The organism is Micrococcoides hystricis (genome assembly GCF_042434215.1).
GTDB lineage: Bacteria > Actinomycetota > Actinomycetes > Actinomycetales > Micrococcaceae > Micrococcoides > Micrococcoides hystricis.
On record NZ_JBHLUB010000032.1, the window covers coordinates 170982 to 226850 of the forward strand.

At 60.7% G+C, this 55869-nt stretch carries 58 protein-coding genes, 1 tRNA gene, 1 pseudogene and 1 riboswitch (1 of these 61 cut by a window edge); of the genes and pseudogenes, 41 read left to right on the forward strand and 19 right to left on the reverse strand.

The genetic code is table 11. The features are described from left to right. Positions 1-74: 74 nt before the first annotated feature. From ACFFFR_RS11090 to ACFFFR_RS11105, 4 genes are read left to right on the forward strand one after another with little or no spacing between them, the layout of a single operon-like run. Positions 75-1535 (forward strand): purine-cytosine permease family protein, encoded by a 1461-nt coding sequence (locus tag ACFFFR_RS11090; protein ID WP_377460454.1) that lies wholly within the window; start codon positions 75-77, stop codon positions 1533-1535. A gap of 9 nt (positions 1536-1544) precedes the next feature. Next, on the forward strand, positions 1545-2102 hold the full coding sequence (locus ACFFFR_RS11095; protein WP_377460456.1) for a flavin reductase family protein: 558 nt from the start codon (positions 1545-1547) through the stop codon (positions 2100-2102). After that, positions 2102-3334 (forward strand): acyl-CoA dehydrogenase family protein, encoded by a 1233-nt coding sequence (locus tag ACFFFR_RS11100; protein WP_377460458.1) that lies wholly within the window; start codon positions 2102-2104, stop codon positions 3332-3334. The genes ACFFFR_RS11095 and ACFFFR_RS11100 overlap by 1 nt, the downstream gene beginning before the upstream one ends. A gap of 27 nt (positions 3335-3361) precedes the next feature. Continuing rightward, on the forward strand, positions 3362-4207 hold the full coding sequence (locus ACFFFR_RS11105) for a fumarylacetoacetate hydrolase family protein (RefSeq protein ID WP_377460460.1): 846 nt from the start codon (positions 3362-3364) through the stop codon (positions 4205-4207). Between the two features lie 120 nt (positions 4208-4327). Here ACFFFR_RS11105 and ACFFFR_RS11110 read toward each other — a convergent pair whose 3' ends face one another. Together ACFFFR_RS11110 and hisD are read right to left on the reverse strand one after the other, a co-directional pair. Beyond that, complete coding sequence (locus tag ACFFFR_RS11110; protein WP_377460462.1) at positions 4328-4867, reverse strand: flavin reductase family protein; 540 nt, start codon at positions 4865-4867, stop codon at positions 4328-4330. Between the two features lie 13 nt (positions 4868-4880). Then, a riboswitch (SAM riboswitch) is annotated at positions 4881-5013 on the reverse strand. An 86-nt stretch (positions 5014-5099) separates the two neighbouring features. After that, the gene (gene hisD / locus ACFFFR_RS11115; protein ID WP_377460463.1) at positions 5100-6410 is read right to left on the reverse strand and encodes a histidinol dehydrogenase; all 1311 of its coding nucleotides are present in this window, start codon (positions 6408-6410) and stop codon (positions 5100-5102) included. Between the two features lie 68 nt (positions 6411-6478). On the opposite strand from hisD, the gene ACFFFR_RS11120 reads away from it, so the two are divergent. Further along, a complete protein-coding gene (locus ACFFFR_RS11120) occupies positions 6479-8203 on the forward strand; it encodes a mechanosensitive ion channel family protein (RefSeq protein WP_377460465.1) in 1725 nt (574 codons plus the stop codon). After that, a complete protein-coding gene (locus ACFFFR_RS11125; RefSeq protein WP_377460467.1) occupies positions 8193-8576 on the forward strand; it encodes a hypothetical protein in 384 nt (127 codons plus the stop codon). The genes ACFFFR_RS11120 and ACFFFR_RS11125 overlap by 11 nt, the downstream gene beginning before the upstream one ends. A 6-nt stretch (positions 8577-8582) precedes the next feature. On the opposite strand, the gene ACFFFR_RS11130 is transcribed toward ACFFFR_RS11125, so the two are convergent. Continuing rightward, on the reverse strand, positions 8583-9398 hold the full coding sequence (locus ACFFFR_RS11130) for an MBL fold metallo-hydrolase (RefSeq protein ID WP_377460469.1): 816 nt from the start codon (positions 9396-9398) through the stop codon (positions 8583-8585). A 32-nt stretch (positions 9399-9430) separates the two neighbouring features. Here ACFFFR_RS11130 and ACFFFR_RS11135 point away from each other — a divergent pair, with 32 nt between their 5' ends. From ACFFFR_RS11135 to ACFFFR_RS11160, 6 genes are all read left to right on the forward strand, one after another. After that, the gene (locus ACFFFR_RS11135; protein ID WP_377460471.1) at positions 9431-10315 is read left to right on the forward strand and encodes a gamma-glutamyl-gamma-aminobutyrate hydrolase family protein; all 885 of its coding nucleotides are present in this window, start codon (positions 9431-9433) and stop codon (positions 10313-10315) included. Continuing rightward, positions 10312-11052, forward strand: coding sequence for a VIT1/CCC1 transporter family protein (locus ACFFFR_RS11140; RefSeq protein ID WP_377460473.1), 741 nt, complete (start codon positions 10312-10314; stop codon positions 11050-11052). The genes ACFFFR_RS11135 and ACFFFR_RS11140 overlap by 4 nt, the downstream gene beginning before the upstream one ends. A 74-nt stretch (positions 11053-11126) precedes the next feature. Next, positions 11127-11924 carry an SGNH/GDSL hydrolase family protein gene (locus tag ACFFFR_RS11145; RefSeq protein WP_377460475.1) on the forward strand — a complete coding sequence of 266 codons (798 nt, stop codon included), beginning with the start codon at positions 11127-11129 and terminating at the stop codon, positions 11922-11924. Between the two features lie 351 nt (positions 11925-12275). Beyond that, a complete protein-coding gene (locus ACFFFR_RS11150; RefSeq protein WP_377460476.1) occupies positions 12276-13133 on the forward strand; it encodes a hypothetical protein in 858 nt (285 codons plus the stop codon). A 225-nt stretch (positions 13134-13358) separates the two neighbouring features. Next, on the forward strand, positions 13359-14702 hold the full coding sequence (locus ACFFFR_RS11155) for a prolipoprotein diacylglyceryl transferase (protein WP_377460478.1): 1344 nt from the start codon (positions 13359-13361) through the stop codon (positions 14700-14702). Positions 14703-14921: 219 nt separating this feature from the next. Further along, positions 14922-15845: an Abi family protein gene (locus tag ACFFFR_RS11160; RefSeq protein ID WP_377460479.1), complete on the forward strand. Its 924-nt coding sequence runs from the start codon at positions 14922-14924 to the stop codon at positions 15843-15845. A gap of 25 nt (positions 15846-15870) precedes the next feature. Here the strand turns inward: ACFFFR_RS11160 and ACFFFR_RS11165 are convergent, their stop codons facing one another. After that, positions 15871-16296 carry a DUF1801 domain-containing protein gene (locus ACFFFR_RS11165; protein ID WP_377460480.1) on the reverse strand — a complete coding sequence of 142 codons (426 nt, stop codon included), beginning with the start codon at positions 16294-16296 and terminating at the stop codon, positions 15871-15873. A 326-nt stretch (positions 16297-16622) separates the two neighbouring features. Here ACFFFR_RS11165 and rpmB point away from each other — a divergent pair, with 326 nt between their 5' ends. From rpmB to ACFFFR_RS11225, 12 genes are all read left to right on the forward strand, one after another. Beyond that, positions 16623-16859 carry a 50S ribosomal protein L28 gene (rpmB, locus tag ACFFFR_RS11170; RefSeq protein ID WP_377460482.1) on the forward strand — a complete coding sequence of 79 codons (237 nt, stop codon included), beginning with the start codon at positions 16623-16625 and terminating at the stop codon, positions 16857-16859. Continuing rightward, positions 16859-17026: a 50S ribosomal protein L33 gene (gene rpmG / locus ACFFFR_RS11175; RefSeq protein WP_377460483.1), complete on the forward strand. Its 168-nt coding sequence runs from the start codon at positions 16859-16861 to the stop codon at positions 17024-17026. Before rpmB ends, rpmG begins: the two co-directional genes overlap by 1 nt. Before the next feature lie 6 nt (positions 17027-17032). Continuing rightward, positions 17033-17338, forward strand: coding sequence for a 30S ribosomal protein S14 (gene rpsN, locus ACFFFR_RS11180; protein ID WP_377460485.1), 306 nt, complete (start codon positions 17033-17035; stop codon positions 17336-17338). Between the two features lie 291 nt (positions 17339-17629). After that, positions 17630-17911 carry an HU family DNA-binding protein gene (locus ACFFFR_RS11185; protein ID WP_377460487.1) on the forward strand — a complete coding sequence of 94 codons (282 nt, stop codon included), beginning with the start codon at positions 17630-17632 and terminating at the stop codon, positions 17909-17911. A gap of 171 nt (positions 17912-18082) precedes the next feature. Continuing rightward, positions 18083-18793 carry a hypothetical protein gene (locus ACFFFR_RS11190; protein ID WP_377460488.1) on the forward strand — a complete coding sequence of 237 codons (711 nt, stop codon included), beginning with the start codon at positions 18083-18085 and terminating at the stop codon, positions 18791-18793. Then, complete coding sequence (locus tag ACFFFR_RS11195) at positions 18760-19371, forward strand: copper resistance CopC family protein (RefSeq protein ID WP_377460490.1); 612 nt, start codon at positions 18760-18762, stop codon at positions 19369-19371. Before ACFFFR_RS11190 ends, ACFFFR_RS11195 begins: the two co-directional genes overlap by 34 nt. Positions 19372-19407: 36 nt before the next feature. After that, the gene (locus tag ACFFFR_RS11200; protein ID WP_377460492.1) at positions 19408-19989 is read left to right on the forward strand and encodes a copper chaperone PCu(A)C; all 582 of its coding nucleotides are present in this window, start codon (positions 19408-19410) and stop codon (positions 19987-19989) included. Positions 19990-20020: 31 nt separating this feature from the next. Then, positions 20021-21358: a Dyp-type peroxidase gene (locus ACFFFR_RS11205; protein ID WP_377460494.1), complete on the forward strand. Its 1338-nt coding sequence runs from the start codon at positions 20021-20023 to the stop codon at positions 21356-21358. Positions 21359-21391: 33 nt separating this feature from the next. Next, the gene (locus ACFFFR_RS11210) at positions 21392-23542 is read left to right on the forward strand and encodes a bifunctional copper resistance protein CopD/cytochrome c oxidase assembly protein (protein ID WP_377460496.1); all 2151 of its coding nucleotides are present in this window, start codon (positions 21392-21394) and stop codon (positions 23540-23542) included. Continuing rightward, positions 23539-24345, forward strand: coding sequence for a hypothetical protein (locus tag ACFFFR_RS11215; protein ID WP_377460498.1), 807 nt, complete (start codon positions 23539-23541; stop codon positions 24343-24345). Before ACFFFR_RS11210 ends, ACFFFR_RS11215 begins: the two co-directional genes overlap by 4 nt. 7 nt (positions 24346-24352) lie before the next feature. Next, positions 24353-26260, forward strand: coding sequence for an NHL domain-containing thioredoxin family protein (locus ACFFFR_RS11220; protein ID WP_377460499.1), 1908 nt, complete (start codon positions 24353-24355; stop codon positions 26258-26260). Positions 26261-26290: 30 nt separating this feature from the next. Next, the gene (locus ACFFFR_RS11225; protein WP_377460501.1) at positions 26291-26764 is read left to right on the forward strand and encodes a flavodoxin domain-containing protein; all 474 of its coding nucleotides are present in this window, start codon (positions 26291-26293) and stop codon (positions 26762-26764) included. Between the two features lie 69 nt (positions 26765-26833). Here the strand turns inward: ACFFFR_RS11225 and ACFFFR_RS11230 are convergent, their stop codons facing one another. Further along, the gene (locus ACFFFR_RS11230; RefSeq protein WP_377460503.1) at positions 26834-27583 is read right to left on the reverse strand and encodes an efflux permease Rv1217c-related protein; all 750 of its coding nucleotides are present in this window, start codon (positions 27581-27583) and stop codon (positions 26834-26836) included. Between ACFFFR_RS11230 and ACFFFR_RS11235 the strand changes: the two genes are divergently transcribed. Continuing rightward, positions 27573-27854 (forward strand): hypothetical protein, encoded by a 282-nt coding sequence (locus ACFFFR_RS11235; RefSeq protein ID WP_377460505.1) that lies wholly within the window; start codon positions 27573-27575, stop codon positions 27852-27854. The two genes, ACFFFR_RS11230 and ACFFFR_RS11235, sit on opposite strands and share 11 nt — an antisense overlap. Here the strand turns inward: ACFFFR_RS11235 and ACFFFR_RS11240 are convergent. The 6 genes and pseudogenes from ACFFFR_RS11240 to ACFFFR_RS11265 all read right to left on the reverse strand — a co-directional run bounded on the left by ACFFFR_RS11240 (position 27809) and on the right by ACFFFR_RS11265 (position 30748). After that, positions 27809-28072: a hypothetical protein gene (locus ACFFFR_RS11240; protein WP_377460507.1), complete on the reverse strand. Its 264-nt coding sequence runs from the start codon at positions 28070-28072 to the stop codon at positions 27809-27811. The two genes, ACFFFR_RS11235 and ACFFFR_RS11240, sit on opposite strands and share 46 nt — an antisense overlap. After that, entirely contained in the window at positions 28069-28218 is a 150-nt protein-coding gene (locus ACFFFR_RS11245) for a hypothetical protein (protein WP_377460509.1), read from the reverse strand. The genes ACFFFR_RS11240 and ACFFFR_RS11245 overlap by 4 nt, the downstream gene beginning before the upstream one ends. Then, entirely contained in the window at positions 28215-28442 is a 228-nt protein-coding gene (locus ACFFFR_RS11250) for a hypothetical protein (RefSeq protein ID WP_377460511.1), read from the reverse strand. Before ACFFFR_RS11250 ends, ACFFFR_RS11245 begins: the two co-directional genes overlap by 4 nt. Positions 28443-28544: 102 nt before the next feature. After that, positions 28545-28619, reverse strand: a pseudogene (locus ACFFFR_RS11255) (hypothetical protein); the annotation flags it as partial. A 93-nt stretch (positions 28620-28712) separates the two neighbouring features. Then, complete coding sequence (locus ACFFFR_RS11260; RefSeq protein ID WP_377460512.1) at positions 28713-29750, reverse strand: hypothetical protein; 1038 nt, start codon at positions 29748-29750, stop codon at positions 28713-28715. 5 nt (positions 29751-29755) lie between these two features. Beyond that, the gene (locus tag ACFFFR_RS11265) at positions 29756-30748 is read right to left on the reverse strand and encodes an AEC family transporter (RefSeq protein WP_377460514.1); all 993 of its coding nucleotides are present in this window, start codon (positions 30746-30748) and stop codon (positions 29756-29758) included. Between the two features lie 303 nt (positions 30749-31051). Here ACFFFR_RS11265 and ACFFFR_RS11270 point away from each other — a divergent pair, with 303 nt between their 5' ends. Further along, a complete protein-coding gene (locus ACFFFR_RS11270) occupies positions 31052-31813 on the forward strand; it encodes a DUF429 domain-containing protein (protein WP_377460516.1) in 762 nt (253 codons plus the stop codon). Position 31814: 1 nt separating this feature from the next. Here ACFFFR_RS11270 and ACFFFR_RS11275 read toward each other — a convergent pair. Both ACFFFR_RS11275 and ACFFFR_RS11280 read right to left on the reverse strand, forming a co-directional pair. Beyond that, positions 31815-31888: transfer RNA gene (locus ACFFFR_RS11275), tRNA-Gly, on the reverse strand. A 33-nt stretch (positions 31889-31921) separates the two neighbouring features. After that, complete coding sequence (locus ACFFFR_RS11280) at positions 31922-32374, reverse strand: SseB family protein (protein ID WP_377460518.1); 453 nt, start codon at positions 32372-32374, stop codon at positions 31922-31924. A 51-nt stretch (positions 32375-32425) separates the two neighbouring features. Here ACFFFR_RS11280 and dcd point away from each other — a divergent pair, with 51 nt between their 5' ends. Next, entirely contained in the window at positions 32426-33007 is a 582-nt protein-coding gene (gene dcd / locus ACFFFR_RS11285; protein ID WP_377460520.1) for a dCTP deaminase, read from the forward strand. A 28-nt stretch (positions 33008-33035) separates the two neighbouring features. Here dcd and ACFFFR_RS11290 read toward each other — a convergent pair whose 3' ends face one another. After that, positions 33036-34325, reverse strand: a complete 1290-nt coding sequence (locus ACFFFR_RS11290) for an MFS transporter (RefSeq protein WP_377460522.1) — start codon at positions 34323-34325, stop codon at positions 33036-33038. A gap of 146 nt (positions 34326-34471) precedes the next feature. Between ACFFFR_RS11290 and ACFFFR_RS11295 the strand changes: the two genes are divergently transcribed. From ACFFFR_RS11295 to ACFFFR_RS11325, 7 genes are read left to right on the forward strand one after another with little or no spacing between them, the layout of a single operon-like run. Then, a complete protein-coding gene (locus ACFFFR_RS11295; protein WP_377460524.1) occupies positions 34472-37492 on the forward strand; it encodes a Na+/H+ antiporter subunit A in 3021 nt (1006 codons plus the stop codon). After that, complete coding sequence (locus ACFFFR_RS11300; protein ID WP_377460526.1) at positions 37489-38097, forward strand: Na(+)/H(+) antiporter subunit C; 609 nt, start codon at positions 37489-37491, stop codon at positions 38095-38097. Before ACFFFR_RS11295 ends, ACFFFR_RS11300 begins: the two co-directional genes overlap by 4 nt. Continuing rightward, a complete protein-coding gene (locus tag ACFFFR_RS11305; protein ID WP_377460527.1) occupies positions 38097-39704 on the forward strand; it encodes a Na+/H+ antiporter subunit D in 1608 nt (535 codons plus the stop codon). Before ACFFFR_RS11300 ends, ACFFFR_RS11305 begins: the two co-directional genes overlap by 1 nt. Further along, positions 39701-40324 (forward strand): Na+/H+ antiporter subunit E, encoded by a 624-nt coding sequence (locus tag ACFFFR_RS11310; protein ID WP_377460529.1) that lies wholly within the window; start codon positions 39701-39703, stop codon positions 40322-40324. The genes ACFFFR_RS11305 and ACFFFR_RS11310 overlap by 4 nt, the downstream gene beginning before the upstream one ends. Continuing rightward, the gene (locus ACFFFR_RS11315) at positions 40321-40620 is read left to right on the forward strand and encodes an MrpF/PhaF family protein (protein ID WP_377460531.1); all 300 of its coding nucleotides are present in this window, start codon (positions 40321-40323) and stop codon (positions 40618-40620) included. The genes ACFFFR_RS11310 and ACFFFR_RS11315 overlap by 4 nt, the downstream gene beginning before the upstream one ends. Beyond that, positions 40617-41033: a monovalent cation/H(+) antiporter subunit G gene (gene mnhG, locus ACFFFR_RS11320; protein WP_377460533.1), complete on the forward strand. Its 417-nt coding sequence runs from the start codon at positions 40617-40619 to the stop codon at positions 41031-41033. The genes ACFFFR_RS11315 and mnhG overlap by 4 nt, the downstream gene beginning before the upstream one ends. A 9-nt stretch (positions 41034-41042) precedes the next feature. Next, entirely contained in the window at positions 41043-42140 is a 1098-nt protein-coding gene (locus ACFFFR_RS11325; protein WP_377460535.1) for a baeRF3 domain-containing protein, read from the forward strand. A gap of 122 nt (positions 42141-42262) precedes the next feature. On the opposite strand, the gene ACFFFR_RS11330 is transcribed toward ACFFFR_RS11325, so the two are convergent. Beyond that, positions 42263-42532, reverse strand: a complete 270-nt coding sequence (locus ACFFFR_RS11330) for a DUF4235 domain-containing protein (protein WP_377460537.1) — start codon at positions 42530-42532, stop codon at positions 42263-42265. Between the two features lie 163 nt (positions 42533-42695). On the opposite strand from ACFFFR_RS11330, the gene ACFFFR_RS11335 reads away from it, so the two are divergent. Genes ACFFFR_RS11335 through ACFFFR_RS11360 form a run of 6 tightly spaced genes read left to right on the forward strand, consistent with a single transcriptional unit; the run spans position 42696 to position 48548 of the window. Next, positions 42696-45728, forward strand: a complete 3033-nt coding sequence (locus tag ACFFFR_RS11335; protein WP_377460539.1) for a DUF4040 family protein — start codon at positions 42696-42698, stop codon at positions 45726-45728. Continuing rightward, positions 45725-46057: a sodium:proton antiporter gene (locus ACFFFR_RS11340; protein ID WP_377460541.1), complete on the forward strand. Its 333-nt coding sequence runs from the start codon at positions 45725-45727 to the stop codon at positions 46055-46057. The genes ACFFFR_RS11335 and ACFFFR_RS11340 overlap by 4 nt, the downstream gene beginning before the upstream one ends. Next, a complete protein-coding gene (locus ACFFFR_RS11345) occupies positions 46054-47541 on the forward strand; it encodes a monovalent cation/H+ antiporter subunit D family protein (RefSeq protein ID WP_377460543.1) in 1488 nt (495 codons plus the stop codon). Before ACFFFR_RS11340 ends, ACFFFR_RS11345 begins: the two co-directional genes overlap by 4 nt. After that, on the forward strand, positions 47538-47897 hold the full coding sequence (locus ACFFFR_RS11350; protein WP_377460545.1) for a Na+/H+ antiporter subunit E: 360 nt from the start codon (positions 47538-47540) through the stop codon (positions 47895-47897). Before ACFFFR_RS11345 ends, ACFFFR_RS11350 begins: the two co-directional genes overlap by 4 nt. Beyond that, positions 47887-48180 (forward strand): monovalent cation/H+ antiporter complex subunit F, encoded by a 294-nt coding sequence (locus ACFFFR_RS11355; protein WP_377460547.1) that lies wholly within the window; start codon positions 47887-47889, stop codon positions 48178-48180. The genes ACFFFR_RS11350 and ACFFFR_RS11355 overlap by 11 nt, the downstream gene beginning before the upstream one ends. A gap of 2 nt (positions 48181-48182) precedes the next feature. Beyond that, positions 48183-48548, forward strand: a complete 366-nt coding sequence (locus tag ACFFFR_RS11360) for a cation:proton antiporter (protein ID WP_377460549.1) — start codon at positions 48183-48185, stop codon at positions 48546-48548. 97 nt (positions 48549-48645) lie between these two features. On the opposite strand, the gene ACFFFR_RS11365 is transcribed toward ACFFFR_RS11360, so the two are convergent. From ACFFFR_RS11365 to ACFFFR_RS11375, 3 genes are read right to left on the reverse strand one after another with little or no spacing between them, the layout of a single operon-like run. Further along, positions 48646-49140 (reverse strand): type IIL restriction-modification enzyme MmeI, encoded by a 495-nt coding sequence (locus ACFFFR_RS11365; protein WP_377460551.1) that lies wholly within the window; start codon positions 49138-49140, stop codon positions 48646-48648. Continuing rightward, positions 49112-49303, reverse strand: a complete 192-nt coding sequence (locus tag ACFFFR_RS11370) for a type IIL restriction-modification enzyme MmeI (RefSeq protein ID WP_377460553.1) — start codon at positions 49301-49303, stop codon at positions 49112-49114. Before ACFFFR_RS11370 ends, ACFFFR_RS11365 begins: the two co-directional genes overlap by 29 nt. Next, the gene (locus ACFFFR_RS11375) at positions 49225-50775 is read right to left on the reverse strand and encodes a DNA methyltransferase (protein ID WP_446686105.1); all 1551 of its coding nucleotides are present in this window, start codon (positions 50773-50775) and stop codon (positions 49225-49227) included. The genes ACFFFR_RS11370 and ACFFFR_RS11375 overlap by 79 nt, the downstream gene beginning before the upstream one ends. Before the next feature lie 173 nt (positions 50776-50948). Between ACFFFR_RS11375 and ACFFFR_RS11380 the strand changes: the two genes are divergently transcribed. After that, a complete protein-coding gene (locus ACFFFR_RS11380) occupies positions 50949-53540 on the forward strand; it encodes an excinuclease ABC subunit UvrA (RefSeq protein ID WP_377460557.1) in 2592 nt (863 codons plus the stop codon). Positions 53541-53625: 85 nt separating this feature from the next. Here the strand turns inward: ACFFFR_RS11380 and ACFFFR_RS11385 are convergent, their stop codons facing one another. Next, positions 53626-55869, reverse strand: the 3' portion of a protein-coding gene (locus ACFFFR_RS11385) for a type I restriction endonuclease subunit R (protein ID WP_377460558.1). Its footprint extends 909 nt past the window's final position; 2244 of the gene's 3153 nt are visible here — the last part of the coding sequence; its start codon lies off the right edge, out of view — the gene reads right to left on this strand; its stop codon occupies positions 53626-53628.

The following is a 55869-nucleotide window of genomic DNA, read 5'->3' on the forward strand; positions in this document are numbered from 1 at the left end:
GCAAAAGTGGGGCGCGGTGTTCATCGTCGCGCCCCACTTTTCTTAATCCCGCAAGTTTTTAGATAGGACTTATCATGTCTACGGAAAAGGCGAGCTCCTCGCAGTCCATTGATTCTTCCCTCGCTGCGGCAGCCGAGGATCACGCCCTAGAAAGTGTTCCCGAACATGACCGCCGCAGCGGCTTCCAACTATCCCTGAGCCCGGTCAGCGTGGCTACCGCGCTGGTCATCTTCGCGATCTCCGGCTTCGCCGTGGTGCTGGCTGGGTTCAAGATGGGCATGATCGCTGCTGTGATCGTGACCATCATCGGTGTGCTGTTCGGTAAGTACTTGGGCACCATCACCTACGAAACCGGCCTGTCCAGCACCCTGACCTCCCGCTACTTCGGATTCGGGTTTAAGGGCTCGGCCGTCGGGTCGGCGATCTTTGCGTTCATGATCTTGGGCTTCTTGGCCATGGAATCGGCGCTGCTGTACGAAGGCACGCTGCTGATGTTTGATCTGGAAGACAACTGGACCACCCGGATCCTGCTCTACGGCGCTCTGACCATCGCCTGGATCGCGCTGGCCATCTTCGGCCTGAAGCTGGCACTGCGTTCCTCCGCGGTCATGATCATCATCACCATCGCGGTGGCGCTCTACCTGGTGTACGAAATCTACTTTGTTCAGGGCGTCGACCCGATGAATGTCTTCGGCTTCCCGGGTGTTGTTGAAGGCGGCAACTGGGAGAAGATCCAGGCCGCACTGGGTGTCTCCGGTGCTACCGCCGGTACCATCGCGCTGGTCACCACCGACTTCGCCCGCTACGCACGCTCCGATCGCGACGTCACCATTCTGGCGCTGTCCGGCCCGGTTACCCAGAACATTATCATGACCGTGCTGGGGTCCCTGATCGTCATCGGCGGTATGCCGACCGTGGCCGACTACCTGATGGCCCGCAACGCTGGGATGTCCCCACAAGAGGCCTCGGAAATGGCCAGCATCTTCGTTATGGAAAACACCGGTGCGTTCTTCGTGATCTTCGCCGGCTGGTTGGGCTTCATCACCATTTACGCCTCGCAGGCTAAGGCACAGGCCATCAACGCCTACTCCGGCTCCCTCTCGCTGGTGAACCTCGTCGATGCGCTGACCGGTTGGAAGCCAGGCCGTGCCTGGATGGTTGTGGTTGGCAACATCATTGCTCTGGTGATGATCGCCGCAGGTATCCTCGGTGCATTCGCTCAGTACTTGGCCTACCTCGGTACCCTGACGCTGTCCATGGTGGCGATCATGATGGCCGACTACTACTTCGTGCGCAAGCGCCAGGTGGATCTAGCCAGCCAGCGCGTGGAAGTCTGGAACTGGGCCGGCTTGCTGACCCTGCTAATTTCCGCGGCGATCGGGTTCGTGCTCATGGGCACCGGCATCATGCCGCTCGGGTTCTTCCTGTCCTTCGTCATCGCAATCATCCTGTACCCAATCCTTCGCAAGGCCATGCCAGAAGGCGCCGGCACCAAGTTTGCCTCAGATAAAGATGTGTTGGAGGAAGCTGTCTAAGCGAAAACCATGCTATGGAATGCTGAAATCTACGAAAATGTAGCTGACGCGGCCACCGCGAAAGCAACTGAAGTCACTCCGGCGCCGTTCGCCGATCCGCGGCAGCTGCGCAACACCCTCGGCAACTTCGCCACCGGTGTGACCGTGTTGACCTACCAGTCCGGGGATACTTTCCACGGCGTCACGGTCAACTCCTTCACCTCCGTCTCCATGGACCCGCCGCTGGTGCTCATCTCCCTGATGCGGACCTCCCGGGCCCTGACCTACCTGCTCGAGCGTCCCTTCGCCATCAACATTCTTGGTGAGGACCAGCTGAGCACAGCTCTGCAGTTTGCGGGCAAGCCACAGGAAGAGCCGATCGAATGGGTCACCGACGAGGAGGCCCCGCGCATTAACGGCGCGCTGGCCTACTTCCAGTGCACCCCGTGGGCCAGCTACGACGGTGGCGACCACGTGCTGGTACTGGGTCAGGTCAGCTCCTTCGGCCAAAAGGACGAAACCAAACCGCTGCTGTTCTACCGTGGCCAATGGGGAGAACTTGCGACTGCTGAGGAGAACGAGAAGTAATGATGGTAGACATTGATTTGGCGCCAGAGCTGCCAGAGTTGCGCCCCGAAATCCAACAGATCTTAGACGCCATTGACGAGGCCTTCCCGTTGTTGCAGTCGGAAGCCGAGGCAGGCGAGCGTCTGCGCCGGCCGACCCCTGCAGTGCAGAACGCGCTGAAGGAGACGGGGATCTTCAAGCTCTCGGTGCCGACCTCCTTGGGCGGCTTCGAAGCCACCCCGCTGGAACTGCTGCGCGTGATTGAGAAGATTTCCCACGCCGACGCCTCGCTGGGTTGGTTGGCTCGTGTCCTCACCGGGGAAACCGGGGTCGCAGCGACCTTCCTGAGCCGGGAAAACGCCGAAAAGCTCTTCAACGGCGCGGATTGGCCACGCGTGGCCGGCCAATCCACCAGCTTCCACGGCACCGCCGTGAAGGTGGACGGTGGCTACCAGGTCACCGGGTCCTGGCCGTTCATGGCTGGTACCTCCATGGCCACCCACGTCAACATGGGTGTCACCGTCGAGGGGACCGGGGAGAAGATCGTCTGCTTGGTGCCTCGCTCGGAATTGTTCATGAGCGACAACTGGGACATGCTGGGGCTGCTCGCGACCTCCAGCTTGGACTACGAGGCCAAGGACCTGTTCGTTCCAGAGAAGTTTGCCTACACAGTGGAAGGCAGTGATGGCGGTCGTCGCGGGATGACCGGCAAGCTGTCCCCGACCCTCGTCGACAGCCTGAAGCAGGCTGCTTGGTCGCAGGGCGTGGGCCGTCGCATGCTGGATGAGCTCAAGCAGCTCGCCAGCGCGGCAGCTAACCGGGAGCACTACAGCCGTGGCGATAGTGCGGTCTCCAGCGACGAGTTCTTCTACGAGTTCGCCCGTCATTATTCGCACGTGCGTGGCACGCTGGCGCTGCTGACTGAAACTTGGAGCGGCTATGAGCAGACCCTGAAGGCTGACGAAGAACCGACCCAGCAGCAGGAAACCATGGCACGGTTGGCGACCAACCTCGCCACCCGCACGGCGTTGGAGATCAGCCAGATTGCTCACCGCTTTGCTGGTTTCCAGGTTATGCGTCATTCCGCGCTGCAGCGTTTCTTCCGCGACAGCCACGCTGGTACCCAGCATCGCGGTAGCCGTCTCGCCGTGACGGCAGAATGCGGCCGCATGCTTGCCGGGGTTGTCCCGGAGGGCAGCACGTGGGGCTTCTACGAGCTAGAGATCCCAGGCCGTACGTCAACCAACCACTAGATTTCGACTCAGAAATGGAGTGCCTCCATGAAATTGGCGACACTACGTGTAGATAACAGTACCGTTGCAGCTCGCAAAGACGGTGACACCTACACCGTCATCGAGGGCTACGACAACCTGAACCAGTTGCTGGCAAACGCTGACTGGAAGACCATCGCCCAGCAGGCAGCCGACGCACAGATTGCCGAAGACGCAGCCGACCTAGCGCCAGTTGTACCGAGCCCGTCCAAGGTGCTGTGCGTAGGCCTGAACTATGCCGGCCACATCTTGGAGATGGGCCGCGAACTGCCGGAATACCCAACCGTGTTTCCGAAGTTCGCCGACACCCTCACCGGGCCGAAAGACCCGGTGGGTGCTGTCGAGGAAGATCCGGATCTGGACTGGGAAGCAGAGCTGGCAATCGTGATTGGCAAGACCGCTTACAAGGTCGCCGAAGAGGATGCCGAAGAGTACATCGCCGGCTACACCCTCGCCAATGACATCTCGATGCGCGGCTGGCAGGCTCGGACCATCGAATGGACCCAAGGCAAGATCTGGGCCAAGTCGACCCCGGTCGGCCCGTACATGGTGACCCCTGACGAGCTCGACTTCGACACCGCAATCCTGCGCACCACACTCAACGGCAACGTCATGCAGGAACACCAGATCAACGACCTGGTCTTCAAACCAGCCAAGTTGATCGAATACCTGTCCACCATGCTCCCGCTGCGCCCAGGTGACCTGATCCTGACCGGTACCCCCGGCGGTGTGGGCAAGGGACGCACCCCGGCCCTCTACATGAAGGCTGGGGACCACGTGGAAGTGTCACTGGACGGTCTGGGCAAGATCTCCACGGACATCGTCACCCCGGCGGAAGCCCCAGCGGTTCTCTAATCTTGGGCCGCGGCAGGCACCTGCCGACCACATAAACCAATAACACACAGCGCCAGCTACATCAGGTTATGCCTGAGGAAAGCTGGCGCTGTGCGGTTAAGAGATCAGCAGCTGCGTGCGCTAGCGGGCGAGGTTCTTGAACTGGGAGTTGTGGAACACGACCGGGGCGGTGCCCTCCTGCACCTCGAGGCTGTGGACTTCCAGGAGCACCACGGTGTGATCGCCCGCCGGGAACTGGCCGTAGACGGAGGTTTCAAACCACAGTGACGAATCGGCCAAGAAGAGCGGGCCGGACTGGCCCGGTACGCCCCCGTGGACGATGTCGATACCGGCGAAACGGTCGCCTTCCTTGGCTGCGAGTTGACGGCAGATATTGTGCTGACCGTCGGCGAGCACGGAGATGCCGATGCGTTCGGCCTCGCGCAACCGCGGCCAGGTGCGGGAGGTGTTTTGGACCGCAAGCGAGACTAGCACCGGTTCGAGGGAGACCCCCACCGTGAAGCTCGATGCGACCAAGGCTTCTTTGACACCGTTGATTTCCGCCGTGAGGGCCACAATCCCGGAGGGGTATTGGCCGAAGGCTTGGCGCACACTTGCCGGGTCCAGTTGGGTGTTGAGACGGGCGTTGGCGTTCGCGTTCTGGGTAAGGGCGGTGGTCATAGCAGACTCCTTGATGCAGTACTTGCCGTTCCCGATCCGTTACATGCCAAGGAACGACCGAATCCTCACCTGGGGCACCCCACTCGCTGCGGAGGGTTGCCGGTCACTCAGCCAGGGCTGCTGTTGTGTGTGTGACACTCATGATTCTGGTTTCCAGCTTAGGGGCACGGGGCCCGCAGCTGCAAAAGGTCCGTAACGGCCACGTAACTTAGCGCCACGGAGTTGAAACTTACTAGTTTTCGAAGCGCAGTTTGATGGCCTCGCCGTGGGCCGGGAGGCCTTCGTTGACGGCGAGGGCTTCGATGTTGTGCGCGATGGAGCCCAGCGCGGACTCGGAGTAGTGGATCAGCTGCTGGGAGCGCAAGAAGCTGGTTACGTTGAGCCCGGAGGAGAACTTCGCGGTCCCGGAGGTGGGCAGCACGTGGTTGGAGCCGGAGGAGTAGTCACCCAGTGGGACGGGGGAGTAGTCCCCGACGAAGATGGCCCCGGCGTTGCGGATGCGTTCGGCGACGGTGCGGGCATCGGCCGTCATGATCTGCAGGTGTTCGGCGGCGTACTCATCGACCAGTTCGATGGCGGTGTCGAGGTCCTCGACGACGAGGATGCCGGATTGTTCGCCGGTGAGCGCCTCGTTGATGCGTTTGCGGTGTTCTGCGTTACCGGCCTGGGCGGTGATGGCGGTGTTGACGGCCTCGGCGAACTCCATGGAGGTGGTCACGAGGACGGAGGCGGCCATGGGGTCATGTTCGGCTTGGGAGATCATGTCTGCGGCGACGAACTCCGGGTTGGCACTCGCGTCGGCCAGTACGGCGATCTCGGTGGGGCCGGCCTCGGCGTCGATGCCGATGACCCCGCGCAGGGCGCGCTTGGCTGCGGCGACGTAAATGTTGCCCGGCCCGGTCACCAGGTCTGCCTTGGCGCAGACAGTTTCTCCCTCGGCGTTCTTGGCGCCGTAGGCGAACATGGCGATGGCTTGGGCGCCGCCTGCCGCGTAGACCTCATCAACCCCGAGGAGGGCGGCAGCGGCCAGAATGGTGGGGTGCGGCCAGCCGTCATTGTCGGCCTGGGGCGGGGAGGCGATCGCCAAGGAGGGCACGCCTGCCGCTTGGGCGGGCACCACGTTCATCACCACCGAGGACGGGTAGACGGCCTTGCCGCCGGGGACGTACAGCCCGACGCGGTCGACGGGCACCCAGCGGTTCACGACTTCAGCGCCGACGGCCAGTTCCACGGTGGAATCGGCGGGCAGTTGGGCCGCGTGGACGATGCGGGCCCGGCGGATCGCCTCGGTCAGGGCCGAACGGATGGCCGGGTCAAGGTTTTTCAGGGCCGACGCGATGACTTCGGCGGGCACCCGCAGGGAGGCGGGCCGGACGCCGTCGAACTTCTCAGCAAGGTCAAGTAGTGCTGCTTCACCGTTGTCTTTGACCTGGTTCAAGATCGGTTGGACGATGTCGAGGGCCTCGGAGACGTCCATCAGGGCGCGGGGCACGACGGCTGCCGGGTCAAAATCTTGGGCACGCAGATCGGTGATTTTCAGCATGATTTCAGTTTAGCGAAGGTTATTCACAGCAAACGCCACTAGGCTGGAACGCGATGATGTTTCACCGCATGTTTGACACGTTCCTGTCTGTTCAACCGGAACCGACGCCCTCGGATCTGGGGGAGGTCACGGAGAAGGTGACCGAGGAGGTCGGACGCACCGTTTATACGGCCGGCCCGCTGTTTGGCACCCTGTTATCCGTGGGGATCTCCATCCTGGTGGCGATCGTGGTGACGGTGCTGTTGGCGCTGATCCTGCGGCAGGTGTTCCGGCGTTCACCGAAGACCCTGGCCGCCGCCAAGAAGATGCGCACCCCGCTGTTCTTGGCGGTGCTGTTCATGACCGGGAAAATCACCCTGAACCAGATCCCCATCGAGGGCTTCACCCTGATGTCACTGGTGCAGTGGATCCTGCTGTTTGCCGGGTTGGGCTGCATCGCGTGGCTGCTCATCAACGCGGTCAAGACCGCAGAGACGGCCATGTTGACCAAGTACGAGGGCGCCTCCGTCACGGACCGGCGCGCCCGTAAGATCCAGACCCAGACGGTCTTGATCCGGCGCATCCTGATCGTCGCGATTGTGGTGATCGTGCTCTCCATCGGGCTGCTGACCATCCCTGCGGTCCGCGCGGTGGGTGCCGGTCTGATCGCTTCGGCCGGTATCCTCTCGGTCATCGCCGGTCTGGCCGTGCAATCCTCCTTGGCCAACATCTTTGCCGGACTACAGATCGTGTTCACGGACGCCATCCGGGTGGGCGATGTGGTGCAGGTGGAAGAGTACTTCGGCACGGTGGAAGACATCACCTTGACCTACGTTGTGGTCAAGATCTGGGACGAGCGCCGCGTCATTTACCCCTCGACGTTCTTCACCACCAATCCGTTCGAGAACTTCACGCGTACCGGCTCCTCCGCCTCGGGCACGGTCGAGTTCGAGGTTGACTGGTCCGTGCCGGTGGACGCCATGCGGGCGCGGTTGAGCCAGCTGGTGGAATCCACCGACCTGTGGGACGGCCGGGACCGCTCCATCCAGGTGACCGAAGCCTTGGGCGGGATGATCAAGGTCCGCATCGTGGTCTCCGCAGCGAACACCGGTAATCTGTGGGACCTGCGGGCACTGGTGCGCGAGGACATGATCAACTTCCTGCGGGCCGAACACCCAGAGTCCATCTACCGGCAACGTTTCACCGCCGAGGAACTCCCGATGGCCTCCGGCACCGAAGCCGATGAAGACTCCGAGACGGACAGCGCTAAGGCAGGTAGCGCAAAGGCGAACAACGCTGAACAGCCGAAAGACCGTGAAGAACCGGCAGCCCGGCCGGTGGATCAGAGTTCCAGCCGGGTTGAACCGCTGGAACCTGCGCCCCGGCTGCAGACACTGGATGACATCTTCGCCGAAGGCAGCGTGGCCCGCGGGTCGCTGCCGAAGATCCAACCGCAAACCGGTGGGGCAGTCCCGCTGCAAGAAGCGGAGAGCGACGAAGAAGAAGAGACCAGCACCTCGACAACCCCGCTGACGGTACAGTCGGCGGACTCGGCCATGTTCACCGGCTCCATCACCGCGTTGGAGCGCGGTCTGGACTACATGGGCCCTGGCGACGACGTGTACAAGGAACGCCAGGAGCGTCAGGAGCGCAGCTATGATGATCAGGACGAGCCTGATGAGGATGCGCCCGAGGATGCTGTGCCAGATCAGGACGAGCCGATGCAGGCTGATACTGCCGGCGCCTTCGCCGGCGAAATGACCGACGCGCAAGCCGATGAGATCGAAAAGCAGGAACAACGCCGTGTTGAATAAGTGGAATCGTGAGCACGCTCCCGCCGCCGCTGCCCGCCCGGACCTGTGGACCTGCCTTGAAGCCAACATTTACGGGGCAGAGTTAGACCAGATCGCGCTCGCGGCCGATGAGTGGACCGGGTTCATGCAGCCGTTGCGTGAGGATCTGGCGGATTACCCGTTCAACGGTTACCTCAGCAATGACATCTACATCGAGATGGGACACAACACCGACCTGTCTGGAACCAAGATGTTCACCGTGCTGTTCTTCGCCACCGGCCAAGACCCGGTCAAGAAGCTAGCCATGGGCGCCGACGCGCTGACCGATCACCTGCAACTTGCCGGTGTCCCGGTTGAGAAGATCCGCTGGGAAACCCCGGAACTGCGCGGCTAAAAGCGGCTAAGAACGCTGCAGAATGTAATCGGCCATGGCGCTGACCATCTGGCCGGTGATCTTCAAGCCCATCTCCGACTGGGCGTCCACCCCGTAGAGCCCGATCGCCACCGAATCAGCCGTGGCAGAATTCTGCACCGCGGTATCGGCCAGATCGATGTTGTTCTGCTCCAGGTACACCTTGAACTGATCGAGCCGCTCGTGGCGGTGATCCATGTAGGCTTCGGCGGCCGCCGTCAGATCCGGCAGCGGCTCACCGTGCGCGGGCAGAACCAGCATCGGCTCGTGCGGGCTGAGCGATTTCAGCTGATCCAGGGTGGCGAAGTAGTCCAGTAAGGACCCGTCCGGGTAGTCGAGCATGGTGGTGCCCCGACCCAGAATCGTGTCCCCGGTCAAGATGGAACCGTTTTCGGCATCGCCGGCTAAGAGGAAACAGACCGAGTCGGAGGTGTGCCCCGGTGTGTGCAACACGTTGACCACCGCGTCGGAGATCAGCAGACGCTCTTCATCCTCCAGCGGGCCCGCGCCAATGCAGAAGTCTTCGCGGAAGGCCCGCACCGGCGCCCCGGTGGCTTGGGCTAGGGCCGGTGCCGCCTCGGAGTGGTCGGCGTGGTGGTGGGTGAGCAGGATGACTTCAATCTTGCGGCCATTGGCGGCCTTCAGCAGCGCATCGATATGTTCGGGATGCCCGGCAGGACCCGGGTCGACGATGGCGACGGTGTCTGAGCTCGGTGCCGCAATCAGGTAGGAGTTAGTGCCTTCCAACGTCATCATCGACGGGTTCTGGCAACGAATAATCTCGGTCATCAGTGTTCGCGGCATAGATTGCATCCTACTCCTATAGCATGGGAGTCATGGAACCCCTGACCCCTCGCGTCTTGCTCTCATCCACGCATCGCAGTGCCGCCAGCTCACCGGAGTATGAGCACACCATCCGCGAGCTCACGGGCAATGTGGCCAAAGCTTTGAACCGTGCCGGTGCCGCGGTTGAGGAGCTGGATTCGGGGTTGTCCTATGTTCCGAAACTCACCGACATTGACGGGGTCATTATCTGCGGCGACGCCGATGTCGACCCTGCCAACTATGCCGATGACTGGTCCGAGGAACAGAACCGGCGCCGTCGGCGGGACTTGCGGCACCTGAATACGGATGCGGACGCGGTGGAGATCGCCATCATCAAGGAGGCCCTCGGCGCGCAGATCCCGGTGCTCGGCTTGGGCCGCGGCATGCAGATTTTGAACGTGGCGCTGGAGGGAACCCTCCTGCCACCGGAGGAAGTGCCCTATAGCGGATCCGTGTCCGCCGCGGGGATGCGCCCACATCACTTTCCTGAACGCGTATGCCGTCCGTTGACGGACGAGGACGGCAACAGCGTGTACGAGCACGCCCACCCGGTGCTGGGTGAGGCGGATCAGGTCCGGGTCTTGGGTGGGACCACGCTGTCGGCCGCACTGGATAATTCCGGTTCCGCCATCGGGATCATCACCAACTCGCGGATGGCCGTGAAGAACATCGGGCCGGGGCTGCGTGTCTCCGCCACCACCACGGATGGGCATATTGAGGCGCTGGAGCGAGACCGGACCGCCTTCGACGTGCCGCTGGTGGCCAAGGCCGGGTGGATCCTGGCCGTGAACTGGCACCCGGAAGAGCCGCGCACGCCGATGGGGCAGCTGAACAGCCTGATTGAGTCATTTATGGCGCCGGCACGGATGAAAGCCAAACGCAGAAAGTCATCATGACTGCTGAGAACGCCGCAAACCGGCACGATGCCCACCCGGACGAACCACACGGGGAAGCCGAATATGCTGCGAAGCTAAACAAGCTCCGCGCCGGCGTACTGGGTGCTAATGACGGCATCGTCTCCGTGGCGGCCACCCTCGTCGGTGTCGCCGGTGCAACCTCGGATAGTGGCGCGATCTTTATCGCCGGCACGGCTGCGATCGTCGGTGGTGCCGTGTCCATGGCCATGGGCGAATACGTCTCTGTATCCAGCTCCTCGGACTCGCAGAAGGCCCTGATTGCCAAAGAAAAGCATGAACTGGCGACGATGCCGGACGAAGAGCTGGAAGAGTTGACCCAGCTTTACCAAGCGGAAGGTCTCAGCCGTGAAACGGCGCAGCTGGTGGCCGAAGAACTGACGGCCAAGGACCCGCTGCGGGCGCACCTGCGGATGGAACTGGACATCACCGAAGACGATGTGGCTTCCCCGTGGGCTGCCGCGTGGGCATCGGCAGGTGCGTTTCTCATCGGCGCCCTGATCCCGATGCTGGCCATCATGCTGTTACGGGATTCGGTGCGGATCCCCGGCACCTTCGTAGCCACCTTGGTCGCGTTGGCCTTGACCGGTTGGTCCGGCGCCAAACTGGGTCAGGCCCCGCCGCTGCGACCAACGTTGCGCACCGTCATCGGTGGCGCCCTAGCCCTGTTGGTCACCTACCTGGTCGGTACCTTGATCGGTGGGACAGGGATCGTTTAGGACGATATCCTCGAGAGCAACGCGCAGCGAGTACACCACGACAAAACCGACTACGACTTAAGGACCGCGCACCCGTGAGCACACCGATTCGATTCCTAGCTTTGGGCGACTCTTTCTCCGAAGGGGTGGGAGACCCGGACTCCGACCGCCCTAACGGGGTGCGTGGCTGGGCGGATCGGACCGCGGAGGTGCTCTGTCACCATGACCCGCAGGCCCGCTACGCGAACCTAGCGATCCGTGGTCGTATGATCAACCGGGTCATGGCCGAGCAGATTCCGGCAGCCTTGGAGCTGAAACCGACCGTGGTCAGCCTGTACGCCGGGGCCAATGACATCTTGCGCCCGAAGGTCAACCTCGAACTGATCTTGGGTAACTACCGGGACCATGTTCAATCCCTGCGTCGGGCCGGCATCCAAGTGTACCTGTTTACCGGTTTCGATCCGGCGACCACGGCCACCTACGCTTGGATGCGTCCGCGGGTGGCTCTGTACAACGAGATCGTGCGGGACATCGCGGCGGACTTGGACTGCCACATTATTGATTACTGGCGTCGCAAGGAGCTGCAGGATTGGCGCTACTGGGACATTGACCGGATGCACATGAACGCCAATGGGCACTCCGTCATCGCGCGTGAAGCGTTGCGCGTCATGTTCGGTGGGATTGTCACCGAGGAGGAGATCAGTGCGCATATCCCGGTGCCGGAACCCGAGCCCATGCCGGAGGCGGACCGACGCGCGCAGATTATTGCGAACCTGCAGTGGACCCGCGAGCATGCCCTGCCATGGATTAAACGGCGACTGACCCGGACCAGTTCCGGGGACGGCATCTCCCCGAAATACCCAGACCGGGACGCCTTCCAAAGCTACTTGTAGGTAAGGTTCTAAATATTTCAATAACTCAGTGTGTTTGACCTCACGGCTGGGTATGCTGAGCGTGGATCGGGCCATCTGGTGGCGATCTTCGGCGCTGGTTTGGCTAGTGTGCTGGTTGCGGTTTCCGCAGCCGGTGCCCTCGCGGATGAAACTTCGGATTTTACTGACTCACCAGCAGGGCCAAACCAATCTGTATCGGCAACTCCGGGAACCACAGAAAGCTCAGATGACAAGATAACTGAGGAACAGACTCCTGCAGAGTCGCCTACTGGATCTGTTCAGGAAACGACCGGTACTGACGAAAACACCGGCTCGGAGTCTCCTTCCGGATCCGCCTCCGCTTCAGCTGACATGAAAGTCAACGCCGAGTGGAAGGTGACCAAGAAGGTCACCAGCAAGGTCAAGAAAGTCACCGGTAAGCCCGGCAGCACCGTCAAAGTCCCGTACCGGGTGGAAGCCTCCGCCAAGGGTGTCATTCGTGATCTCAAGGTCACCGGACAGATGAGCGTCACCAACAAGGACGCGCGGGATCTGACCTACACGCTCGAAGCTATCCTGCTGAACGGCCCACACGATGCTGATGGCATGCCGATCGAAGAAGCGATGCGCTCCGTCAACGGCTCGAAGTGCACCTTCAACGCCAAAGACGCCGATCCGAACAAGCCTGGCCACCAAGTCGTCGTGGCTTCCGGCCAGTCCCTGAACGTGAAATACAACTGCACCTCGGATGATGGCTGGTTCGACGCGGCGGAAATCAACACTGCTCCCTACAGCTTCTGGACCTACCTGAAGGCCATGACCGCCATGGGCTTTGAAAAGGAAGCTGCTTCCTCGATCTACGCTCCTGTTGATGCCTCCGGTGTGAAGGTTCAGGATGCTGTCGTCAATGTGTGGGACTTCAACTCAGACGCTGACGGTGGGGACGCCTTCGAACTCGGCAAGGCAGATGCCTCCAAGGGCAAGACCGTCTTTGACTACACCATGAATGTCACTATCCCGACCGTTAAGTGCTACGACTACGTCAACAACGCCATCGTCAGCGGTGCTGACGGTGACGCACTCGCCCTCGATTCGGCCGTCGTCGAGGCCTGCCCTGAAGCTCCGAAGGCTGCGGTCAAGCCAGCTGGTGCCCTCAAGGATGGTGTCAACGCTGGTGCAGCGGCAGCCACGACCGGCAACGGTGAGTCCGGGCGCGCAAGGCCTAACTAAAACTACCCCTCGTCGCGAGTTGGCTTAGGGGTGTAAGCGATAAGAACCCGGTCTGGTTCCTGAAATGGAATCGGGCCGGGTTCTTGCCTGTTAAGGCAGCAAAATTCTCGGATGCCTGATATTGGGGTGGGCCGGTATAAGGTAAGAGCAGTTCACGACGGCCGACCTTACGGCGGGTGAACCACTTTCTATCTCGCATTTCTTGTACCGCCTATGGGGTGAACCATGTCTCAGAAGACAACGCTGCGTGCACTGCTCGCAGCAGGTGTGGCCAGCGCTCTCGTCGCAGCCTCCGCAACCGGCGCATTCGCCGAACCAACCGATCCTGCCGCGCCAGCATCAGATGTTGATGCGTCTGTCGGCCTTCAGGATGGGGAGGGTGACAACGCTGCCGCAGCTGACGTAGACAACGATGCTGATACTGTAGATGCTCCGGAAATTGACGAAGAAGCAGCCGACAACTCCGACGCTGCCGATGAAGGTCCAGCCGATGAAGAGTCAGAAGTCGTCAGTGGAGACGATCAGGTTGAAGATGATTCCTCCGAACCAGAAGGCGATGTAGCGTCCGTTGAGGGCGGCGAAGAGAAAATTGTTGACGAAGTCGTCAAGCCTGTTCTCGAGAACAGCGTTGAAGGCGATCTGCACGCCGAAGCTGAATGGACCGTCACAAAGAAGACCGTCAAAGACGTTTCCAAGGTGTCCGGACCAGCTGGCAGCAAGGTGCAAGTTGCCTACCAAGTCGATCTGTCTGCTTGGGGCATCGTCACCGACGTCCTGATTGAAGGCACCCTTTCGGTCAAGAACCCGAACAAGGCCGCCCAGACCTACACCTTGGAGGCGTTCCTAAAGAATGGCTCCACCAAGGAAACCGCCAAAGAGATTTCCAACTCCGTCTGTGCTTTCACCGGCAAGGATGCTGATCCAAACACCCCGGGCCACCAAGTCAAGATTGACGCTGGCCAAGAGTTGGACTTCACCTACGAATGCACCTCCGAAGGCGGCTGGTTCGAGGCTGCGGCCCTTGATTCTGTCCCGTACAACTTCTGGACCTTCCTGCGTGCGATCACCTTGGGCCTGAACGAGGAAGGCATCGCTGAAATTGCTACCAAAGTCGACACCTCCCACGTCAACGTGCACAACGCTGAACTAGACGTATACGACGTCAACCTCAGCGACGTGGAAGGCGATGCAGTCCACCTCGGCACCGTTGCCGCCACAGATGGTTCCGGCCAATTCAAATACGTCATGAACCTGACCGTCCCGGCAGATAAGTGCTTGGACTACGTCAACGCCGTTTACGCGGTAGGTGACTTCGTGTGGGTCGAAGAACTTGAAGGCGAACTGGACATTCTGACTGACCAGGCAACCGTCACGGCGTGCCCGGAAGCCCCTGCCACGACCAAGCCAACCGTCAAGACCGCTGCTGCAGTCACCGCTGCCACGACCACCGGTGAAGGCGAGCTAGCCAAGACAGGTGCCGAATCCCCAATGCTGGGTGGTATCGGTGTAGGTCTGATCGGCCTCGGTGCATTGGCTTTCGGTCTGTCCCGTCGCGCACGTAAAGCGTAACCGCAAGCAGCCCGCTGGTTCGAAGGTTACGGTGTAACACTTCAGCAAGACCAGCGTTCTGTCGGATTGGAACTGCTAGAATATTCCTAATCGTTCAGCCCGCCCCAGCCGTCAAGGCTTGGGAGCGGGCTGGATCTTTTTATGGGAACTTTTCACCGAGGTTTACATGGACAGCCCTAACTCTCTGAAAACGGGACCAGCATCGAAACGCAGATTCAGTTGCTCCGAGACCGAGGTATGGAGGTTTCTGACGACGTTGCTAGACAGTGGTTATCTGTCGTGTCGTACTACCGCCTCTCTGGCTATTGGTATTTGACGCGTGTGGCAGACCCCACGAACCCAGATAAACGTTTGGATTCGTTCTCGCCGGGGACAACATTCTCGGATGTGGTTCAGCTTTACGAGGCGGATCTGAAGTTGCGAACGCTTATTCACGATGGAATCGAACGTATCGAAATTGCTTGTCGTACCCAGCTGATTGGGGTATTGCGTGGAAATGAGGCACTAGCCTACCTGAAACCTAGCTCGATGTACCGCGACAACTTTGACTTAGAAAGTTGGTGGAAGACCGCGTCCAAGCGAGTCTCACGAGCGCGCAAGCACCATAAAGCAGTCGAGCATTATTCCAAGAACTACAAAGAACAATTCCCCTTGTGGGTCTTGGCTGAAGTTTTGGATTTTTCAGACACTTCTAAGCTGTTTCAGGGCTTGTCGTTTCAAAAACAAAGGCGAATTGCCGAGAACTTGGGTCTGAGGATTGACATGAATAGGTTGAGCAAGACGCAACGTAAAAAGCTTCACAAGAAACACCCACTAGCAAACTGGTTGGAACAGCTGAGTGTTCTTCGAAACTACTGCGCACATCACTCGCGTGTATGGAATAGCAGTTATGTTCCTGTACCAACCAATGCGCTGAAGACAATTCCTGGTCTTGAAAGCTTACCGACCGGCCAGAGTGAGAAAATATATGGTGCGCTCGTGATCATGACTAAGCTGCTAGAGACCATATCGCCTCGAAGTTCGTGGAAGCGCGGAGTTCGCGCTCTCTTGGAAGAGAATTTTCTTACAAACAAACTCGTAGACAGTGAGGACCTAGGAATCCCCGAGAGATGGGCTGATGAGCCCATCTGGCAAACGGGATGACGGCACCGCCCCCTTCATGGGCTCACTATGTTTGATCTAGCTCAGCCAAGGTGTAGTTGTAGCAGCGTTTAGTCATCTCGGTCAGCACGTCTAAGTCGATGTCGGCCAGTTTGTTGACATAGAGGCAAGCCACCGAACGCTTATGTTTACCCAGTTGGCTTAGCAGCTCATCAATGCCGGGGTAGTCGGCCAGGACGTAGAGGGATTGGGAGGCCTTGCGGGGAGAAAACCCGACCGCGGGCGCATCCCCTTCACGTCCAGAGGCATACTTATAGTGGTAGCTGCCAAAACCAATGATGCTCGGACCCCACATAACTGGCTCTTCTCCGGTGACCTTGTGCATGAGCTCCAACAGAACTTCGGCGTCGGCTCGACGAACCGGATGTTCCACAGCGGCAATGAACTCGCGAGGGTCCACGTCGGTAGGCTGAGTCTTGTTCGCGGTGGCCATGAGATGGCCGCCTCATCAAAAGTGTCGGAACGGATTTGGTTATTCTTCTACCACACTCGTAAGATGTTAAGGCGTTAACTCGTCACGGGTGTGCCTAAAAAGCTCACATGGAAACCGCGATGAGTCCCGTGCAACCGGTTCAGACTCAAGTTTGAGTTTGGGCCCACCGTCTTCTTTGAGCGATAGAGGCACTTCGGTTGGCTCTCACCCAGCCTGGTTCACCTTTCGGAAAGTCGCAGTAATCAACGGTGTGACAACTGGTGGCGGGAACTCAAGAACGCATTTGGGTAACCGCCAAGAATTTACTACAACTTTGGAGGAGTGACATGGCAGGAGTTTGCCAGGTAACCGGGGCTGGGCCAGGTTTTGGCCACAGCATCTCCCACTCGCACCGCCGCACCAAGCGTCGGTTCAACCTAAACGTCCAGAAGAAGCGCTACTACGTGCCATCGCTGAAGCGGAACGTCACCTTGAACGTGTCCGCACGTGGCATGAAAGTCATCGATGTCCGCGGCATTGACGCAGTCGTAGCTGAACTACAGGCGAAAGGCGTGAAGCTCTAATGGCAAAAGATAAAGGTCTTCGCCCGATCATCAAGCTGAAATCGACTGCCGGCACCGGGTACACCTACGTAACCCGTAAGAACCGCCGCAACAACCCAGATCGTCTTGTCATGAAGAAGTACGATCCTGTCGTTCGCCAACACGTTGACTTCCGAGAGGAGCGCTAATAATTCATGGCAAAGAAATCTAAGATTGCTAAAAACGAACAGCGCAAGGAAATCGTCGCCCGCTACGCCGAGCGTCGCCTTGAACTGAAGAAAACCCTCGTCGATCCAAACGCATCCGACGAAGCCCGCGAAGCCGCACGCGTTGGCCTGCAGAAGCTGCCACGCGACGCCTCCCCAGTGCGCGTCCGCAACCGCGACGCCATTGACGGCCGCCCACGCGGTACCCTCCAGAAGTTTGGCATCTCCCGTGTTCGCTTCCGCGACATGGCTCACCGTGGTGAGCTGCCGGGTGTGACCAAGTCTTCCTGGTAAGCGTCAAAACTTGCCTTTCCGCCCTGTAGGTTTTTACACCTGCAGGGCCGATTGCTTTAACCTCCTGCAGAACCCCACTACATCCCTTATGGCTACTAGCATGCAGGCCGATTGGAGGGGCTAATGTGGCCAATGTGCACGCTGAGAGCTAAACAGGGCTACTTTTTCTGAAAAAACCCCGGAAATTCCGCGATTTTTGCACATTCAGCCGCAACTTAGTGGTAGTTTCACATCAGAAGGCCACACAACCGTGCTGGCCGAGCGAAAACCCAAGAGTCCAGGAGGACACTTATGGCTATGAACCGCAAAGAACTTGTCGCAGCTGTGGCAGAGAAGTCCGGCAACTCCCAGGCAGCCGTTAACGGTGTCTTGGACGCTGTGTTCGAAGTCTTCACCGAGCAGATCTCCCAAGGTGAAAAGGTCACCATCCCAGGCTGGATGGCCGTCGAGCGCACCGACCGCAAGGCTCGCCAGGGTCGTAACCCACAGACCGGCGAAACCATCCAGATCCCAGCTGGCCACTCCGTCAAGCTGACTGCCGGTTCCAAGCTGAAGGCTGCTGTCTCCAAGTAAGCACGCCAACTTTAGGCTTTAGTTCACCCCATACCCGCGGCACCGGATGCCGCCGGTATGGGGTGAATTCCGTTAACGTGATCCGGTTAACACGAAAAGCTTCTGAAGGTGGCCATGGGCTAAACTGGTACAGGCCCATCATGGTGATTCAAGGAAGAAGGAGGGTGTGGCGTGCAACAAAACGCGAGCACCACTCCGATCACCGGCGCCAAACGACTGCTGCGCGGTTGGATCGCGGCCTTTGCCGCCACCACGTTCGCGGCAATCTCCCACACCTGGGCCGCGCCGGTCACCATCGAACCGGCACTACTGATGCTCTCGGTGGCCTTCGCAGCCCCGATCACGGTCTTTTTCGCTAAGTACCGGTTCACCCCGAAAATCACCGCAGTCTCCGTCTTAGCGGCCCAAGCGGTCTTCCACACCATCTTCATGGCAGCCCCGCACGGCTCACACTCCGTGCTGGCCCAAAGCCATCACTGCGGTCCGATCACCGCCACCGGGACCGGGCACTCCGGTAACGGAAACATCTTCGAGATGGTCGCCGCCCACATGAGCCCGGCCATGCTCACCGCGCACATTCTGGCCGCCGTCGTGACAGCCGGCCTGCTCTGCTACGGCGAAGAAGCCCTAGCGGCGCTTCGCGCACTTCTGGGGTGCCTGCGCCCCTACTCCGTCTTGGTCTGGGACAACTCCGCAGTCGTCACAACTGCGGCACCGGTAGCCACCGGTCACAGTGCACCACTGTCCCCAGTCCTCACCTTGCTCCGCAACGTCCGATCTCACCGCGGTCCACCTGCCATGCTGTACCGCTTCCACACCACACTGAATCCAGTAAAAGGACGTATTGCATGGCAACCGCTTTCCATTTCACTCGCCGGCTGATCTTGGCCGGACTGGCTGCCCTCGCCCTGAGCGTGGCCGCCATCATCCCGGCTACCGCCCACGATGAGTTGATCAAGGCAGTCCCGGCCGAAAACGCCGAACTGGCCACCGCGCCAGATCAGGTCGAACTGACCTTTTCCGGCAACCTCACCACCGGACAGGGGATCCCCAACGTGATCCTAGTCCGCGGTGAGGACGACACTAACTGGGCTGAGGGTGAAGCCGAAGTGGATGGTCGCACCATCTCCGTCGGGGTGAAAGAGAACCTGCCTGCCGGGGAATACCGTGTCTCCTACCGCGTGGTCTACTCTGATGGGCACCCGGAAGAGAAGATGTACCGCTTCACCGTGGCCGGTGAACAGACCGGCGCGGCTGAACAGGACACTGCGACAGCACAGCCACAGACCGGTCAGGACACTGCCGAAGAGGCGACACCGGAAGTCGACACCGAAGCTACCGCAGCTAACGATGTCGGCGCCGGACCCGGTTTTGGCCAGTGGATCGCCATCGGTATCGGCCTTGCACTCATCCTTGGATTCTTTGGTTGGAAGCGCACCCAAAAGCGCCCTTCCGCATAAAACCATCAAGAATCTTTCAAAGGAACATACTCACAAATGAAGAACATCCAGAAGTTTGGCCTCAAGTCCGTCGCGCTCACCGCAGCAGCCCTGTTGGCACTGACCGGTTGCGCCGCAGGCAACAATGACAACGAGACGCCAAACACGGACACCACTCAGAGCGCGCCAGCCGAGGCCGGCGCCCTCGAATTCACCGAGTCCTGGGCCAAGGCCACCGATGGCAGCATGACCGGGGTCTTCGGCGACCTGAAGAACGTCTCCGACGCCGATGTCACCATCACCGGTGGCAAGGCCGACTTCGCAGACCTGATCGAGGTTCACGAGACCGTCGAGGACGGCACCGGTTCCACCAAGATGCAGGAAAAGGAGGGCGGTTTCACCATCAAACCAGGTGACACCCTCGAGCTGCGCCCGGGTGGGGACCACATCATGGTCATGAAGCTGAACAAGGAATTGGTCCCCGGTGAGGAAGTCACCTACTCCGTGACCTTCGCTGACGGTGGCGAACAAGAGTTCACCTCCATCATCAAGGAATTCGCCGGCGCCAACGAAGAATACGTGGGCGACGATCACGACGAGCACGGCGGTCACGGTGACGACGAACACGGTGACCACTAAAAACGAGTAACAAGGATTCTTAGGAATTATTATGACTGCTGATCATCAGCAAGCCGATGCCGCCGCGGGCACCAACCAGGCTGCCCGCGGCGTGCGCCGGCGCACGCTTTTCAAAACCGCTGGTGCTGCCGGTGTCACCGCCGCCCTGACGGCTGGCGGATTCGGGGCCGGACGGCTCAGCGCCGCACAAGACATTGACGAAAAACTCAGCCTCATCGGCTCGGACATCGTGGACTTCTACGGTGCCCGCCAAGCCGGTGTGGGCACCAGCCCGCAGGCACACGCCTGCTTCATCGGGCTGAACCTGAAACCGGACACGGACGCTAAAGGTCTGACCCGGATGCTGCAACTGCTCACCGATGACGCCGCCCGGCTCTCCACCGGGACCCCGCCGCTGGCGGACCCGGAACCGGAGTTGGCGCTGCGGCCGGCCCGACTGACCGTGACGTTCGGCTTCGGGCGCAAGGTCATGGACCTGCTGAACCCGCAGCTAACCCCGGAGTGGCTGAAACCGTTGCCCAAGTACGGCATCGACAAACTGCAAAAACGCTACACCGGCGGGGACCTGCTCCTGCAGATCTGCGCCGATGACCCGCTTACGGTGGCGCACGCCCGGCGGATGCTGCTGAAGGATTCGCGCTACTACACCACCATGGCGTGGATTCAGCACGGCTTCCGAAACGCGCGCGGCTCCTACCCGGAGAAGACCACCATGCGGAACCTGTTCGGCCAAGTGGACGGCTCGGCCAACCCGGACCGGGGTTCGGAGAACTTTGACTATCTGGTCTACGGGGAAGGCGAGTTGGGGCACATCCCAGCCGGCATGGACGCGGAGAAGGGCGGGCACCTGAAACCGTGGTTCCCGAACGCCACCTCCTTGGTGCTGCGCCGGATTGAGATGAACCTAGATACCTGGGACGAGTTGGACCGGCCGGCCCGGGAGATGTCCGTGGGCCGGACTCTGGATACGGGTGCACCGATCACCGGCGGCGGGGAGTTCGACGAACCAGACTTTGAGAAGATCAACCCGCACGGGTTCCCGGCTATCCCGGATATCTCCCACATGCGACGTTCCCGCAGTGACAACCCGGATGAGCAGATCTTCCGCCGGGCGTACAATTACGAGGACGTGCCCGATGCGGTCTGGGAAGGCGAAGCCGACGAAGACACCGCGGTGTCCAATGCCGGACTGCTGTTCGCCTCCTACCAAGCCGACGTGGAGAAGCAGTACATGCCGATCCAGCAGCGCTTGGCGGACCTGGACCACTTGAACATCTGGACCACACCGATCGGCTCGGCCGTGTTCGTCATCCCGCCCGGGGCTGACGAGGGCGAGTACGTGGGCCAAAAGCTCGTCGAGCACACCTAAATCCGTTTATCGACCCTAAGAGATACGCTGCACATGGCCTCCACGCCCCTGATCCGTCAACTGAACCGCATCACGTACTGGGTGCTGCCCGCCGGCATCGCGCTCACCCTTGCGGTGCTGGTGGGAACCATGGCGGCCACCGGCCTGAACCAGGCCGGATCCATTGTGGATGCCGGGGCGCTCACCCGGTGGGCGTTGCCGGTGTTCACCACCACCTCGCACACGGCCATGACGATCACGCTGGGCGCGTTGATCGTGGCGACCACCCTGTTGCCGCATTACACCCGGATCATCCCGCGCGCCGATGAGGCGGACAAACCCGGTCGGGTGCCGGAGGGGGAGCGTTTCCACCCGGTCTTTGCCAGCACGTTGAAGATCGCGGCGGTGGCCTCCATGGTGTGGACGATCGCCGCGTTGGGCACCCTCGTGTTCTCCTTCTCCGATCTGTCCGGCATGCCGGTCTCGGCCAGCGAAGGGTTCTCCGGCGGGTTCATCGCGTTTGCGCAGCAGATCTCCGTCGGCCAAGCCTGGTTGGCCGTGACACTGATCGCGGCGGTGACCTCCACCCTAGTGATGGCGCTGCGCTCCTACCCCGGGCTGTTCCTCACCGCGCTGCTCGGCTTCACCGCGATCATCCCGTTGGCGCTGATCGGGCACTCGGCCGGTGGTGACGACCACTACGCGGCCGTGAACTCGATCCTGCTGCACCTGATCGGTGTCATCGCGTGGGCCGGCGGGCTCATCGTGCTGGCGATCCTGGGGCCAAAACTGTTGGCCGAAGACAAGGTGTTGCCCCGCAGCAAGCGAGCCGGTGCCCGGCAGGGCAGTGGGGAGCGCTCGCTGATGGCGACCGTGGTGGCACGCTACTCGGTGCTGGCCATGCTGGGCATCATCACGGTGGCGATCTCCGGTATTGTCAACGCGCAGATCCGGATGGAGCACTGGCACCAGATCGCCTCCCCGTGGGGCATGATGGTGCTCACCAAACTGGTCCTGACCATGGTGTTGGGCGTCATCGGTTTCATTCACCGGCAGTGGCTCATCCCCAAGCTTGGCGGTAACGACGGCAAAGCGCGCGGTCTTTTCTGGTGGTTGGTTGCCGCCGAAGTGCTCATCATGGGCGCCGTCATGGCGGTGGCGGTCGTGTTGGGCTCAACCGCGCCACCGAAGCCGGAAGAGATCTCCCCCAACGCCTCCCCGGCCCGCATCCTGACCGGTTACGAGCTGCCACCGGAGTTCACCCTCGAGCAGTGGTGGCTGCAGTGGCGCTGGGACTGGCTGTGGATCGCGATCACCATCTTCTTGGCGGTCTGGTACGTGCGAGCAATGCTGCGGCTGCGCGCACGCGGGGACAATTGGTCCCTGTTACGCACCGTTTCCTTTTTGCTGGGCCTGCTGCTGCTGTTCTACACCACCTCCGGGGCGCTGACGGTGTACGGCATGGTGCTGTTCTCCGCGCACATGATCGAGCACATGACGCTGACCATGATCATCCCGATCTTCTTGGTGCTGGGCATGCCGATCACGCTGGCACTGAAGTCGCTACCGGTCCGCACCGACGGGTCTTGGGGGCCGCGGGAATGGATCCTGTGGCTGATTCAGTCCCCGTGGGCCAAGTTCTTCACCAACCCGGTGGTGGCCTCGGCCAACGTCGCCGGGTCCATCGTGGCGTTCTACTTCACCCCGTTCTTCAACTGGGCGGTCTCCGAACACCCGGGCCACGAGTTCATGATCTTCCACTTCCTGTTCGCCGGCTACATTTTCACCGCCGTGATGATCGGGGAAGACCCGTTGCCGACGCAGCCGCCGTACCCGCTACGGCTGGTATTACTCTTTGTGACGATGGCGATGCACGCCTTCATCTCCTTGGCCATCACCACCGGGGACAACCTGTTGGCTGCCGACTGGTACGGCAACATGGGCCGGCCGTGGGGCCCTGATGCCATCACCGACCAACACCTAGGCGGCTCGGTCATGTGGGGCATCGGTGAGCTGCCAACACTGGCCATGGCGGTGATTGTGGCCGTCATCTGGGCCCGCCAAGACAAGAAGGAAGCCGTCCGGCAGGACCGGCAGGCCGACCGCGACCACGACGCGGAGCTGGCCGCTTACAACGAGATGTTCGCAGTGATGGCGGAGCAGGACGAGTCCGCCGACCGCAAACCCGGCAAGGACAGGGCATGAACCGCACTAAGATTGAGCGTATGCGTACCTCTTCTGCCCGTTCCTGGTCGGCCATCTCGGCGCTAGCCTTGCTCGCGTTGACCGGTTGCGGCGCCGAGTCCGAGCCGGTCGAGAACCCGCACACCGGACAGAGCGCTCCCGCCGGAGCGAACGAAACGGCTGAAGACGAGGCCTCGGTGGCGCCCGAGCTGAGCCGGCAAGAGGCCGCAGTGCAGCGCGGCAGCCAGCGTGCCGGGTCCTTCGGTTTCGACAAAGCCCAAGCCGCCACGGCCGAAGAACTCAAACAGCTCCGTGACTCTGAAGCCCCGCAAGCCTCAGGGGTGCACCCGGCCCAGTGCGCAGACGCGCTGGCCACCATCGATTCGTCCCCCGCACAGCTGAGCGAACAGTCCGCCCGGATTGACTTCGGCTCAGACACCTTCACCGGCACCGGGACCGTGGAAGCCGCCGTGCTGGAAGGCGCAGAAGCCACTGACTGGCTGGCCGAATTCCGCCAGAATGTGCAGACCCTGACCTCGGACTGTGAAGAACTCGAGTTCGTCGTTGACGGCCAGAAATTTGCTTTCACCACCAACTCCCTTGACACCGAAGCGGATACGGTCGGGCTGAGTTGGCAGCGCAAACCGCTGCTGGCCGGATCCCAGTCTGCCGCCCAAGAAGGCACCGTGAACTCTCAGGTGATGGTTGCGGAACAGGACGGCGCCCTGTTCTTGGTGTCATTCATCGGGGACGAACCCGCCACCAGTGGCGAGTTCACCCAAATCGGACAGAAAATCCTTGCCGCCATGAAGGAAGAGAAGTAGAGAAGAAATGCCATCGTCTGTTGACAACCTGCGCACCGACTACCGGGTGCGTGCTTCTGAGCTGACCGGTCGCGGTTGGCTCAACACCGGTGGAAAAGACCTCGACCTAGCAGCCCTGAAGGGCAAGATCGTGGTCCTAGATTTCTGGACGTTCTGCTGCATCAACTGCCTGCACGTACTGGATGAGCTGCGCCCGCTGGAAGAAAAATACGCTGACGTGCTGGTCACCATCGGCGTGCACTCACCAAAGTTCGAGCACGAGGCCAAAGAAGAGGCACTCGTCGCGGCGGTGGAGCGCTACGAGATCAACCACCCGGTCCTCGATGACCCGAATCTGGAGACCTGGCAGGCCTACACCGCACGTGCTTGGCCAACACTGATTGTGATCGACCCGGAAGGGTACATCGTCGCCCACCTGGCCGGCGAAGGCCACGCGAATGGACTGGGCGTGCTGATCGAGGAACTGATCGCCGAACACGAGGCGAAAGGCACCCTGCACCGCGGTCAGGGCCCGTTCGTGCCACCGGAACCGGTCTCCCGGACCCTGCGTTTCCCCGGCAAGGCCAATGAGCTTACCGACGGCACCTTCCTGGTGGTTGACTCCGGCCACCACCGTTTGGTGCGGCTGGCCAACGACTTGGAAACCGTGCTGGCCACCTACGGTTCCGGGGTGAAGGGCTACGCCGACGGCCCGGCAACCTCGGCACAGTTCAACGAACCGCAGGGCGTGACGCAACTGCCGGAGCAGTTGGCTGGACAGCTCGGCTACCACGCCGTGGTGGCGGACACCGTGAATCACCGGCTGCGTTCGCTGAACTTGGACACCGGAGAGGTCGGCACCTTGGCCGGCAACGGTGTACAACGGCTGCTGGATTCGGACTTTGCCAAAGTCGATGATGGGGACCCGCTCAACGAAGCCCTCTCCTCGCCATGGGATGTGCACTTCCACGCCGCCTCCGGCATCGTGGTCATCGCCATGGCCGGTACCCACCAGATCTTCCACTTTGACCCGGTCGCCAACAAAATCGAGGTCCTGGCGGGAAACGGGCTGGAAGGCCTGCAAGACGGGCCTGCTGAGGAAGCCTGGTTCGCCCAGCCATCCGGTCTGGCCGAGGACAAGGACGGCGCCGTGTGGGTGGCCGACTCCGAGACCTCCGCGCTGCGTAAGCTCACCATCGAAGGCACCGGCATTGATGCCCGCGCTACCACTGAGACCGCCATCGGCACCGGCCTGTTCGACTTCGGTTTCCGGGACGGTGCCGCCGAGGACGCCCGGCTGCAGCACCCACTGGGTGTGGAAGTGTTACCGGACGGCTCCATCGCCATCGCGGACACCTACAACGGAGCGATCCGCCGCTACAACCCGGCCACCAAGGAAGTCTCTACCCTGACCCGCGGGCTGAACGAGCCAGCCGACATCCTGATCACCGCCGGTGCCGACGGCACCCCGATGCTGCTGGTCTCCGAGACCAACGCGCATCAGCTGATCCGGATGCCGATCCCGGCCGATGCCCAACAGGTTGACGAGGGTGCCCATCAGACCCAGCGTCCACCCACGAAGGTCTCCTCAGGGGCGTTCGAGCTGGATATCCGCTTCGCGGCCCCGGCAGGGCAGAAGCTGGATGACCGCTGGGGCGATCCCACCCAGCTGCAGGTGTCCTCCTCGCCGGAAAACCTGATCCTCTCCGGTGATGGAACCTCGGTCGGGCTGCATCGGACACTGGAAATCAACCCTGACGTTACCGAAGGCGTGCTTCACATTACGGCCCGCGCCGCAGCCTGCGACGGGGAAGAAGGCGGGGAGATCCCGGACCATGCGGCCTGCCACCTGTACCAGCAAGACTGGGGCATCCCACTGGTCATCGATTCTAGCGGTGCAACAGAATTGGTTCTGGATCTACGCGGGGTAAACTAGCCCACAACACACGAAAAGAGGTGTCGAAAGATGTCCACACTCGTCGTCTACGCCAGCAGACACGGATCGACCAAGCAGATCGCCGAACAGATTGCCCGGCAGCTGCGGCTCGCCGGTGTCAAAGAAGTCAAATGCCTGCCCACCGATGAGGCTGAAGCTCAGCTACCAGAAGCCAAATCCGTGATCGTGGGCTCACCAGTGTACGCGAACCGGTGGCACCCAGACGGTGCCGTCTTCGTCGAAGCCAACCGGCAGGAGCTCGAAGACAAGAAATTGTTCCTCTTCAGTTCCGGCGGTTCCCCCGACCTTGAACCGACCATCGAAGCGGGTCTGGCCGACTACGCGCCGGAAGAGCAAGTCTACTTTCAGGGCAAACTGTCCAAGGCCTCACTGAACCCGATCGAAAAGGCGATGATTTATTTCGCAAAGGGCCAGTACGGTGACTACCGGGACTGGACCAAGATCAACACGTGGGCCGACCAGCTGGCCCGTAAAGTGGTCTAAACCCACCAGCATTCCTAAAAGCAGCGACCCCGCCACAGTTCTTATTCTGTGGCGGGGTCGCTGTCTCTTCTAGGCAGCTCGCAAGATTACGTGGAGTGCAGGTCTCGGCGCCGGAACCCGAAGAGACCGACCACGCTGAGGACAACGGCGGAGCTTTGCTGTGTGACCGAAGGGCGAGAACCAAGAGGTCCACTCATCCAGTTGCTGGATCTCACCGAAGGAGCCGAGGAAACCGCCGTAGGCGACCAACAACCACACTGCCTTGGACAGACTCGGCAGCCAACCGATCAAGAGCGCGGTCACCCCGGCAAACAACCAGAGCGCCGGAATGTAGGCGGCGGCCGCACCCATGACCTTGCCGAAAAGATCGGGATCATCGATGGTGGCCGCCCCGGTGGCACCCAGTACGGCGACGGTCAGGTGGCTACCCAACCAGCTGCTCCGGGTCTGCCAGCTGGCCCGCGCGACTTCCGCACGGCCGGCGTTCTCCTCGGAGCGTGAGCGCAGCATCGTCGCAACCGTGAACACTGCTGCCACCGTGGCGATCACGGTCATGATCATGGCGATGAAACCGTCAATGAGGGAATCTCCGCCGAGTTCGGCCATCGCGTCGTGCAGGATCTCAATGTCTTGCAGCATTTGTTCCACATCACCGACAAACGGTCCATGCATGGCCCCCACGGCAGCCAAGGCAATTGCATGGGCGATGACGCTGCCCCGGTGCAGCCGCAGCGCAAAACCCAGCGGGGAATGCAACGCCGCAGTGGCGGTGGGCCGACCCCCGCGAAGACCAGGCCCATCCCCGCGCGTGGGCGGCACCGTAGACGGCCGCGCCCTCCCAGAAGAAGGATTCGATGCTAAGCCCTCCCAGGTTCAAGGTCAGCCCGAGGGGCAAGGCCACGTTGATCAGAACGGTTTCGATGAGCGCGGCGCTCAGGGAGGCATCTCTACCGACAACTCCGGCCCGGACAAGCTCTGCTCGATCGGTTTCTTCTTCGGTCCGGGTGTGGCGCACCACAATGTGGGTGCTCATCAAGCCCACGATCACGCCATGAAGCCGACCATCTCGTGCGCCAGCATTGAACCGTAAGAATAATTGGTGAGGTATTCGGCCGGACCGGTCAAGGCCAAACTGGCGGGCGTATCCATGCTCTGGGCGACGACTTCGCGGTCCTCAGCGTTCGGGTAGAGGCCCGGGAAGGCGGTTGCTACAACTAGCGTGGCGCCGACAAGGGCGACTAACCAGACTACAATCCGAAACCGGTCCCGGCGTAGGGCAAAGTGCAGGAGAGTCAGTGTGCCGCTCATGATGAGACCTGCTCAGCGTGTGCGTTGGTGTAGCGAACGTGATGGGCTTTCAGCTCGTCGCCGTAGTGGCTGAGCATGAGCTCTTCCAAGGTGGGTGGTTGGCAGGTGAGGGCTTCGAACCCGAACTTGGCCAGGTGCGCCATCACCGGGAGCCAAGCTGCCAGATGGTGAGCACTTTGATGAAGTCGTCGAGGCGGGGATGATCAAGGATCACCTCCGCTTCCACGCCTTCTCTGGTGTAGACCAAGGCAGCCTCGATCAGGGCATCAACCAAGGCATCCGCGTGTTCGGAACCTTCCGCGAGGGTACGTGCGGTGTAAGCCATCAGCGGGGGTGCCAACGAAGGCTGCGTGGAACTGCTCGAAGACATCGCGCGGGCTACTTCGCATGCCCTTGGTTTTTTGTTCGCTGATCTGCTGAGCCAAGTATTCATCGCAGGCCAGACGTAGCCCATTCTTGGTCTAAAGTGGTGGGTGATCAGCGGAACCGAGACACCCGCGTCCGCCGCGATGTCTTTCAATTTGGCCTTATCGATGCCCTCGGCCGCGAGGGCTCGCTTGGTTCAGGGCAAAGCAAAGCCCGCTGGTTCTGCTGGTGCAGTTATGCCGACGGGCTGCAGTGAGGTTTTGTGGACTCCGGACTAGTAGGCGGAGTTGGATTTGAGCCAGCGCTCGGTGACGAAAGGCTTCACGAAATACTGGTTCGGGGCCAGCTTCAGGTCCGCATCAACTTCGGAGTTCATCTTGATGTCGTAATCTTTGGACTCGCCAGTCATCAGGTCGATGCCGGTGTATTTGATCCGAGCTTGGAAGTCGAGCACCGGAACATCCCAGTCGTTGCCATTTTTCTCGATGCTCACCTTGGGGTAGTCCCTGATTTCCCATTTGATGGTTTCTGGGTCCACCCGGTCTGTGGTGGCGTGGGAGAGCGGGCAACCGGTGGGTTGCAGAACTTTCTGCTTGGCGCACTCATCAAGGTAGTCGTTGATGTCTTTTTGGACGGCCTTCTGTAGGTCTTCTGTCGGGGCTGCCTGGAGCTCTAGGGGCAGCGCCATGCCGGAGGCATCAACGGCCAGCGTTTTGGATTGGGCAGCCAAGTATTTGCTGTCATCGGAGACGTGAACAGTCGCCGGGAAGAAGGTGGCGAGGTTGGCCTTGGATTCGTTGACTGGGGCGGGCTGACCGTTGACCAAGAGCTTGGAGGTGTTCGGTCCGGTGGCGACGTTGATGGTGCTCAGCGGTTCGGCGAGACTCCACTGGTTGAAGAAGAGCCAGGCGCGGCCTTCATGTTTGACGTGCAGCTGAACTTCGTGACGGTGACCGTCCAAGGTGTAGCTCAGGGGCACGATTTTTCCCCTTTCGTCGGCGCGAGATTCGCCAAATTCAATGCGCTGCATTCGCTCGACGCTGGCCCGTAGTGCTTCTCCGTCCAGCAGGACGGCTTGGCCGTTGACCTCGCGCTGGCTGAGCAGCCCTAAGGCTGTGCCGCCATCACCGGCGCGCAGTGAATCTAGGTAGCGTTTGGCAAAGGTTTCGGCGGAGAACTGGGTGGCGTTCAGTTGGGTGATGGTGATGATCCCGGCTGTCAGGACAACCGCGAACAGGGCGAGCCACAGGCTCACCAATTTGGGCACACTGGTTTTGGTGCTCTTCGCGGTAGTGGCAGATCCCTCAGACATGGCCCTCAGTTTAGCAAGAGGGCGATGGCGATCATGGCCGGGATCGCGGCAATCGTCGTGACGAGTACGGAGTCTTTAGCCACAACCAGTCCTACTTGGTAACGGGAGGCCGCCACGAATACGTTCTGCGCGGCAGGCAGTGAGGCAAGGACCACGGCGGCAAGAAGCTGGTGGCCTTCCAGTTGGAACAGGAACTGGGCGAGGAAGAAAGCAATGATCGGCTGGGCTACCAACTTCAAAACGGTAGCGACGCCGACATCCATGCGGCGGTTTGAGGACTTTTGCAGTGGCTTGGAGCCGACCAAGGAGATGCCGAAGGCCAGCAACATGCACGGCACGGCTGCGCCGGCAATCAGTTCGACCGGTGCGTTCAACACATCGGGGACCGGCCACTGCTGCCAAGAGAAGAGGATGCCGGCGAAGGAGCCGACAATCAGCGGGTTCTTGAGGATCTGCAGGCCAATGCGACCCAGTGTGACGTGCCATGGTGGGCGAACGCGTTGCACAGGAGCCCCGTCCGGGCCGATCTTGGCGACATGTTTTTCATGTTCACCGGTGATGGTGTCCAGGGCGGTCACGTAAATTGGCGTGTAGATGGCCAGCTGGAACATCAGCACTGGCGCCGCAAAAGATGCGCTCCCCAGAACATAAGTCGCGATCGGGATGCCGAGGTTGGCCGAGTTCACCATGGAGGAAGAGAGCGCGCCGATGACCAGTTCCCCGGCGGTCCGCTTGCGGAACAGGAAACGGGCAATCAGAAAATAGAGTCCTACCGCCGCGAAAGCCGACAAAGCGGCCACCCCCATTTGCGGTCCGAGGACCTCCTTGATGTTGGCTTGGGCCAGTGTCTCAAAGAGCAGGGCCGGAGAGGCCACGAAGAAGGCCGTCCGGGACAAAACGGATTCCGCGTTGGGGCCTAAAACGTTGGTGCGCCCGATGAAGTAGCCGATCAGGATGATGACCCAGACGATGGCAAAGCCGGAGAGGACCTGGATCAATCGGGCTCCTTACGGATGGGTGGAAGCGTGCTGCGGCAAACGCTGAAAGTATGTTCACATCATACGAACGCCCGTCTTCATCGCCATAATCTTGCCGGTGGTGCCAAGAGCGATGAAGGTCGAGGCCTCCGCACAGGACATCATATGGGGCAGCTCGTTTGGCGTTCGTTGGTTCGGGTCTTTCGGCCTCGATTTATGAACTAAATGCGGGTATCTGCTCTGAGATTGTTTCACTTCGTCTGGCACGACGGCAGCTAGGATTGACCGAACCGTACAAGAATTCTTTCACGGGGAAGGAGCGCCGTGGCGACGGACTCGGAGGGCTCGAGCATCTTTGGCGGGGTGGATCTGGCGGCGGAGTCTGGCAAGACAGCTGCTGCGACTATCCTCGAGGATGCAAGCGGGGTCAGCATCGTCGATGTGCGTATTGGTGTTGACGATGACAGCATCGTGGACTTGGTGGCAGGGGCGGTCACGACCGGCATGGACGTGCCGGTCGGGTGGCCAGCGGACTTCGTGAAACTCGTCTCTGCGCATGCGCGAGAGGAGCAAGACGTCCCTGTATCCACTGACCGTGCTTGGCGACGGGGTCTGGCGCTGCGGGCCACGGACCGGTTCGTGCACGAGCACATCGGCGGCTATCCGTTGAGCGTGGCGGCGGATCTGATTGCCTACCCGGCTTTCCGGTGGGCAGGGATCGAGGCCCGACTGCGCGGCGCCGGCGTGGATGTGGCCCGTGATGGGACCGGGAAGATCTGTGAGGTTTACCCGGCGGGTGCGCTGCGGGTGTGGGGTCTGCCGAGCCGGGGATACAAATCGGACCGGAATACTGCGGTGCGGGAGACGATCGTGGACGGGCTCTCGGCGAAAATGCCGTGGCTGGACTGGGGTGGGTTCGCACAGCGCTGCGTCCAGAACGATGATGCCTTAGACGCCGTCATTGCGGCCCTAGTTGCTAGGCAGGTGCACCACGGTGAAGCGGTTGCGCCGCCCGCGGAGCTTGCCGGGCTGGCGCGGCAAGAAGGCTGGATTTGGCTGCCGGTTCAAGAAGCAGAAATTAAATAATTGGAGCGGGTGACGGGAATCGAACCCGCGTATCTTGCTTGGGAAGCAAGCGCTCTACCATTGAGCTACACCCGCGTACACCTTGACAGTATACACACCCGAACCGGGTCAGTTTTCCGCGGGCTTATCGCTCAAGAAGTCGTTACGGATGGACTCCACACCCTTGGCGGAAATCTCGAACGCCACCGGTGTTCCGGGGTTGATGATGATGCCGCCGTTCTTCAACGAGGTCACCACGGCGCCACCGGGCACCCCCACCGCATGGGGTGTAATGGCCAAGTATTCCTGCGGCACATGCGTGATGTGGGTGAAGATCGCGATGACTGGTTCCTCATTCTTGCCCGCCAAGGTCAGCGGTTCAACCTTCTGCTCGGCGGTCGACTGATTGACCGGGTTAGGGGAGAGGAAGAAAACACGCTTCTCATTCAGGAAAGCTTCAATGATCTTCAGCGGCACCTGTTCCATGTTCGGGTCGGTGCGGCCCTGCCACATGACGTGGTCTAGATCGGTTTGTGGGGTGAATTCGGGATTCTTTGACGTTTCATTCGTTGATTCAGTCACCTTACTAGCCCACCAGATGAGCCTGTGTGCTGCAAGTGGTAAATTCTAGGTGTGTTGCTTTCAGACGTTGATATTCGCGCAGAACTGACCAGTGGTCGTATTGGCCTTACCCCGTTGGATATGTCCATGGTGCAGCCGGCCAGTGTTGACGTACGCATCGACCGTTTTTTCCGGCTCTTTGACAACCACAAGTATCCGGTCATCGACCCGGCCCAAGACCAGTCGGATCTGACCCGACTGGTTGAAGTGGACCCGGATGAACCTTTCGTGCTGCACCCGGGTGAGTTTGTCCTCGGCTCCACCTATGAAGAGGTGCGCCTGCCCGAAGACATCGCGGCCCGGCTGGAAGGCAAGTCCTCGCTGGGACGGTTGGGCTTGTTGACCCACTCCACCGCAGGTTTCATCGATCCGGGCTTCCAAGGCCACGTCACGCTTGAACTCTCCAACATGGCGACACTGCCCATCACCCTGCACCCGGGTTCCAAGATCGGCCAGTTGTGCTTCTTTCGGATGACCTCGCCTGCCGAGCACCCGTACGGAACAGGTCCGAATCAAAACCGTTATTTAGGTCAGCGCGGTCCAACCGCCTCCCGCAGCTTCCAGAACTTCCACCGCACCATCATCGACCGCTAACCGCTTCAGGCGGTCATTCCCCCCTGCTTTAGCTGTGGGTGATGGTTTCAGTGGCGGTGCCCACCCGGTCCTGATTCTTCACAGTCAGCAGGCTGAGCGCGCCAGCGATCAGAATCACGACGATCGCGACGATCACGAAGCGCTCATCCTTGGTGAAGAGCATCAGCAATGCGACCAGCCCCGGGGCCAAGAACGCGATGGATCGACCCGTCGTTGCATACAGACCGTAGAGCTCACCGGCGGTGTCAATGTTCGTCAGCCGACCGAGGAATGCGCGGGATGCGGATTGGGCGGGACCCACGAACAGGCACAGCGCAAGGCCCAAGCCCCAGAACGCCTCGGGACCGTTTTGGAAGAACATGATGGTGCCGACAATGATCATGCCGATCAACGAACCGTAGATCACCGGCAGCGGGCCAATGCGGTCATCCAGCCAGCCGCCCACAAAGGAACCTGCCGCCGCAACGACGTTGGCGACGATCGCAAACAGGATCACATCGGCCGGATCCAGACCGAACACCTGGGTGCCGAGGATAGCGCCGTAGGCAAAAACTGCGCCAAGCCCGTCACGGTATACGGCCGAGGCGATGAGGAACTTAATGGTGTTCCGGTCCCCGTGCCATAGGTCCTTCAAGGTTTGCCAGAGCTGCCGGTAAGAGGCCGCCCAGCTGACCTTTGCTTTGCCCGAAACGGGTTCATCCGCGGGCAGTGACACAAAGATCGGAATCGCGAACAAGCCAAACCACAATGCAGCCACAACCGCGACCACGCGAATGTTCAGGGCGTCATCTGAGGTAATACCAAACCAGTGGGTCTCACCGGAGACAAAACCGATGTACACGATCAACAGCAGCACGATGCCGCCCAGGTACCCGGCGCCCCAGCCGATGCCGGAGATCCGGCCGATGGTCGCGGGGGAGGAGACCCGCAACAGCAGTGAGTTGTAAGAGACTTCCGCGAACTCGAAGAAGACATTGCCCGCGGCGATCAGGACGACACCGAGGTAGAGGTAGCCCTCTTCGGGGCGCACAAAGAAGCAGGCGGCAATCAACACGACCACGATCGCGGTGTGAAGGCCCAGTTGGCGTTTTCGGTTGCCGCTGGCGTCGGCCCGCGCCCCGACCACCGGGGCGGTGAGCGCGACGATGATTCCGGAGATCATGTTGCCCACGGAGAGCACGGTGGTACCCCGGGCATCCGGGCCGAATGCGTCTGAGGCCAGATAGGCGCTGAAGACGAAAGTGACCATGACCGCGTTGAAGGCTGCTGAGCCCCAATCCCACAGTGCCCATGCCGCGACCTGACGATTCTGCCTCATACCTTCGCATGGTACCGGAGAAGCGTATACGGCGGGTGAGACCAAATGTCTCTCTTTAAGCTGAGCGCTGGATGCAGGAATGTTGCGGATGTGAACCGGGTTAGACTTAGAGAAAATCCGAGTACGCATCCTGTGAAGGGTCCTTTATGTTCGCTGTGCTGATCTGCCTCTTGGCGCTCAGCATGCTGGCCCCATTTTTGTTCCGAAAGTTCGGGCGTCGGACCTTCTACCTTCTGGCTGCGGCACCGGCCATCGCGTTGATCTGGTTGTTGGCCAACTATTCATCTTTCCTTGCCGGAACGGCCACCGGGGACGCCAGCAGCGCGGCCCCGCCGTACGAGCAGGTCATCCACTGGATCCCGGAACTCAATGTGGCGATCGCCTTCCGGATGGACGGGCTCTCCGCGCTGCTCGGTTTACTGATCCTCGGTGTTGGCGCCCTCGTGCTGGCCTACTGTGCCCGCTACTTCAAAGAGGACGATGACGCAGATCTCGGCGCTTTCGGTGCCGAACTGCTGGCCTTCGCCGCCGCCATGTTCGGGCTGGTGATTTCCGATGACATCATCATGTTGTTCATCTTCTGGGAATTCACTACCATCCTGTCCTTCCTGCTGATCGGCTACTCCGGTCACCGCATCTACGTGCGCCGCTCCGCACTCCAAGCCCTGCTGGTCACCGTCGCCGGCGGTTTAACCATGCTCGTTGGCCTCCTCATGGTGGCCTTTGAAGCCGATTCCACCAAGATCTCTGACATTATTGCGGCCGGCCCGGAGCTGGTCGCGGCAGGGCAGCACAATCTCGTCCCCGTCGCAGTTATCCTCATCTTGGTCGGGGCCATCAGCAAATCCGCGCTCGTGCCCTTGCACTTCTGGCTGCCCGGGGCGATGGCCGCACCCACACCGGTCTCCGCGTATTTGCACGCGGCAGCGATGGTCAAGGCCGGACTGTATCTGGTGGCCCGCTTTGCTCCGGCGTTCGCACCGGCGGACTATTGGCAGCTCACCGCGGTGACACTCGGCGCGCTCACCATGGTGGTCGGCGCCTACCGCGCGCTGCGGCAGGTGGACATCAAGCTGATCCTAGCCTACGGAACCATTTCCCAGCTGGGCTTTCTGACCACCATGCTGGCCGCCGGCACCGCCGAAGCCATGGCAGCGGGCCTAGCCTTGGTCCTCTCCCACGGGCTTTTCAAGGCGTCCCTGTTCTTGATCGTCGGGATCGTGGACCACGCCACCGCTACTCGCGATGTGCGCGAACTGTCCGGGCTGGCCAAACGCCAGCCGCTGCTGCTGGGCACTGCGGTGGTCGCCGCCGCCTCCATGGCCGGACTGCCGCCGACGCTCGGATTTGTCGCCAAAGAAACCGCTTTTGAGGCGGCTCTGGACTATCCGAACCTGCTGCTTCCCATTGTTCTGGTGCTGGGCTCGGTGCTCACCTTCGCCTATGCTGTCCGGTTCATGTGGGGGGCCTTCGGCACCAAGTACGATCCAAAAACCGGTGAACAGGCCCCGGATACGCGCTGGAATATGTCCAGCAAACTCATCTTCGTGGCGCCGGTCGTGCTGGCAGCCGCTTCCCTGATCGGGGGCTTCACACCCGGCGTCCTGCAGGTCCTGATCGAACCTGTCGCTAATGCGCTGCCGGGCACGGTCCCGCATTTTGCGCTTTGGCATGGCTTCACCGTGGCGCTCGGCATGTCCGTGCTGGCGATTGTGCTCGGCGCGGCACTTGCGCTGGCGCGCCCCGCCCAGGAACGGTTCCAGGTCATGGCTGGGGGCTGGTTGCCGCCGGCGGTGGATGCCGAGCGGATCTACCGTTCTGTGCTGGCCTTCATCGACGAACTGGCGGTGGCCGTGACCGGTCGAACCCAACGCGGTTCGCTGTCCTTCTACCTGATCATCACCTTCCTCGTCGCGGTCCTGGCCCCGCTGGCCGTCATCGTCGCGGTCGGGCTGCCCGAGAACCCGCAGTTCTTGTTGGCGGACTCGTGGGGACAAGTCATCTCCGGTGTCGTCATGATCATCGGGGCCATCGGCGCGATCCGGGCTCGGACCCGGTTTATGGCCGTCATCTTGGTGTCCGTGACCGGTTACGGTTTGGTGCTGATCTTCGCACTGCAAGGCGCCCCGGATCTCGCCCTGACCCAGCTGCTGGTGGAATCGATCATCTTGGTCACGGTCGTACTGGGGCTGCGTGCTCTGCCACCGAACATTGGGGCTCAAGATACTCGCCGCATTCAGTTCGGTCGCATGGCACTGGGCGCGCTGTTCGGTGCCGGCATGTTTGTGGTCGCGGTCGTTTCCATGGCTTCCCGTATCCACACACCGATCTCGCTGGAATTTCCGAAGCTTGCCGTCAACGGCGGTCACGGCGCGAACATCGTCAACGTGACGCTAGTCGATATCCGTGCTTGGGATACCTTCGGTGAGGTGACCGTCCTAGTCGCCGCGGCCACCGGCATCGCCTCCTTGGTGTTCGTGAAGTACCGCGAGTTCAACCGCACCCTCACACCGGAGGTGAAAACCGGTTCGATCGGTATTCTGCGGCAACCGGACGAGGACGATCTGCACCGGCGTGCCGAAGCGATGTTGGCGCACAAATTCTTCGCCACCCAGCGGCGTTCTTGGCTGGTCGGGACCCGGACGCAGGCCCCGCAGCGACGCTCCATTATTTTTGAGGTTGTCACCCGGTTGGTGTTCCACCCGATCATGATCTTGTCGATCTACCTGCTGGTGGCAGGGCACAACACTCCCGGTGGCGGCTTCGCCGGCGGGCTGGTGGCGTCCATGGCCCTGACCATCCGGTATCTTGCCGGTGGCCGCTACGAGCTGGAGGAAGCGATCTCCACCCCGGCCGGTACGGTGCTGGGGATCGGGTTGGCGGTTGCGACCACAGCCGCGTTGGCGCCGTTGGCCTTTGGCGGCCAGGTATTGCAAACCGCGTGGATTGACTTCAATTTGGGCATCTTCGGTGAACACAGTTTGGTGTCCTCGATCATCTTTGACGTGGGCGTCTACCTGATTGTGGTCGGACTTGCTTTGGATGTGTTGCGCACCTTCGGTTCCAAGATTGACTTGCGGATCGAGGAACGCGTCGCCGCGGCGCAGCTCGCCGAGCGTGCCGCCCGCACCGACGAAGTGGAAGCGGCAGAAGGGGGTCGGTCATGACGATCAACATCACGCTGCTGCTGGTGATGGCCGTCCTCTACGCCATTGGTGTGTATCTGGTGACCGAGCGCTCGCTGACCCGCATCCTGCTGGGCATGATGCTCATTACCAACGCCACGAACCTGCTGATTCTGGCCACCGGTGGTCTGGCCGGGCTGGCACCGATCGTCACCGGGGAAGCCAGCGCGGACGTGGACCGGTACAACGACCCGTTGCCGCAGGCCATGATGCTGACGGCCATCGTGATTTCTTTCGCAGTGACGGCGTTCTTCGTGGCTCTGATTTACCGGGCCTGGGTCATATCCCGCCAAGACGAGGTCGAGGATGACGACGAAGATAAGCGCGTGGCTTCCCAACCGATCTATGACGCGGAGGATGACGCCGAACTGCAAGCGGAGACTTCCGAGTTCGGTGCGGACCCCAACGTCGATTACGAGTTGACCCAGCGTGAGCAGGCCCGCCGTGAGGCGTTGGCCGGCCCGCGGGCTATTGGCGCCTCCGAACAGCTCATCCCGTTTGATGCTGACGAGTCCCCGGGCTCGCATCGACGGGATAACAAGGTCGTCCATCGTAAGCCGCGCGGTCATCGGAAAGGGGAGTTCTAGTGGATCTACTTTCCGTCCGTGACCTAGTTTCGCTGGCGCCGCTGTCGGTGACACTGCCGTTCCTCGGTGCTGCTATCGCGTTCACCTTGATCCGGCATCGCACCGCGCAGCAGGTCATCACGATCGTGACCCTGTCGGTCACCTTGATCATCGAAATGCTGATCTTGATCGCGGCCTGGGATCAAGGCGCCGCCTCGGTTGCGCTCGGCGGCTGGTTGCCGCCGTACGGTATCAACTTGGTGGTCGACAGGCTTTCGGCGCTGATGCTGGTGGTCTCCACCATCGTCTCGTTGGCGGTGTTGATTTACGCGACCGGTCAGGGAGCCACGGATGACTCCAGAGACGGTCCGATCACGATTTTCCACCCCACCTACTTGGTGCTGGTGGCCGGTGTGTCCAATGCTTTCTTGGCCGGTGACCTGTTCAACCTGTTTGTTGGTTTCGAGATCCTGCTGACGGCCTCCTACGTGCTGCTGACCATGGGCTCGACCGGTCCACGTGTGCGGGCCGGCGTCATCTACATGGTGGTCTCGGTGATTTCCTCCGCCCTGTTCCTGATCGCCATCGGGATGATCTACTCGGCCACCGGTACCGTGAACATGGCGGATTTGGCCGTCAAGCTGGCGGATCTTCCCGAACCGACGCAGATGATTCTGCACCTGCTGCTGGTGGTGGCCTTCGGGATCAAGGCGGCGATCTTCCCGCTGGCGTTTTGGTTACCGGACTCCTACCCAACCGCGCCGGCACCGGTCACCGCGGTGTTCGCAGGCCTGCTCACCAAGGTGGGTGTCTACGCACTGATCCGCACGGAAACACTGCTGTTCCCCTCAGACAAGTTTAATGATGTGCTGCTGACGATCGCCTCGTTGACCATGGTGGTGGGGATCTTGGGTGCTATCGCGCAGGCAGACATCAAGCGAATGCTGTCCTTCACCCTGATCAGCCACATCGGCTACATGATTTACGGGCTGGGGGTTGCCAATGAGATCGCGGTGGCGGCCACCGTCTACTATGTGGCCCACCACATCGTGGTCCAGACTGGTTTGTTCTTGGTGGTCGGGTTGATCGAACGCCGTGGTGGTTCCGCAAACCTAGAACGCTTGGGCGGACTGCTGAAGATCAGCCCCCTGCTGGCCATCCTGTACTTCATCCCGGCCATGAACTTGGCTGGCATCCCGCCGTTTTCCGGGTTCCTGGGCAAAGTTGGTTTACTCCAAGGCGGCATTGCCGTGAACACGCCGCTGGGTTGGGTCGGTCTGGCCGCAGCGATCGTGACCTCGGTGTTGACACTGCTGGCCGTTGTGCGAGTCTGGGCGCGGGCGTTCTGGCGTCGGCCGGAAGATGCTTTGCGTCCGGACGCATTGATCACCACCACGGATGAAAAACGCATCCGCTACTTCAACCGCACCATTTTGCACCCGGTGCTGGTGGCGCCGACGATCGCGCTGATCGCGGTCGGGGTTTCGCTGACGATCTTCGCCTCCGGCCTGTTCAACTATTCAGGCCAAGCGGCCCGCGACATCATCCTGCGCACCCCCTACATTGAGGCGGTGCTCGGGGACGATTCCGGGGCCAACGGATCCGTTGGGGTGGTGAAAGAACCGTGAGTGAATACCTGATGGACGCCAAGAAGGCTCGGCGCTCCAAGTTCTACATGGCGGCCTGGCTGACGGTCGTCTGGTGTGTACTGTGGCGGGACTTCACCATCGATACCATTCTCTTTGGGCTAATACTGGCCCTCGTGGTCAGCTGGCGGTACAAGTTGCCACCGGTGCTCTTGTCCGGCCGGTTCAACGTGTTCTGGGCCCTTGTGTTTATTGTGCGCATGGTTTGGAAACTGATCGTGGCCTCCATGAACGTGTCCTGGTTGGCGATTAGCCAAGGCCCACGGCTGCAGAACGCGGTGCTCGGTGTGCAGCTCCGTTCCAAAGACGACCTCGTGCTGACGGCGGTGGGTCACACGCTGGCGCTGATTCCGGGCTCGCTGGTCATTGAGGTGGACCGTTCCACGTCGACCTTGTACCTGCACTTCATGGATGCCACCAACGAGTCCGACGTCGATATGTTCCGCAAGGACGCTCTGCTGACCGAAGCCCTCATCATTCGGGCGATCGGCATGAAGTCAGAAGTTGAGCTCGTCAAACAGGAAGCGGCGGATAGGAAAGCGGGGCGGCCGGTCCAGCATGACGGTCTGCCCCCGTATCAGCGAGAGGAGCATTCCGGATGAACCCCATTGAAATCGCGTACCCGATTACGCTGGTCATCTTAGGTATCTCCGCGCTAGCCTCGGTCTACCGGATCTTCATCGGCCCGACCTTGCTGGACCGGATCATCGCTGCGGACGTGCTGATCATTACCGTGTCCTCCACCATCGTGGTCAGCATGATCCGTAACGGAACCATGGACTCGGTGGTGCTGGTCATGGTGGCCTCGGTGATTGGCTTCATCGGCTCGGTGACGATCGCCCGCTTCGTTCTGGAACGAAGCCGCATTGGTGACCCGATCAGGCAGGAGCAGTCATGACCGACGCCATCGATTTGCTCCCAGACTGGCTCGCCTGGATCATCGCCATCCTGATGGTCGCCGGTGCGCTCATGTCCTTCTTCGCGGCGCTGGGCATGCTCCGCTTCGGCGATGTGCTCTCCCGCGTGCACGCGGCCACCAAACCCCAGGTACCGGGACTGATGTTCCTGCTCATTGCTCTGGCAATCGCTGTGCGGGACTGGAGCTGGCTGCCGTTTCTGATCTTGGCGTGGCTGCTGCAGTTGATCACGGTTCCCGTCTCGGCGCACATGGTGGGCCGGGCCGTGTATCACACGGGTGGATTGAGCAAAGTGAAACTGTTCCGTGACGAACTTGGGATGGCCATTGACACCGAAATGGAGCAGTTACGCAAAGAGGAAAAAGGTCTGGGAAAAGGCCCTAAAAATTCATAGGCTTAGTTCATGGCAGAACTAATGAATATGACCCCAGCCGATCCATTCACTGCTGACACGATGCGTGAACTCGCCAGCCACCGCGGTAACTGCATCACGATCTTCATGCCCACCGCACGCGCAGGTGCAGAAACCGCAACGGGCGCCAAACGACTCAAGACCCTCATCGACGAGGCGGAACGAGAACTCATTGACAAGAACGTGGACAAGAACGTCCGCAAAGAACTCTTGGCCCCCGCCCACGCGCTGGTGGAAGATTCCCGGTTCTGGCAGGACACAGCAGACGGTCTAGCGATCTTCCTGAGCGAGGGCTACAGCAAGACTGTCCGGTTCAGCCGCGAACTACCTTTGGAAGTCCACGTCGGGGAACAGTTTGTGCTGCGCCCGGTGTTGCCGATCAGCGTTGAAGGCAACTCCGTGCTGCTCTTCGCTTTCGGGCAGCAGAGCGTGCGCCTGTTCGAAGCGGACCGTGACACCATGCGTCAGCGCGACCTCGGCGACATCCCCGCCGACATCACCGAGGTGCCAGGTACCGAAGGTAAGGAAGCCCAGCTGCAGCACCAGCACACTGACTCCCCGGCCTTCCACGGTCACGGTGCAGGCAAAGAAGTCGACCTGATCATGACGGAGAAATACATTCGCCGGCTTGCTGAAGGCGTCGACAAGCAGCTGAACAACGGGGAGAAGCGGCCACTGGTGTTGGCCACCGTGGCAGAAAACGCGGCTCTGTTCCGGAAGTTCAGCAAGTACAAGAACATTTACCCGGAGATCGTGCCCGGTAACCCGCGCCGTGAAAGCGCCGAACAGCTGCACAAAGCTCTCGGCAACGTGGTCGGTGACCTGAACGCTGCCAACCGTGAGGCCACCGCAAACGAATTCAAGGAACTGCTCGGCACCGGTAAAGCCAGCACCGATCTGGAGGAGATCCGGGAAGCCGTCAGCACCGGCCGGGTGGGCCGACTGCTGATCGACTCGGTGCAAGCCCGGTCCGCGGCCGGTGCCGAACTCGACCCGGTGATTGCTGACGCTCTGAACTCCAGTGCCGAAGTGGTGCCGGTTGAAGGACTCGGTGACGGGGTGCTGGCCGGAGCCATCTACCGGTACTAAGCGGCAACGAGCCACAAACAAACTGTGAGCCCCAACCACGTAATTGGTTGGGGCTCACAACGATTAAGTGTGTCTTTAGTCGTGCAGTTTTTTCGCTCTGCGGTGAAAAACTTTAGACCGGTTTAGACTTCACGGTCGGAAACGCGGTCACCGATCATCTTCTGCGACACCCGGTATGCGCCACGCTTCGAAGCCACCTGCAGCACGGCCACCACAAAGGCCGACAGGGCCGCAAAACCGACCACGGCCGCGAAGCTGCGTTCGGTGTCATCCAGATCCGTAGGCGGCTCATCGCGGGCCACCAAGCGCCATGCGCCATCGGCGATCCGTGGGCCAATAATGGCAGCGCCGATGCTCAGACCTGCGGCGACCAGTTTTAGTGCAATGTTCATCCTTGAAAACCTCAATCTGCTGTAGCGGCTGCCACCGGTATTGATGCCCGTGACTTTCTGCCAGAATACCGGGATTTGTTAGGATAAAAAACGTTGGACGCAGATCACTCTGGTTTCTGCGTCCTCTCCTTTGATTTGTTTAGGCCGACCGCAGAGGGCATTAATGCCGGTACTTCTCACCCTTGGGTGTCTTAGCCTAAGCGTCGCACTTGCTTGGCCCCTTTCCAGGGTTATGGGCCGACATGCAGGGTGGGTTCTAGCCCCGTTGTATGTGCTGGCAGCAGCACTTTTCACGCCAGCGGCGCTGCCGGTTCTGACCGGAAACGCGGACACCACCGCCACCGACTACTCCATCCCGTGGGTGCCTGGGCTGGGGGTGGACTTCGCGTTTCACACCGACGGAATTGGTGTGCTGTTCACCTACATCGCCACCCTCATTGGCGCCATCGTCTTCTTATATGCGACCAAATATCTGACGGACAAAGAGAACCACACCAGCTTCTATTTGGTGATGACCATCTTCACCCTCGCCATGGTGGGGTTGGTGCTGACCAATGATCTGGTCGTGCTCTTCATCTGCTGGGAGCTGACCTCCCTGGCCTCATTCCTGCTCATCGCCCGTTCCGGCACCGGCGGCCAAGAGGCGTCCTTGCGCACCCTGCTGCTGACCTTCATTGGTGGGCTGACCCTGCTGGCCGCGGTTGCGCTGATGGCGTTCACCGCAGGCACCACCGCCATCACCGAGGTGCTGGGCCACACCATGTGGTCTGACGTTGGCTTCACCACCTTGGTGGTCGTGTTGATCATCATTGCGGCGGGCACTAAGTCCGCGCAGTTCCCGTTCCACGTCTGGTTGCCGGACGCCATGGCCGCAGCCACCCCGGTCTCCGCCTACCTGCACGCGGCAGCGGTGGTCAAGGCCGGTATCTTCCTGCTGATGCGGTTCTCCCCGGCTTTCCACGAGAACCTCACTTGGTCCACCACGCTCGTGTTCTTGGGGCTGATCACCTCGATCGTTGGCGGTTGGTTCGCGTTCGCGCAGCCGGACCTGAAGAAACTGATGGCGTACTCCACCGTCTCCCAGCTGGGGCTGATCGTGGCGGCCATCGGGACCGGCACCGAGCTCGGTATGATCGCGGCGATCATCCACACCATCGTGCACGCCCTGTTCAAGTCGGGGCTGTTCATGATGGTCGGCGTCATTGACCACGCCACCGGTACCCGCCAACTGGACCGGATGCCGCAGCTGTACAAGGCGATGCCCGTCAGCTTCATCGTGACCCTGCTCGGCACCGCCGCCATGGCCGGGTTGCCGCCGTTGTTCGGCTTCTTGTCCAAAGAGTCGATCCTGACCGCTGTCTACGAGCACCCCCTAGGCGCCGGAGTCGGCATCAGCGCGCTGGTGTTGGCCGGCATCGGGGCCGTGCTGACGTTCTCCTACTGCGCCAAGATCTTGGTCGGTGCGTTCATCACCGGTGAGGCGGACAAGGACATCCACCCAACCCCGGCCATGCTGATCATTCCGGCGGCGCTGCCGATCCTTGCCAGCGCGGTCCTAGTGTTCTTCCTGCCAGCCGTGGAAAAGTTTATTACCCCCATGGTGGATGCCGGGCTGCCCATCCAGTCCCACCCGCATCTGACCCTGTGGCACGGTTTCACTCCGCCGCTGTTCGTGACTTTGGCCGTCTTTGTCATCGGGTTCATCCTGCTGGCTAAATACAAGAGCGTCTGGCCGTACGTGGAACGCAAGGGTAAGACCATTACCGGTGCTGAGGTGATCGCCGCGATCACCGGTGTGATCACCCGGGCGTCCATCCGGTTGGGCCGGGTCACGGACTCGATGCACGCCGCAACGCATGTGGCCCCCATGTTGGCCGGGCTCGGCGCGATCGGTTTCGCGTCCCTGTTCGTTTTCGGCAGCTCCGGATCGCTGGCACCGTTCACCCCGGGTATTAACCACCCCATTGACGCGGTGGTGCTGGTACTGATCATCGCTGCGGTCGCCACCCTGATCTTCGCGACCACCCGGTTGGCTGCCACATTGGCGTTGTCGGCTATCGGCGGGCTCGCGGTCGTTCAAATCATTTCGCTGGGTGCCCCGGATGTCGCGTTGACCCAGCTGCTGGTGGAAGCGCTGACCATCATCGTGATCATGCTGGTCCTGCAGAAACTTCCGCTGACGTTCGGCAGCAAGCACCGCTTCCAGCCGGGCAAGTTCACCTTCGCAGCTTTGGTCGGTTTGGGTGCGGGCGCCGCAGCCTTCACCTTCCTCGGTCGGCGTGAGCGTTCGGACGTGGCCCGGTACTACTTGGAGAACACCCAAGAAATCACCGGCGGTGACAACATCGTCAACGTGATTCTGGTGGAATTCCGTGCCTTGGACACCATGGGTGAGCTGATCGTGTTGGGCATGACCGGGGTGGCGATCATCGCGATCCTGTCCACCATCCGTAATGACAAGCTGGACCCGACCGGAAGCAAAGACCCCGCTTTCACCCCCGAACCCGAGCTGGCTTTGCGCGGTCCCGAATCGGCTGCCGCCCGCGGTGTCCGAATCTCGTGGGGCAACGTGGTGCAGCTGCAGCTGATGCTGCGCATGATCGTGCCGATTCTGACGATCTTGTCGGCCATCATTTTCTGGCGCGGACACAACGAACCCGGTGGCGGCTTCATTGCCGCGCTGGTCGGGTCTGCCGTGGTCGGCCTGTTGTACCTGTCCACCTCCACGGACCGGCAGATCGGCCCGCCACGACTACCGGTGTACTTGATTGGCGCCGGCGTGGGTATCGCCGTGTTGACCGGGTTCTGGGGACTGCTGGGTGCCGGATCCTTCCTAGAGCCGATCGGAACCTACTTCTTGGGCCAACACCTGTCCACCGCACTCGTCTTTGACTTGGGCGTGTACCTGGCGGTGCTGGGCTTGATGATGGTGGCCTTCAACCTGCTGGGGACCTCCACCGTGAAGCAGCTGGACCCAACCTTTGGCGTTGACGAGGCTGAGACGAAGCACTCCGTAGCCGAATGGGGCATCTCACACGAGGCTGAGGAACGGCCCGAGTACACCCGAGAACGGACCGACGAAAGCGTCAGCGGCCCCTTGCCCGGCCCGATGGATGAGATTGGACCCACCAAGATCAAACCGCACACCCAATACATTGCCTCCGGCACCAAGCCGAAAGAGGTGGGGCGTAAGTGATACTGGCCTTGACCGTCACGGTGCTTGTCACCGGCGGCGTCTACCTGACGTTGCAACGCTCCATGGTGCAAACCATTTTCGGCCTCGGGCTGCTGGCCCACGCCGCGAACTTCCTGCTGCTGGCATCCGGGGTGCCGGCCTGGCGCTCAGAGCCACTGGCCAACATCACCCCCGCGGCCGACGGTGCAGACCCACTCCCGCAGGCGTTCGTGCTGACCGCGATCGTGATTTCCATGGCCGTGACCATCCTGATGTTGGCCATGGCTGTCATTGGACACAATGATGATCAGAAACGTGTTCCAGCAACCGGTGAGGAGGGGGACGCGTGAGCCTTGAAACTTTATCCGCGGCGCTACTTGCCCTGCCCGGCCTGCCGTTGTTGCTCGCGGCATTGTCGGTTGTCACTAGGAACAAGATCCTTGACCGGACTCTGCTGTTGATCTGGCCGGTCTGCCAGTTTGTGGCGGCCGCCTACCTGCTTATCCGGCAGCAAGAACAACCCGTACTGGGCCACAACACCGGTGGTTTCGAAGGTGGTGTGGCCATCGCGGTTGCGGCCGATCCGACCACTTCGATTCTGCTGATGGTGACCGCGGTAGCGACGTTCGCCGCGGTGTGGTTCATGACCGCCACCCAAGAAACCCAATACCGCTTTGCAGCCGCACTGATCTTTATGCTGGTCGGTGGAGTCAATGGTGCCCTCATCACGGCGGACTTGTTCAATCTTTTCGTCTTCATTGAGGTCATGCTGCTGCCCTCATACGCACTGATTGCCATCACCGGTGGTTTCAAACGTCTGGGTATCGGGCGCATGTTCGTCATCGTCAACCTAGTCACCTCGACCATCTTGGTGATGGGCGTCGGCCTGGTCTACGGCGTGGCTGGCACCGTGAACTTGGCTTCGTTGGCCGGTACCACCGGCTCGGACCCGGTTCTGGCCGCCGCCTTGGGCGTGGTCTTGCTGGCGTTGAGCATCAAGGCCGGTGCCGTCCCGGTTCACGGCTGGTTGCCAAGCTCCTACCCGGGAACTTCCGCCGGCATGATGGCCTTGTTTTCCGGTCTGCACACCAAGGTTGGTGTGTACGCGGTGATGCGGGTTTACTTCGTCGCCTTTGATACGCCAGCCCAGTGGCAGTGGGTCTTGACGGTTGTGGTGCTAGCGACCATGTTCTTTGGTTCCATGCTGTCGCTGGGTCAAAGCACCGGGCGTGGGGTGCTGTCCTACCAGATGGTTTCCGGCGTCGGCCACATCTTGTTGGCCACCGTGATCTTCACGGCCGCTGCCGTTTCCGCCGGCTTGTTCTATCTGGTCCACCACATCATCACCATGGGTGCGTTGCTGCTGATCTTTGGCGCCATCGAGCAGCATTATGGGCCGATGCGCTTGAACCGGTTCTCCGGCTTCATGCAGCAAGAACCGCTCGTGGCCTTCCTCGCAGCCTTTGGTTTGCTTTCACTAGCCGGGTTGCCACCGACCAGCGGCCTCTGGGGCAAACTGAACCTGATGTTTGCCGCCGCCGGAAGCGGGATGAGCGCGCTGCTTATCACCGTCATCTTGGCCGCCTCATTGGTGACACTGCTGGCCCTGATGCGTCTGTACAAGGACGTGTTTTACGGGGACCAAGCCGAGCGGTATCTGTCGACCCCGTCGAACCAGATCCCGTTCCGGGTGGTGGCACCGGGCGCGTTCCTGATCTTGGTTTCGGTTGCCATGTTTGTGTTGGCCGGACCGATTCAGGAGCTGACCGACACCGCCGGTGAGGTCTTCGTGGACCGGGCACAGTACCAGCAGTCGATATTGGAGACACCATGATCCGTATTCATCCGTGGTACACCCTGACTTACCTGCTGTTTCTGTTCAAAGAGATCATCGCCGGTTCACTGACCGTGGCGCGCTACGTGTTCAGCCGTGAGGACCGCCTCGCCCCATCCATTGTGGAGTTCCCACTGCGCTGTAAAACAGACATGGAGGTGACCTGGTTGGCCTCCTCCATCACGATCACACCAGGCACCCTCGTGGTGGCCACCGCGGCCGGTACCGAAACGGAACCGCCAACCCTGTTCGTTCACTCCATGTTCGGCCAAGACCGGAATGAGATTCTGGACAGCCTGCAGGACATGGAACGGCGCTTGTTGACCATGACGAGGGGGAAAAACAATGGCCTTTGATCCCACAGACTTCAACTCGTGGCTCATCCTGGTCTGCGCGATCGGTGTCTTGATGCTCTCGGTCGCCATCCTTGCCGGGTTGCGGCTCGTCTTCAAAGCAACCGACGCGGCCTCCCGGGCAGTGGTCGGTGACCTCGTCTTCTTCAGCGCGATAGGACTGCTGATTCTGATTGCGATGCTCTCAGACTCGGCCATCGTGCTCGACGCAGCACTGCTCGCCTCCTTGGTGGGTATCTTGGCGACGATCGCACTAGCCCGCATCATCACTCGAGGACGGCGATAACCGTGAGCATCCTAGATATTCTGACGCTTGTCTTCATCGCCGTATTGATCTTAACCGGCGCCGGGTTCGTGCTGATCAGCTCCATGTCGATGCATAAGGCCAAAGACGCTTACAGCCGCATCAATTCGCTCTCGCCAGGTACTGGTTTCGGTATGCCGCTGTTGGTGGGCACCGCCTTCGTGCATCACACGTGGTTGCATGCCTTTGAATGGTCTGCCTTCATTACCGCAGCGTTGGCGATCTTGGCGCTGATCATCGTTTCCTCGATCGCCTCGAACACGCTCTCGCGTGCCGCCTACCTCTCGGGCGCGCCGGTGGATCCTCGGACCACGCCGCAGGAACTGGCGGAGGAGCCGGTGCGGGACTAACTGACCTTCTCGGTCTCCCGATGGATGTTGGCTAATCGTGCAGACGTGCCCTAGAGGATTGACGAATCACGTCTTCGCCTCTGGGCGGTCAACTTGGCTAATTTGAGAGCATCAAAACCTTGGCGTAAAGCTGGAAAAGTCGTTCAACGATTACTTTCTCATCAACGCTAGGTTCGAGGCCGTAGGCTCGTTCAACCTCTGCGTCTAAGGCGTTATGAGCTGCTCTTAGTTCTGGGTACATCCAGTCGTTATCGGGATCATATAATTGGGCAATCGTGGCATCGGAATAGGTTTCCCGAGCATCGAGGACGCTTTGGGCAAGTTCAGCGATGTGCTGCTCTCGTTCTTTGCTGATGTCAGGCCAGATAAAGTTGTTGTAAACAACACCTGCCGAATACCTGAATCGCCCTTCAAGACGACCGGCGACAGCCCGCACCCAAGCGTTATGAAGCCGGGACTGCAAAACGCCAAAGTGGTATCTAGTTGCGTCAGGCATCAGACGAACCAAGTTGCTGCATAATGCGCCGGGTTCCACGAAGCCAATGGGGATATAGCGCCGCCGCTCAGAAGAAACTTCTAGGAGTGGCTTCACCGAGCCACATCACCCACCGTTCAATCCCTTTGATGAACTCCTGGGATCCGTACCAACGGTGGAAAAACTTTTCGACGGCCGGCTCTAGTTTAAGGAAATCTCTTTTTTCTTCAGGTGCGAACAAGTAGTTGCCACCATCGATTTGCTTGTTTCCAATCCCCATCTCCGGGACATTTTGGAGACGTTTAGACCGGTTCCAAACAAAAATGTCTGGGGCATCTTTGAGGTAAGCGTTGATCTTTTCTGGATACAAAAGCTCAGGCTGACCACCGATATCGGTGTAGTGGTACAGCTTTTTTGTTCCCCCAGTTTTGAGAAGCCAACGATGACACAGTACACAGCTGCTTGGTCGTTGCTTTCATTGGCCCATTTGAACGTATCGTGAGCGAAGTCGATTCTAATGCCCTGTTCGTACAAGGGATGCCAGATGTTGGCGACTTGAGCCCCTTGACAAATGGAATTGGTAGAAACGAACGCGGAACGGACTTTGTGATCGCCCATATATTTGGTGGCTTTGGCATACCAGGCTGCAACGTAATCAATTTCGCCGAGATTGCGCGTCGCACCGATAGCCTCGAAAACAGTCTTGATTTCTGCTTTTTGCTCTGCTGACTGGTTCCTAGCACCGAGGAAAGGCGGGTTACCGATGATGTAGTCACAATCCTGAGCAGGGATGATCTCATCCCAGTCTGTCTCCAAAGCGTTGCCGTGGACGACTCGGCCGCCATCGCTAAGCGGCAAAGATTCAATATTGCGGGTGACGATCATTTCCGTTTCTAAGTTGGCCTGCAATTCAGCAATCCAAAGCGCCGTGCCAGCAACAGCCACAGCGAAGTCATTGATTTCTAGCCCATAGAATTTGTTCAAAGAGACCTTGATCGGACTAATATCCACATCATCGAAAGACACTGAGGTCTGGCCCGCGAACAGTTCAGAGATGACCTTATTCTCTAGCCGACGCAGAGATAAGTAGGTCTCGGTCAAGAAGTTTCCAGAACCGCACGTCGGGTCGTACACGCGCTGCACCTGCTTCTTACCGATCACCGTAAGGCGCGCCAACAGTTCACTGACCTCCTGCGGCGTGTAGTACTCGCCACCGGACTTACCGGCCTGTGAGGCATACACCTGCATGAGGAATTCGTAGGCGTCACCAAACATGTCGATGCCCTCATCGTGCTGCTCGCCCATGTCCAGCTCACCGATCGCGTTGAGCAGCTTGCGCAGCTTCTCGTTGCGTCGCTCCACCGTGTTGCCCAGGCGGGTCGAGTTCACATCAAGGTCATCGAACAAGCCTTTGAGGTCGTCCTCGCTCGCGTGCCCCACCGACGAGCCTTCGATGCTCTGGAAGACCTTCTCCAGGGTCTCGTTCAGGTTCTCATCCACCATCATGCCGCGGATCTGTTCAGCCTGCTCATCCGTCAGCTCCGCGTAACTGAAGCCCTCGCCCTCGTTCTTTTCGATTAAGGTGGCGAGGTTCTCCGAAATGAAGCGATAGCACAGCATTCCGAGCACATAGCTCTTGAAATCCCAGCCGTCCACCGAACCACGAAGCTCGTTCACGACCTCCCAAATTGTCCTGTGCAAACGATCCCGCTGAACCTCACGCGACAAAGAACCCACAACAACCCCTCGCATCAATCAGGGCAGGCGAAAACAGCTCGAAGAAAGCATTTCTGACAGGATACGTCAGGTCCTTTCGCCAAGGTCAATAAGGCACGATATGTTGTCAGATATCGATGCGGGACTCGCGTTGATCGTCGAGCCCGCACCACCTACAACGGCTCGGCCTGCCCGATAGAATGGCCACCATGACTCACGCCCAGCCCGAGTTCCAGGCCCCGCACGCAACGGCACGCGCGGAGCACGATCCCATGATCCGGGTGCGTGACGCGCACCTACACAACCTGAAACACATCGACGTCGACCTACCCCGGGACACCCTCGTGGCCGTCACCGGCGTTTCAGGTTCAGGCAAGTCCAGCCTAGCCTTCGGCACCATCCACGGCGAGGCGCAACGCCGCTACCTGGAATCCGTCGCACCCTTCGCCCGCCGGCTCATCGGTGGCGCAGTCAACCCGCGCGTCGGGTCGGTCACAGGCCTGCCGCCGACGGTGGCCCTGCAACAGTCCACCACCCTAGGTGGGGCGCGCTCCTCAGTGGGCACCATCTCGAACATGTCGAACAGTATTCGGCTACTCTTCTCCCGCTCCGGAACCTACCCGGACGGCATGCGTGAGCGCCTCGAATACGGCCGGCTCGACTCCGACGCCTTCTCCCCCAACACCACCGCCGGCATGTGCCCCGAATGCCAAGGAACCGGCACCGTGCACCGACCCACGGAAGAGTCAATGGTGCCGGACCCCAAGCTGTCCATCCGGGACGGCGCGATCGCCGCCTGGCCGGGAGCATGGCTGGGTAAGAACTTCCGGGACATCCTCGACACCCTCGGCTACCCCATCGACATCCCGTGGCGAGACATTCCACAAAAAGACCGCGACTGGATCCTGTTCACGCACGAACAACCGGTAGTCACCGTCCACCCGGTGCGCGACGAAAACGCCGTGCACGGGTCATATAAAGGCAAATGGCGCTCGGTAGCCACCTACCTCACCGACACCCTCGCGGAGACGGAATCGGATAAGAACCGCCGCCGAGTACTTTCCTTCATGCATGCATCAACCTGCCCTACGTGCCAAGGCCGTGGCTTCCAGCCGGACACCTTGCAGGTCACCTACGCCGGCTACGCGATCGACGAATTCAACGCCTTGGCGCTGAAAGACGTGCTGGCCGTGCTAGAGGACCGCCTCCAGCACCTGCAAGGGATCAGCAAGCAACAGTGGTATGAGCACGACGAGGCCGAAAAGCTACTGCTGGATCAGGTCCTGCCCACTGTGCGCGCGGCGAACGAGCTGGGGCTCGGGCACTTGAGCCTCTCCCGCCCGGCACGCAGCTTGTCCGCGGGCGAGCATCAGCGCCTGCGGCTGGCCTCCCAACTGAACTCGAACCTATTCGGCACCACTTATGTGCTGGACGAACCCTCAGCCGGCCTGCACGTCGTGGAGCGGAAGGCGGTCTCTGAGTTGCTGCAGCGCTTCATCGACGCAGGTAACTCGGTGCTACTGGTGGAGCACGACATGTCCCTGGTTGCCGGATGCGATTGGATCGTGGACATCGGCCCGCGCGCCGGCGAGCGCGGCGGTCAGCTGGTGTTCTCCGGCCCCACTGAGCAATTCCGCGCCAACGCTGAGCAGCTGGGCTCCCCCACTGCCGCCGCCTTGAACGCGGACTTCCCGGAGCTGACGGACACCCCAGCAGGCACCGGCGAATCCATCAGCCTTACCGGCGTGCGCGCCCGCGCCTTCGACGGGGCCGACGTCGACTTCCCGCTGGGTGCGCTCACCGCGGTCACGGGTGTGTCCGGTTCCGGTAAATCCACCTTGGTCATCGGGGTGCTGGCTGATGTGGCGGCGCGCTCGGCCAAGCAGGTGGTCGGTGCCGATGAGGCTTCCTCGGAGGACTCGGATGCTGAGGTCACGCCGGGTGCCGACGCCTCCGAGGATTTCCGGGTGGAGAGCGCAACGGGGCTCGATAAGATCCGCCGCCTGGTTCACATCACCCAGAAGCCGATCGGCCGTACGGTGCGTTCCACCGTCGCGACCTACACGGGCCTTTTCGACCACGTCCGCAAGCTCTTCGCCGCAACCCCGGAGGCTCAGCGGCGCGGCATGTCGGTATCTGACTTTTCCTATAACACCACGAAGGGCCGCTGCTCGGAGTGCGATGGCGCGGGCAGCATCGAGGTTGAGTTGGTGTTCCTGCCGGGCACCTACACGACCTGCCCGGCCTGCCACGGCAAACGCTATAAGCCGGAGATCCTTGAGGTGCAGTGGAACGGCCGCAGCATCGCGGATGTTTTGGCGCTGACTGTGGACGATGCGCTCGAGGCTTTCGCGGAGGAGCCACGGATTCTGCACTCGGTCGAGTTCCTGCACGCGCTCGGCCTAGGCTATCTGCGGCTGGGGCAGGGTTCCCCGGAGCTTTCGGGCGGCGAGGCGCAGCGCATCAAGCTCGCCTCAGAGATGCAGCGCGGCTCCAGCCGCAAGCACAGCCTGTACCTGCTGGATGAGCCGACGACGGGGCTGCATCCCGCGGACGTGGACCTGCTGCTTGCCCAGTTGCGGCGCTTGGTCGACGACGGCGCGACGGTGGTCGTCGTTGAGCACGACCTCCGGGCGGTCGCGCAGGCTGACTACGTCATCGACGTTGGCCCGGGAGCCGGCGACGAAGGCGGTCAGATCCTGGCCACCGGGACACCGGCGGCGGTTGCTCAGCAGGGTGTGCGCCCGGGTTCACGCTCGGTTACAGCCCAAGCGTTGGCCGAACGGGCCGGGTTGGGCTGAGCCTGATGCGGAAGACGCTGGCGACCACGGAGGCAGGCATTTAGCCGAACACTGCTCAGCCCACCGACACTCGCCCGAACGGCACTCAACCGAGGGGTTCGTAGCGTTCTAGGAACTCGGTCATCTTGTCGAGCACGCGTTCCTTGACTTCGGCACGGCTCTCGCCGCCGGTGGTATTGCCGAAGAAACTCATGCGGGGCAGCACCTTGCCGATGTCGGTTCCGATGCGGGGGACTTCCCCAGCGTCGAAGGCACTCTGCATAAAGTCCCTCGCGGCAGGCTCGCGGAGTCGCTCTTCTTCGATGAGGGTGCCGAGTTCTTGTTCGCGGCGTTGGCTGATGAACGCAACCCACTGTTCGGCAACGCTCGCGTCCGTGTTGACGAGTTCGATGAAGTCCATGAACAGGTCGCGTTTATCGCGCAGGGTCGGGCTGGATTCAACCGCTTGCAGTACCTGTTCTTTGTACTGGTAGTCCGGGACCTGGGATTTCAGCATCGGTTCGCGGAACTTCTCAACCAGCATGAGGATGTAGTCGACGTTGACTTCGACTTGCCGCATCAGCTCGATCTCGAACACGAGTTCAAGCTGTTCCGGCTGCGGCTCGTTCGAGCCGGCATCGGCCCGCATCTCGTCGCGCACCGCAAGGTAGACGCTCTGCAGGTCTTGAATCTCGCGCGGGGTGAGGTCGTCGTCGTCAGGGAACTCATCGAACCCGGCCAGCAGGTTCCGAAGCTGTAGGATCTCGCCGAAAACTTCAGCGAAGTGCCGCTGTTCGCTTTCGCTCGCAGGAACCCCGGCACCGGGCGCGTGGAAGGCCAACATTTCCGCGACTTTGAGCCGGTACTGCTCCAAATAGTGTTCGTACGGCTCCAGTAGCGCGATGCCTTGCGCGTCAGCGTTCCCGAACAACGCGAGCGCGTCTTCGGTGTTCTCTTGGAGGTCACGGAAGCACACGATGTTCCCGTACCGCTTGACCTGGTTGAGGATGCGGTTGGTGCGTGAGAACGCCTGGATCAGCCCGTGGTATTTCAGGTTCTTGTCAACGTAGAGCGTGTTCAGGGTTGGCGCGTCGAAGCCGGTAAGGAACATGTTCACGACCAGCAACAGGTCTACTTCGCGGTCTTTGACCCGCATGGAGAGGTCGCGGTAGTAATTCTGGAAGTTGTCGCCGTTGGCGTCATAGCTGGTGCCGAAAATCTGGTTGTAGTCGGCGATGGCGGTGTCCAGGAATTCGCGGTTCTCACCGCTGAGCCCGCGGGTGTCAAACCCTTCTTCTGCGAGGATTCCGGCTTCGGGGTCTTCGTTGGCTCCGTAGCTGAAGATCGTAGCGACTTTCAGCTGCTCATGCTCCGGTAGCTCGGCCCGCTGGGCTTTGAATTCGTTGTAGTAGAGCTTGGCGGCTTCCACGGATTGCACGGCCATCATCGCGTTGAAGCCGTTGACGCGCCGCTTGAGTGTGATCGCTTCGCCGCCTCTACCCCGTGTGCGAGCGAGGTCTGCGGTGTTGCTCGTGACGGTGTGGATGTACGTGGTGTTGGATTCGCCGGTTTCGGACAGGCGGCGGGTGTGCTGGTTGAAGTGTTTCAGGATGTAGCTGGTGACGGCGCTGATGCGTTCAGGTGCCATGAGCGCGGCTTCTTCTTGGGCACGGCTTGCGTCTTCCGCAACAACCCCGCCCGCGCGTGCGAGCACGCTGTTGTATGCGAGTTTGAAGGGGAGGACGTTTTTGTCTTCGATCGCGTCGACGATTGTGTAGGTGTGGAGTTGCTCGCCGAAGGTTTCTTCGGTGGTGCGGAGCACTACGCGGCCGTCGCGTGCACCGTAGGATTTGCCTGCGTTATCGCGGAAGATCGGGGTCCCGGTGAATCCGAAGATGTTGTATTTTTTGAATTTTTTGGTGATCGCGTTGTGCATTTCACCGAATTGGGATCGGTGGCATTCGTCGAAGATGATCACCGTGTGTTCGTTGTAGATCGGGTGTTTCGCGTTTGCGGCAACGAAGTTGGAGAGTTTTTGGATGGTGGTGATGATGATGCGCGCGTTGGGGTCCCCCATTTGTTGGGTGAGGATTTTGGTGGATGTGTTGGAGTTCGCGGCACCTTTTTTGAAGCTGTCGTATTCCCGCATGGTTTGGTAGTCGAGGTCTTTGCGGTCTACAACGAACAGGACTTTGGGGTTGCTTGGGAGCGCGGTGGCGAGTTGCGCGGTTTTGAAGCTGGTGAGTGTCTTGCCGGAGCCGGTGGTGTGCCAGATGTAGCCGCCAGCTTGGGTGGTGCCGAGCATTTTGTTGTTGGCGGCTACGTCGATGCGTTGGAGGATGCGTTCGGT

Bases quoted from the DNA above. Each gene is read 5' to 3' on its own strand.
- ACFFFR_RS11090 (WP_377460454.1), top strand. From the start codon at position 75: ATGTCTACGGAAAAGGCGAGCTCCTCGCAGTCCATTGATTCTTCCCTC.
- ACFFFR_RS11095 (WP_377460456.1), top strand. From the start codon at position 1,545: ATGCTATGGAATGCTGAAATCTACGAAAATGTAGCTGACGCGGCCACC.
- ACFFFR_RS11100 (WP_377460458.1), top strand. From the start codon at position 2,102: ATGATGGTAGACATTGATTTGGCGCCAGAGCTGCCAGAGTTGCGCCCC.
- ACFFFR_RS11105 (WP_377460460.1), top strand. From the start codon at position 3,362: ATGAAATTGGCGACACTACGTGTAGATAACAGTACCGTTGCAGCTCGC.
- ACFFFR_RS11110 (WP_377460462.1), bottom strand. From the start codon at position 4,867: ATGACCACCGCCCTTACCCAGAACGCGAACGCCAACGCCCGTCTCAAC.
- hisD (WP_377460463.1), bottom strand. From the start codon at position 6,410: ATGCTGAAAATCACCGATCTGCGTGCCCAAGATTTTGACCCGGCAGCC.
- ACFFFR_RS11120 (WP_377460465.1), top strand. From the start codon at position 6,479: ATGTTTGACACGTTCCTGTCTGTTCAACCGGAACCGACGCCCTCGGAT.
- ACFFFR_RS11130 (WP_377460469.1), bottom strand. From the start codon at position 9,398: ATGCCGCGAACACTGATGACCGAGATTATTCGTTGCCAGAACCCGTCG.
- ACFFFR_RS11135 (WP_377460471.1), top strand. From the start codon at position 9,431: ATGGAACCCCTGACCCCTCGCGTCTTGCTCTCATCCACGCATCGCAGT.
- ACFFFR_RS11140 (WP_377460473.1), top strand. From the start codon at position 10,312: ATGACTGCTGAGAACGCCGCAAACCGGCACGATGCCCACCCGGACGAA.
- ACFFFR_RS11150 (WP_377460476.1), top strand. From the start codon at position 12,276: ATGAAAGTCAACGCCGAGTGGAAGGTGACCAAGAAGGTCACCAGCAAG.
- ACFFFR_RS11155 (WP_377460478.1), top strand. From the start codon at position 13,359: ATGTCTCAGAAGACAACGCTGCGTGCACTGCTCGCAGCAGGTGTGGCC.
- ACFFFR_RS11165 (WP_377460480.1), bottom strand. From the start codon at position 16,296: ATGGCCACCGCGAACAAGACTCAGCCTACCGACGTGGACCCTCGCGAG.
- rpmB (WP_377460482.1), top strand. From the start codon at position 16,623: ATGGCAGGAGTTTGCCAGGTAACCGGGGCTGGGCCAGGTTTTGGCCAC.
- rpmG (WP_377460483.1), top strand. From the start codon at position 16,859: ATGGCAAAAGATAAAGGTCTTCGCCCGATCATCAAGCTGAAATCGACT.
- rpsN (WP_377460485.1), top strand. From the start codon at position 17,033: ATGGCAAAGAAATCTAAGATTGCTAAAAACGAACAGCGCAAGGAAATC.
- ACFFFR_RS11185 (WP_377460487.1), top strand. From the start codon at position 17,630: ATGGCTATGAACCGCAAAGAACTTGTCGCAGCTGTGGCAGAGAAGTCC.
- ACFFFR_RS11195 (WP_377460490.1), top strand. From the start codon at position 18,760: ATGGCAACCGCTTTCCATTTCACTCGCCGGCTGATCTTGGCCGGACTG.
- ACFFFR_RS11200 (WP_377460492.1), top strand. From the start codon at position 19,408: ATGAAGAACATCCAGAAGTTTGGCCTCAAGTCCGTCGCGCTCACCGCA.
- ACFFFR_RS11205 (WP_377460494.1), top strand. From the start codon at position 20,021: ATGACTGCTGATCATCAGCAAGCCGATGCCGCCGCGGGCACCAACCAG.
- ACFFFR_RS11210 (WP_377460496.1), top strand. From the start codon at position 21,392: ATGGCCTCCACGCCCCTGATCCGTCAACTGAACCGCATCACGTACTGG.
- ACFFFR_RS11215 (WP_377460498.1), top strand. From the start codon at position 23,539: ATGAACCGCACTAAGATTGAGCGTATGCGTACCTCTTCTGCCCGTTCC.
- ACFFFR_RS11220 (WP_377460499.1), top strand. From the start codon at position 24,353: ATGCCATCGTCTGTTGACAACCTGCGCACCGACTACCGGGTGCGTGCT.
- ACFFFR_RS11225 (WP_377460501.1), top strand. From the start codon at position 26,291: ATGTCCACACTCGTCGTCTACGCCAGCAGACACGGATCGACCAAGCAG.
- ACFFFR_RS11240 (WP_377460507.1), bottom strand. From the start codon at position 28,072: ATGAGCGGCACACTGACTCTCCTGCACTTTGCCCTACGCCGGGACCGG.
- ACFFFR_RS11250 (WP_377460511.1), bottom strand. From the start codon at position 28,442: ATGTCTTCGAGCAGTTCCACGCAGCCTTCGTTGGCACCCCCGCTGATG.
- ACFFFR_RS11260 (WP_377460512.1), bottom strand. From the start codon at position 29,750: ATGTCTGAGGGATCTGCCACTACCGCGAAGAGCACCAAAACCAGTGTG.
- ACFFFR_RS11290 (WP_377460522.1), bottom strand. From the start codon at position 34,325: ATGAGGCAGAATCGTCAGGTCGCGGCATGGGCACTGTGGGATTGGGGC.
- ACFFFR_RS11295 (WP_377460524.1), top strand. From the start codon at position 34,472: ATGTTCGCTGTGCTGATCTGCCTCTTGGCGCTCAGCATGCTGGCCCCA.
- ACFFFR_RS11300 (WP_377460526.1), top strand. From the start codon at position 37,489: ATGACGATCAACATCACGCTGCTGCTGGTGATGGCCGTCCTCTACGCC.
- ACFFFR_RS11315 (WP_377460531.1), top strand. From the start codon at position 40,321: ATGAACCCCATTGAAATCGCGTACCCGATTACGCTGGTCATCTTAGGT.
- mnhG (WP_377460533.1), top strand. From the start codon at position 40,617: ATGACCGACGCCATCGATTTGCTCCCAGACTGGCTCGCCTGGATCATC.
- ACFFFR_RS11325 (WP_377460535.1), top strand. From the start codon at position 41,043: ATGGCAGAACTAATGAATATGACCCCAGCCGATCCATTCACTGCTGAC.
- ACFFFR_RS11330 (WP_377460537.1), bottom strand. From the start codon at position 42,532: ATGAACATTGCACTAAAACTGGTCGCCGCAGGTCTGAGCATCGGCGCT.
- ACFFFR_RS11335 (WP_377460539.1), top strand. From the start codon at position 42,696: ATGCCGGTACTTCTCACCCTTGGGTGTCTTAGCCTAAGCGTCGCACTT.
- ACFFFR_RS11350 (WP_377460545.1), top strand. From the start codon at position 47,538: ATGATCCGTATTCATCCGTGGTACACCCTGACTTACCTGCTGTTTCTG.
- ACFFFR_RS11355 (WP_377460547.1), top strand. From the start codon at position 47,887: ATGGCCTTTGATCCCACAGACTTCAACTCGTGGCTCATCCTGGTCTGC.
- ACFFFR_RS11370 (WP_377460553.1), bottom strand. From the start codon at position 49,303: ATGGGGATTGGAAACAAGCAAATCGATGGTGGCAACTACTTGTTCGCA.
- ACFFFR_RS11375 (WP_446686105.1), bottom strand. From the start codon at position 50,775: ATGCGAGGGGTTGTTGTGGGTTCTTTGTCGCGTGAGGTTCAGCGGGAT.
- ACFFFR_RS11380 (WP_377460557.1), top strand. From the start codon at position 50,949: ATGACTCACGCCCAGCCCGAGTTCCAGGCCCCGCACGCAACGGCACGC.